Genomic DNA, 57081 nt, shown 5'->3' on the forward strand with positions numbered 1-57081 from the left:
AGATGGACGCGAACACGTGCTGGGAGGGCATCGACGTCCACGAGCCGGGGCCGGAGGAGGTCTTCGTGGTGTCGGGCGTCTTCAACGACGGCGACCGCGACTACCCGGCGGGCTCGTTCATCCACGCCCCGGCCGGCTCGTCCCACGTTCCGCAGTCGAAGTCGGGCTGCACCCTTTTCCTCTTCTACCCGGAAGGCTAGCCCGCCTTTAATCGGATGCGCCCGGAGTGCGGCGATGCCACACTGCCGCGGTGGCCGCCGACCTTGATGAATACGATTACCTGCGCCGCCTCGAACTCCTCGCACGGGAGTTGGTAAATTCTGCGCACCGCGAGGGATGGCTCGACTCCGAGCCCGGTACTGAGGGCGTGACACCGCTGCGACGCACGGTGGACGAGATCGCTCGGACGAAGCCTTCACGCTCGTGACGACGTGCCTCGCCGCGGTCGAAGGTGTGCTGGCCGATTGGGCGCGCGGTATCTGCTCCTACCCTGCCGGCCCTGATCGCGCCCAACTCGCCGCGGTTGCACGCGGATGGATCGGGCCGATCATCGTCTCGCCCGATCACGCCCGCGATCTGGGGTTCGGCGGCGGTGACGGGGGGCGCGGGGAAGGGCCTACGCTCGCGAGGGTGCGACTTGATCTGGTCACGATCGTTGTGGACGACTATGACCGCGCCATCCGGTACTTCACCGAGGCGCTGGGGTTCGAGCTTGTCGAGGACTCGCCTTCGCTGACCAACGACGGGCGTCCCAAGCGCTGGGTGGTCGTCCGGCCGCCGGGGGCGCAGACCGGCATTCTGCTCGCCCAAGCGGACGGTGAGCGGCAGGCCGCCGCCGTGGGGGAGCAGGTGGCCGGGCGTGTCGGGTTCTTCCTGCGTGTGGACGACTTCGACGCCGCTCACGAGCGCATGACGGCCGCCGGGGTCGAGTTCGTCACCGCGCCCCGTACCGAGCCCTACGGGCGGGTCGCCGTGTTCCTCGACGTCTCCGGCAACCGCTGGGACCTGCTCGGCCCGGCCGGCTGAACGTCCGGCCGCGTCCGGAGGCGGGGCGAGCGCGGCGCGTCGAGATGCGGCGTGCCGTCCCTACCCGGGTAAGGACGACACGCCGCGGGTGAACGCCGAGCGGGCGGGTTCAGTAGCCGCCCGGGGCGCCGGAGCCGGTCGGGCTGCCCGTCGGGGCGCCGGTCGGGCTCTCCGGCGGGCTGCCGGTCGGGCTGCCCGTGGGGCTCTCGGTGGGACTGCCGGTCGGGCTCCCCGTGGGGCTCCCGGTCGGGCTGCCGGTCTGGGTGGGGCTCGCGGGCGGGACGACCCCGCCGGTGCCCGAGGACACGGTGATCTGGGTCTTCAGGCCCATGGAGCGGTCGTTGTCGGTCGGGGACCAGAGCTTGTACGTGCCGGGTTGCAGCGTGACGTGCAGCTTGGCCTCGGTCCCGGGCGAGATGCCCGGGGTCGTCTTCGGAGTGGTGATGCCGGGGCCGGAGATGGCGAGGGCGTGCTCCTTCTTGCCCTCGTTCTTCGCGATGAAGACGTAGGGGCCCGCCTTGAAGGTCTGCTTGGACAGCTTCAGCGAGCTGTCCTTCTCGGTGACCGTGACGGTCGCGGCCTTCGGCGGGACGGCGCCGCCGCCCGGGCCGGTCGGGCTGCCGGTGCCGGGGCTGGTCGGGCTCTCGGTGCCCGGACTGGTCGGGCTCTCGGTCCCGGGGCTCGTCGGGCTCTCGCTTCCGGGGCTGGTCGGGCTCTCGGTGCCCGGGCTCGCCGGGCTTTCGGTCCCCGGGCTGCCGGTGGGGCTCGTGGGCGCCGAGTCGCCCGGGCTCGGGGCCGTGGTCGCGTTGGCGGCGGTGACCGGGAGCAGGGCGCCGGCGGTCAGGACGACGGCCCCCGCGGCGGTCGAAATGGTGGATTTGTTCATAATTGCCGGGCTCCCCGACGCGCCTCCGCCGAAACCGAGCGGGTGTTGCCGAAAGCCCAGGTCAACGCCCGTTCCGGCGGAGGTCGATCGGTGCGGGCGGCCGGGCGATGAGATGTGCACGGAACCTCGCACCCGCCCCGAGTGGCGTGGATCTCGGTGGCTTCGGGTCACACGACACAAACGACCTGAAAGAGCGCGCCTAACGTCTCTGGTAGAGCTGATCGCCGGGTCGGCGGTGGCGGCGGGGCACGGTGGCTGCCCCGTGGAGAGGAGCGCTGATGTTCATCATCATCGTGTTCGTGGCCCTCGTTCTCGCCGGGGCGCTGGGGGCCCTGGTCTACCTCGCGGTCTTCGCGCGGGCCAGCCGGAGCGACACGCTTTTCACGCCCCCCGACGGCCGCGGCGCGCGCTCGGCGCGACGGGTGACCGGCGTGTACGTCCGCGACTACCGGCAGGAGGGCGCCATGCGCGACCGCGGCTACGCGCAGCGGACCGGCCGCGCGCTCGACGCCGGCCGGCCGGAGGAGGACGACGGCCGGATGCGCGGCGAGCTGGTCGGACGGTGAGAACGCGGTCTCCGGGGCCACGGCCCCGGAGACCGCCGAGGTCAGGACCGGCCGCCGGTGTCCCGGTAGGCCGACTCCGGGACGTGGTTCGGGATCGTGGCGAACTTCCCCGCGGCACGATCGAGGACCTTGACCGTCGCGGACTTCAGGTCGAAGTAGAGCCCGACGAGCTCCAGCTCGCCGGCGTCGGCGCGCTCCCGGAGCCACGGGTAGGTGAGCAGGTGGTCGAGCTGCTGCATCACGTTGACCTGGCTGAGCCGGGCCAGCGGGTCGTCGCCGTGGCCGTCCTCGGCGCGGAAGCGCTCCAGGGTCGGCCCGCCGAGCTCGAGCCAGCGCGACAGGCCCTCCAGGTGCGCGACCTCCTTGCCGCCCGCCATGACCGCGGCCATCGCGCCGCAGTTGGAGTGGCCGCAGACCGCGATCGTGCGGATGTCGAGCACGTTGGTCGCGTACTCCACCGTCGCCATGACCGAGTCGTCCGGGAGGGCCGAGCCGTGCGGCGGGACGAAGTTGCCGACGTTCCTGTTGATGAACAGATCGCCGGGGCCGCTGGCCGTGATGATGTTGGGCACGACGCGCGAGTCCACGCAGGTGATGAACAGGAGCTCCGGCTTCTGCTCCATCGCCAGCTCGGCCATGATCGGCCGGACCAGACCGGCGGTGCTGTCGTGGTACTCGCGGACGCCGTCCAGCAGGACGGAGGTGGGGGACGGCGGCTCGGCGGCGCTCGCGGAGCGTCGCTGCCGATTCGCCCATGGAGCCCACCAGCGCGCTGTGGGGGACGACTTACGCGGCGAAGACATTTCACCTGTCACCCCTCTTTCATACCAACCCTCGTGAACCTCGTCGATGTCGACCCTCCCTCCACGGCGCTCGTGCGCCAGCCGCCAGTCGTGGACGGCGTCGAAGGCGGCATGGTCCATGAAGTCCACGTTCAGGTCCAGGTCGACGCCCGCCCCCGCCGGGACGGCCCGCAGCGCGCGCGTCACCTTCGGCACCCCGAGGAAGGTGAGCGACCCCTCGACGACCACGTGCCAGCGTTGCGGCCCGGGCGCGTCGCCCGGCGCGGGGACGAGCCGCTCGGTCCGGACGGTCAGCCGGGTCAGCCGCCGCAGCGCCAGCACCGCGGTGACGGCGATGCCGAGCAGCACGCCCTCGCCGAGGCCGAGGACGACCACGCCGCCGAACGCGGCGAAGTAGGCGGGCGCCTCGCGGTGGCGGCGCAGGTCGGCGACGCGGGCGGGGTCCACCAGCCGTACCCCGAGCACCACCAGCAGCGCTGACAGCGCCGACAGCGGGACGCGCTCGATGACCGGTCCGCAGCACACCGCGAGCGCCAGCACCCACACCCCGTGCAGCACGGCGGACAGCCGCGTCCGGGCGCCCGCCTCCAGATTGGCGGTGCTCCGCACGATCACGCCGGCGACCGGGAGGCCGCCGAGCAGCCCGGACACCGCGTTCGCCGCGCCCTGCGCGGTCAGCTCGCGGTCGAGGTCGGTGGGCGCGACCCCGGCGGGCCGGACGCGGTCCACCGCCACGCTGCACAGCAGCGACGCGACGGCCGCGACCACCGCGAGCGAGACGACGGCGCCCGCGACGCCGTAGGGCGACCCGTCCGGCAGTTCAGGGGCGCCCCAGCCGTGCAGGAGGGTCTCGGGAAGGTCCACCCGGTCGGCCTTCCAGCCGAGCGCCCACGCGGCGATGGTGGCGACGGTGATGGCGGGCAGCGGGCCCGGGATCAGGCGCAGCCGGCCGCCGCGCGGCAGCCGCGACCAGCCCAGCAGCACCAGCACCGTCACCGCGCCGACCAGGGCCGAGTGCGGTGCCGGATGCAGGATCTGGGCGGGCAGTTCCCGCAGGTTCGCCACGGCGGACTCCTGCGGGCCGCCGCCCAGCACGACGTGCAGCTGGGCCAGCACGATCACCGCGCCGACGCCGGCGAGCATGCCGTGCACGACGGCGGGCGACACCGCCAGCACCAGGCGCGCCACGCGGCTCAGGCCGAGCGCCACCTGCAGCAGCCCGGCGAGCAGGGTGATCGTGCAGGTGGCGCGCCAGCCGTAGGTGGCGACGAGGTCGGCGACCAGCACGGTCAGTCCCGCCGCGGGGCCGCTGACCTGCAGCGGCGATCCGCCGGCGAGCCCGGCGACGACACCGCCGGCCACGGCGGCGACGAGCCCGGCGGCGACCGGCGCGCCCGAGGCGACGGCGATGCCCAGCGACAGCGGGACCGCGACCAGGAACACGACGAAGGACGCGAGCACGTCCCGCCGCACTGCGGATACGTTGAGTGGCTTCGAAGTCACTTAACGTATCCAACCAGGATTCCCTGGAATCGCGCCCGGGACGCGCTGCCCGCCCCGCTCGGAGAAACGAGCGAGGACCGCCGGAAAACCGGCGGTCCTCGTCGCGGTGCTGCGTGAGCGGTGCGTCAGCGGCGGTAGTTCTCCCAGTCGTCGGGCTGCTGCCGCGACGCGTACGGGTTGGTGTCGGACGGCTGCCCGCCCTGCTGGTAGCCGCCCTGCTGCGACGAGCCGGGGTAGTTCGACCCGTACGCCTGGGTGGCGCCCGGGTCGTGCGGCGCGGCCAGCGGGTCGCCGCCGTTGTAGCTGCTGCCGCTGAAGTCGCCGTAGGCGCCGGTGCCGCCGCCCTGCTGCCCGCCGGAGCCGTACTGGTCCCGGGACCCGCCGCTCAGCGGGTCGTCGTAGCGGGGCGACTCGCCGTAGGCCGGGGCCGTCGGATACCCGTCGGTGTGCGAGCCCTGCCCGTACCCGGGGCCGGACCCCGCGCCGGACTGGCCGTACCCGCCGTCGAACCCGCCCGGGCCGGACGCGCCCGGCGCGCCGCCGGAGGCCGGCGGCGGCCACGGCCCGGTGCCCGAGCCGCCGCCCGCCGGGGCTCCCGCACCGGACCCGGTGCCGAACGAGCCGGTGCCGAGCGGGTCGCCCAGCGGGTCGTTCAGCGACCCGTACGAGCCGCCGGAGTCGCCGGACGGGCCCGACGAGCGCTGCCGGTCGGTCTGGATGCGCTGGAGCAGCTCGTCCACGGTCGGCAGCTTGTGGTTGTCGGTGTCGGAGCCCGAGCCGCCGCCGGGCGCCGGACCGCCGAGGCCGCCGTGCGCCGCCGGGGCGGCCGGAGCCTGGGGAGCGGGCGGCGCGGGCGGCATCGCCTCGGCCGGGCCGGGCAGCCCGCCGGTGGTCTCGCCGAATCCGCGCGCGGGCTCCTCGGGACGGCCGAGCGGCAGCCCCAGCGGGTCGGACGCGGGCGGCGCCGGCGGCTGCTGCGGCGCGGACGAGCCGAGCGGCAGGTCGTAGGCGTCCGGGCGTCCGCCGGCCGGGCCGCCGGGCTGGCGGGAGCCGAGCGGGTCGCCCCCGAAGTCGCCGTAGGACGGCTCGTGCGGCGACCCGTACTGCGGCTGCTCGGGGACGCCGTACTGCGGCTGGTCGCCGTAGCCCTGGTCCTGCGCGCCGTAGTGCGGCTGGTCGGCGTGCCCGCCGAACTGGTCGGCCCCGCCGTAGGACGGGTCGTACTGGTCGGCCGCCCCGTACGCCGGCTGCGGCTCCTGGCCGCCGTACACCTGCTGGTCGGGCGCGCCGTAGGGCGACTGCGGGCCGGTGCCGAGCGGGCCGCCGAGCGCGCCGAGGTCCGTCGGGATCGGGTCGTGCGAGGTGGAGCCGGGGTCGGCGGCGAACGGCTGGCCGCCCTGGTAGCCGCCGGGGACCTGCTGCGGGCCGGTTCCGGACGGGGCGCCCAGCCCGTTGAGGACGGTCCCGTCGGCGCCCAGCGAGACCGGCTGGGTGAGGCCGGGCTGCTCCACGGGCGGCGGCTCGGGCGGCTGGACGTGCTGGGTCGCCTGCGCGGCGCCCTGCTGGGGAGCGTGCTGGGCGTTCAGCGGGTCGGCCGCCGGGTCCGGCTCGGCGCCCGGCTCCTGGCCGTGCTGCCAGGGGAACTTGGGCTTGTCGAACGTGATGGTGGCCCAGTAGTCGTCGTCCTCCATCTCGTCCGACGCCGGGCCGCCGGGAGCGGGCGGCGGCGGGGACGCGGGAGCGGCGGCGGGCGCGGCGAGCGGACCGCCGGCGACGCGGCGGTCGTAGCCGGGGTCGGGGGCGGCGTTGCCGTAGCCCTGGTCGCCGGCGTAGCCCTGGTCGTACCCGGGGCCGTAGCCGTCGTCCTGGCCGCCCATGTCGTCGGGCTGCGGCGGCGGCGCGCCGCGGCGGCCGCGCGGCTGCTGCTGCTGCGGCTCGTCGTCCATCCAGTCGTCGTCGTCGCGGCCCGCCCTGCTGGCCCGCAGCCCGAGCGCCACGAGGACGACCACCAGGACCACGACCACAATGAGGCCGAAGACCACGATGTAAGAAGTCATGCCACCACCCAATGCCTTGGCCCGGCGAGAGTCGTCGGCGCGGTCCGCGGGTCGGGCCCGTTCGTCGCCGGCGGTCGGTCGTCCTCGGAGCTAGTCCGATTCTGTCCGACCGCTATGACCGTTGTCACACCCTTCGCGCACATTCACCCTCACCCGACGCGTACCGGCCGGCCCGTCCGGGCCACCCGCACACCCCTGTTGGCTCCAGCCCCCCGGAGGGGTCCGCGCCGACCCCGGCGCCCGGAGGCTCCACGGTCAACGCGCCTGATTGCCGCCGAAGTTCCCGGTGATCCGGCCTCGGCCCACCGTGTGCTCGGCGATGGCGCCGAGCGAGTCCCGGAGCTTGGCGCCTTGGCGGAACGGTGCCGGACTGTCCAGAGCGTAGATGGTGAACCGGTACCGATGCCGCTCTCCCTTGGGCGGGCACGGGGGCGCGTATCCCGCCTTCTTGCCTGTGGTGAGCCCCTCGACGGCGCCCTGGATCTCGGCGCCCTCGACGAGCTCGTTGGTCGTGCCGTCGATCCCCGCGATCACCCAGTGCACGTAGGCGCCCTCGGGACCGTCCGGGTCGTCCATCACGATCGCGAACGACCTGGTCCCGGCCGGGGCGGACCAGTGCAGCGGCGGGGTCTTCCCTTCGCCGCCAGGGTACTTCGCGCAGCCGTACCGCGTGGGCAAGTCGCGCCCATCGCGGAAGACCGGGCTGGTCACGGTGAACCACTCCGACAGCTCGGCGCTGTTGTTGCGCGGCTGGCCGATCAGCCCGCAGCCGCCCAGCGCCACGCTGAGCGCGAGGACGCCCGCCGCGGCCGGGATCGGACGCCGGTCTCTGCTCTTCATTCGTTACGCTCCCGGGCGAGATCGTACGCTGCGCGCCGCCGGAGCGCCGTCCTCCGGTCCCGCGGGCATCGCGCCGGTGGCGCCCCCTTCCTCATCCGGCCCAACCTTAGGGGTTCCCGGGGTGTGGAACGGGCCTTTCGGCCGCGCGCGGCCGCCGCGCCCCTCGTCAACGCCGGTGTGAGTTGCGTCATGCGTGTTTTGCCCCGTTCCAGGCGATTTTTTGCGAAGGAGTGGCGAGTTTCACACGCCTGGTAACGCTCCACTTTGCCAGTTCGGGAAGTTTTCGTGTTCTTTCCTGGTTATCGGTTGGTGTCCACCGCGATCCATCAGCTAGTTTGTGAATGTCTTCACAAGCCGACCGTGACATAGGAGGCCGCAATGGCCAGGACCGCCGAGGGGACCCCTGGCGCTCCCCACATCCTCATCGTGGGTGGCGGCTATGTGGGCATGTACACCGCCCTGCGCCTGCAGAAGAAGCTCCGCAAGGAGCTCAAGCGGGGCGAGGTCAAGGTCACCGTTGTTGACCCGAACTCGTACATGACGTACCAGCCGTTCCTCCCCGAGGCCGCCGCCGGGAACATCTCCCCGCGGCACGTCGTCGTCCCGCTCCGCCGGGTGCTGCCCCGCTGCACCGTCCGCAAGGCGCGGGTCACCGAGCTCAACCACGACGAGGGCTGGGCGATCGTCCAGCCGCTGGCCGGGCCGCCGGAGCGGATCTCCTACGACTACCTGGTCATGGCCGCCGGCGCGGTGCCGCGGCTGCTGCCCATCCCCGGCCTCGCCGAGAACGGCATCAGCCTCAAGACCGTCGGCGAGGCGATCCACCTGCGCAACCACGTGCTGGAGCAGCTGGAGATCGCCGAGTCGACCGACGACGTGGACCTGCGCCGCAAGGCGCTGACGTTCGTGTTCGTCGGCGGCGGGTTCGCCGGCGTCGAGGCGATCGCCGAGCTCGAGGACATGACCCGCGACGCCACCAAGTACATGCGCAAGGTCACTCCGCAGGACCTGCGGTTCATGCTCGTCGAGGCCGCCGACCGCATCCTGCCCGAGGTCGGCCCCGACATGGGCAAGTGGACCGCCGAGCAGCTGCGCGGCCGCGGCATCGACGTGAAGATGAAGACCTTCCTGCAGTCCGCCGTGGACGGCCAGATCGAGCTGTCGGACGGCAGCGGCTTCCAGGCCGGCACGCTGGTGTGGAACGCGGGAGTCAAGCCGTCCCCGGTGGTGCGGCACGGCGACCTGCCGGTGGACGAGCGGGGCCGCGTCAAGGGCACCGAGTACCTCACCATCGAGGGCCTGGTCCGGGCGTTCACCGCCGGCGACAACGCCGCGATCCCCGACCTCACCCAGGACGGGATGTTCTGCCCGCCGAACGCCCAGCACGCCGTCCGGCAGTCCAAGGTGCTGGCCGACAACATCGTCCGGTCGCTGCGCGGCAAGTCGCTCAAGCCGTACGTGCACGGCAACGTCGGCGCCGTCGCCGGCCTCGGCCTGCACAAGGGCGTCGCCCAGACCTACGGCTTCAAGGTCAAGGGCTGGCCGGCGTGGTTCATGCACCGCAGCTACCACGGCGCGAAGGTCCCGACCTTCAACCGCAAGCTGCGCGTCCTCGCGGACTGGACGCTCGCGCTGTTCCTCAAGCGCGAGACCGTCTCGCTCGCGACCGTCGAGCAGCCGCGCGCCGACTTCGAGCTCGCGGCCCTGGACGACGCCCGGCCGAAGGCCAAGTCCAGCGAGCCGGCGGCCTGACCCGCCCGTCTCGCCCGGCATCCGGCGCCCCGGTGGTCCCCGTGACCGCCGGGGCGCCGGCATGTCCGCCGGTGGGGGAGAATCGCCCGTGTGCGGATCGGGATCCTGGGGCCCCTGGAGGTGCGCGCGGACGGCGGTCCCGTCGAGGTCGGGGGAGCGCGGCTGCGCGCGCTGCTGACCCTGCTCGCCCTGGACCCCGGCGCGCTGCTGCCCGCCGAGCGGATCATCGACGCGCTCTGGGAGGACGGGGTGCCGCGCGGCGCCCCGAACGCGCTGCAGTCCCTGGTGTCCCGGCTGCGCGCCGCGATCGGCCGCGCGGCGGTCGAGTCGCGGTCCGGCGCGTACCGGCTCGTCCTGCCGCGCGAGCGCGTCGACGCCCATGACTTCGAGGCGCGGGTCGCCGCCGCCCGCCGCGCCGGCGGCCCCGCCGCCCGGTCGGCGGGGCTGCGCGAGGCGCTCGTGCTGTGGCGCGGGCCCGCCCTCGCCGACGCGGCCGGGCTGCGGTTCGCCGGCGCGCCCGCCGCCCGGCTGGACGCGCTGCGCCGCGCCGCGCTGGAGGAGCGCATCGACGCCGACCTCGCCCTCGGCCGGCACGACGAGGTGATCCCCGAACTGCGCGCCCTCACCGCCGGCGACCCGCTCCGCGAACCCGTCACCGTGCTGCTGATGCGCGCCCTGTACGCGGCCGGCCACCAGGCCGAGGCCCTCACCCGGTACGAGGACGCCAAGTGCGCCCTCGCCGACGGGCTCGGCGTCGACCCGTCGCCCGAGCTGGCGGCCGTCCACCTGGCCGTGCTGCGCCGTGACCCCGCCCTGGCGGCCCGCCCGGCGCCCGCGCCCGTCCCGGCCCGTCCGGAACCGGCGAAGGGGAACCTGAGCGCGCCGCTGACCAGCTTCATCGGACGCGGCGCCGACCTGGAACGGGTCGGCGCGCTGCTCGCGGACGCCCGCCTGGTCACCCTCACCGGACCCGGCGGAGCGGGCAAGACCCGGCTGTCGGTCGAGGTCGCCCGCCGCCACGGTGCCGCATCCGACGGTGCCTGGATCGTCGAACTCGCGCCGGTCACCGACCCGGCGGAGGTGCCCGCCGCCGTCCTCACCGCACTCGGGCTGCGCGAGACGCCGCAGCCGCTGCCGGGCCAGCGCGCCGCGCCCTCCGACCCGGTGGACCGGGTCGTCGCCGCGCTGGCGGGCCGCCGGATGCTGCTGGTCCTGGACAACTGCGAGCACCTCCTCGACGCCGCGGCGCGGCTCGCCGACCGGGTCCTCGCCGGCTGCCCCGGCGTCCGGATCATGGCGACCAGCCGCGAGCCGCTCGGCATCACCGGCGAGACGCTGTGGACCGTCGGGCCGCTGGAGGCGCCGCCGCCGTCGGCCTCCCCGGAGGAGGCGCTCGCCCGTCCCGCCGTCCGGCTGCTCGCCGACCGCGCCGCCGCCGTCTCGCCCGGATTCGCCGTCACCGGCGCCAACGTCGCCCCGGTCGTGCGGATCTGCCGCGCGCTGGACGGCGTCCCCCTCGCGATCGAGCTCGCCGCCGCGCGGCTGCGGGCGATGACGCCCGCGCAGGTCGCGACCCGGCTGGACGACCGGTTCCGGCTGCTCAGCGCGGGCAGCCGCACCGCGCTGCCCCGGCACCGGACGCTGCGCGCCGTCGTCGAATGGAGCTGGGACCTGCTGGACGGCCCCGAGCGCGTCCTGTGCCGCCGGCTGGCCGCCTTCCCCGGCGGCGCCACCCTGGAGTCCGCCGAGCAGGTCTGCGCCGGCCCCGGCCTCGCCCGCGCCGACGTCCTCGACACCCTCACCGCGCTGGTCGACAAGTCCCTGGTCACGGTGGTGGGCGCGGACGCCGAACCGCGCTACCGGATGCTGGAGACGATCCGCGCCTACGGGGCGGAGCGGCTGGCCGAGGCGGGCGAGGACGAGGCCGTCCGGCGCGCCCACGCCGACCGCCTCGTCGCCCTCGCCGAGGAGGCCGAGCCCCACCTGTACCGCGCCGGGCAGCTTGAATGGCTGCGCCGCCTCACCGCCGAGCACGACAACATCTCCGCCGCGCTGCGCTGGACGATCGCCGCCGGCGACGCGGCGACGGCCATCCGGTTCTGCGCGGCGCTCGGCTGGTACTGGTTCCTGCGCGGCGAGCTGCGCGACGGCGCCGACCACCTGGAGCGGATCCTCCCGCTGCCGGGCGTCCCGGACGACGAGACCACCGCGCTCGCCCTCGCGCTCGGCGCCATGGCGTCGCTGGACAACCAGCTCGACGGCGACCGGGTGCTCGGCTGGCTGGACCGCGCCCGCGCCCTGTGCGCCGGCCGCGACCCCGCCGGGCTGCACCCGGCGCTGCGCCTGATGCTCACGACCTTCGACATGTACACGGTCGGCTGGGACGACACGACGGCCGTCGGCGTCGACGGTCTCCTCGACGACCCGGACCCGTGGGTGCGCGGGCTGGCGTACTTCATCCGCGGCCAGATCGCCCACAACTTCGGCTGGGCCGGGCGCGTGCAGGACGACTGCGACCGGGCGCTCGCCGCGTTCCGCGAGGCCGGGGACCGGTGGGGGCTGTCGTTCACGCTCGCCGCGCAGGCGGAGATCGCCGGCCGGGACGGCGACCACCGCCGCTCCGCGGCCCTCTACGAGGAGGCGCTGCGGCTGAACGCCGAGCTGGGCGGCGGGACCGCGGCGCTCGTCCACGTCCACATGAAGCTGGCCAACGCCCTCGACCTGATCGGCGAGCGCGAGCGCGGCGAGGCGCTGCTGCTCGCCGCGGCCGATGGCGTCGAGGCGGCCCGGCGGCCGGAGGAGGCCGCCGCGGTGCACTACCAGCTCGGCGAGTTCGCCCGCCGCTCCGGCGACCGGGCCGAGGCGCTGCGCCGGCTGTCCCGCGCCGACGAGCTGACCCGCGGCCTGCCCGGCCCGCCGCAGTTCCGCGCGATGGTGCTGTGCTCGCGCGCCCAGCTCGACATGGCGACGGGCGCGATGGACGAGGCGTCCGCCCGGCTCGACGAGGCGGTCCGCGGCGCCGCGCAGGCCCGCGACCACCCGATCCTGTCGTACGTGCTGGCGGGCGTCGCCGAGCGGTACCGCCTGCTCGGCGAACCGGAACGGGCCGCGGCGCTGCTCGGCACCGCCGACGGGCTGCGCGGCGGCCCCGACCTGTCGCTGCCGGACGTCCTCGCCATCAAGGCCGCCGTCCGCGACGCCTTGGGGGAGCCCGCGTTCACCGCCGCCTACGAGCGCGGCACGGCCCGCACGTTCGACGCCGTCGTCGACGAGCTCGGCCTGGAGCGCCCGCCCCCGTCCACCATGTACCGCCCGCCCGGCGCCGGCGCCGCCTCCCCGTGATCAGAGCGGGGCGCCGGCGCGCTTCACGGTGCGGATCACCGGCGCCGTCTCCAGCGTGGCGATGCCGTCGAGCGAGGCGACCCGCTCGGTGAGGTAGCGGGCGAGATCCTCGGTGTCGCGGCAGTTCACGACCGCGACCAGGTTCGTCGGGCCGGTGGTCAGCGCGACGAACGACACCTCCGGATGCGCGGCCATCGCGGTCGCCACGTCCTGCAGCGCCGACGGCCGCACCGCCATCCACAGCCGCGCCTCCGCGTGGAAGCCGAGCCGCGCCGGCTCGATGTCGACCTGGTACCGCAGGACGCCCGCCGTCCGCAGCGCCTCGGCACGGCGCTTGACCGTGGAGTCCGACCATCCTGTCGCCCGCGCCAGATCGGTGTAACCGGTACGGCCATCACGGGCGAGCGCATCGAGGAGGGCCCGGTCGGCCGCGCCCACCTCGATCGGCTGCTGCTCGTCCACCGCGCCCGGCCGGAGCCGCGCGGCCTGCTCCGCCGACAGCACCGCCGGGCCGACCCAGGCGCTCGGCAGCGCGAAGCCGCGGAGCAGCAGGTGCGCCGACACGCCGATCACGCGGCGGGTGCGGGGCAGCTTCTCCAGCAGCAGCGCGTCCCGCTCGTCCGCCGACCGCGTCTGCGTGTTGCAGGAGATCTCCGTCCCGCCGGACAGCAGGTGCACGAACGAGGTGTCGTCGCGCGCCGCTAGCGCCGCGGCGATGGATCCGGCGGCGTCCGGCGTGCAGCGCAGCCGGATCGTCCACGAGGTGTAGCCGAGCCGCAGCCCGTTCAGCGTCCCGACGACCCGCAGGACGCCCGACGAGCGGAGCCGCCGGTACCGCCGCGCGACGGTGTTCTCCGACACGCCGAGCACCTCGCCGATCCGGCTGAACGGAGCCCGGCCGTCGATCCACAGCGCATGCACCAGCCCGCGGTCCACCGCATCCAGCGTGACGTCATCCACCACCAGAACGTACCAACTGACGGATTCCATCGAATCGAAGCCCGTACCCGGCGGACATGCTCCGGCACCGCCAACGCTGTGGAGGCCACCCACCGAAAGGAGAGCCTCCGATGCGCCGATGGACGCCGCTCATCGCGGTCTGCCTGGGCTCCTTCATGTTCATCGTGGACACCACGATCGTCGCGGTCGCGCTGCCCAGCGTCGCCCGCGGCCTGCACACCTCCCTGTCCGGCCTGCAATGGGTCGCCAACGTCTACACGCTCGTCCTCGCCGTGCTGATGCTCCCGGCCGGGGCGCTCGCCGACCGGTACGGGCACCGCACCGCCTACGCCGCAGGACTGCTGGTCTTCGCGGCGGCGTCGGCGGGCTGCGCCCTCGCCCCGGACGCCGGCACGCTCATCGCCGCCCGCGCCGTCCAGGGGATCGGCGGCGCCGCGCTGGCCGTCACTGCGTTCTCCCTGCTCGGCGCCGTCTACCAGGGCCCGGCGCTCGGCACCGCCATGGGCGTGTGGGGCGCCGTCAGCGGCCTCGGCGGCGCGGCCGGGCCGATGCTCGGCGGCGCCCTCACCGCCTGGCTCGGCTGGCGCGCGATCTTCCTCGTGAACCTTCCGGTCACGCTGCTCACCCTCGTCCTGACGGTGAAGGCCGTCCCGTGCGGCGAGCGCGCCGCACGGCCCGCGCCCCTCGACCCGGCGGGCATGGCCCTCTTCGCGATCAGCGCAGCGGCCCTCACGACCGCCCTCACCAAAGCGGGCGGCAGCGGCTGGGGCTCGCCCGGGGTCCTCACCGGACTGGCCGCCGCGCTCACCGCCCTCACCGCGTTCGTGGTGCTCGAACTGCGGCGCCGCCACCCGATGCTCGACCTCCGGCTGTTCCGCGACGCCGCGTTCTCCGCCGTCATGGTCTGCGTGCTCGCCTCGTCGGCCGCGTTCGCCTGCCTGATCTACACCTCGGTCTGGCTCCAGTCGGCGGCCGGCCTCGGCCCCGTCCGCACCGGCCTCGCCCTGATGCCGATGGCCCTGACGACCTTCGCCGTCTCCACGCTGAGCGGGCGCCGCGTCCCGCCGCGGACCGCGGTGAGCGGCGGCCTGCTGCTCAGCGGCATCGGCTGCGCGCTGCAGGCGAACCTGGACGCCGGCTCCGGCGCGTCCGCGATCACCCTCGGCCTGGTCGTGACCGGCGCCGGAGTCGGCCTGATGATCCCCGCCATGGGCGCCGCCGTGCTGACGGCCGCACCCCCTGAACGGCGCGGCATGGCCGCCGGCGCGATGACCACGTTCCGCCAGCTGGGCCAGACCCTCGGCGTCGCCGCGCTGGGCGTCCTCTTCCAGCACCCCCGCCACAACCCCGCCGCAGCCCTGAACCACGTCTACCTGGCCGCCGCCCTAACCGGCCTAACCGCCGCCGCCCTAGCCTTCACCGCCCTCAAGCGCCCCGCATCGAAGCCGATGAAGGCCGCACAGCCGAAAGAGCCGGCTGAACAAGGTACGGAAGGGCAGAGCTGAGCCACCGCCACGGGCAGGCACGCGGAGCGAGTGCAGCGAGCGCAGCGGGCCTGCCCGACGACGGACGAGGCGTTTCGCGCGGAGCTCTAGCGGAGCGCGAAACGCCTCGTCCGTCGCAACGGGGGTTCCAGGGGGTCGCCCCCCTGGAAAAATCACGCCCGCTTCTTGAAAGCCCTAAGCGACAGGGGTGCGAAGACCAGGGAGATGCCGACGCCCCAGGCGAGCGCGATCCAGGCGTGTTCCAGGACGGGGCCGCCGACGAGCAGGCCGCGCATGGACGCGACCAGCTGCGTCACCGGGCTGTTGTCCATGCAGAACGCCAGCCAGCCGGGGATGCCCTTGGTCGTGGGGATGAACGCGGTGCTCAGGAAGCTCAGCGGGAAGATGACCACGAAGCCGAAGATCTGCACCTTCTCCGGTTCGTTGACCTTCATCGCGATGTACACCGACGTCCAGGAGAACAGCAGCGCGAAGGTGAGCAGCAGCAGGAACGCCAGGAGCACCGACAGGACGCCGGTGTGCACGCGGAACCCGATCGCGAATCCGACGCCGAGCAGGATCAGCATCGACCACGCCTGCTTGACGGTGTCGGCGATGATGCGGCCGGCGAGCGGCGCCGACCGGGAGATCGGCAGGCTGCGGAACCGGTCGAACACCCCCTTGGTGATGTCGGTGTTCAGCCCGAAGCCGGTGCTCATCCCGGCGAACAGCGCGTTCTGCGCGATGATCCCGGGGATGACGATCGGCAGGTAGGCCTGGACGCTGCCGGCCATCGCCGGGCCGAACACGTACGCGAACAGCAGCACGAACATGATGGGCTGGATGGACAGGTCCAGCAGCTCCATCGGGTTGTGCTTGATCTGGACGAGGTTGCGCCAGGCCAGCGTCAGCGTGTTGCGGGCGGCGATGCCCGGCGACACGCGCTTGGCCAGGTCCTGCGGTGCGAACGCCGTGGCGGTCATGCCGAGGCCCCTTCCCGGTCGGCGGCCTGCTCGAGCTCGCCGGCCTCCGCGTCGATGTCGTCGGTGTGGTGGCCGGTGAGGGCGAAGAACACCTCGTCCAGGCTGGACTTGCGCAGCGACAGCTCGCCGACGGCGACGCCCGCGTCGTCGAGGCGCCGGACGACGGCGGGCATCAGCGCCGGGTCGGTGATCGGCGCGGACACCAGGCCGTCGCGGATCTCCGGTTCGGCGCCGGTGAGGTCGGCGACGATCCGCGCGGCGGTGCCGCCGTCGGATTCGCGGATCGGCCGCAGCTCCAGCACCTGGCCGCCGACCTGCGCCTTCAGCCGGTCGGAGGTGCCCTGCGCGATCACCTGGCCGCGGTCGATCACCACGATGTCGTCGGCGAGCTGGTCGGCCTCCTCCAGGTACTGGGTGGTGAGCAGGACGGTGACGCCGTCGTCGGTGAGGCCGCGGACGATGTCCCAGAGGCCGTTGCGGCTGCGCGGGTCGAGGCCGGTGGTCGGCTCGTCCAGGAACAGGATCTGCGGCCGCCCGACCAGGCTGGCCGCGAGGTCGAGGCGGCGGCGCATCCCGCCCGAGTAGGTCTTGGCGGCGCGTTCGGCCGCCTCGGTGAGCTGGAACCGCTCCAGCAGTTCGGCGGCGCGCGCCCGCGACGCCCGCCGCGAGACGCCGAGCAGCCGCCCGATGAGGATCAGGTTCTCGGTGCCGGTGAGCATCTCGTCGACCCCGGCGTACTGCCCGGTGAGGCCGATCAGCTGCCGCACCTTGTGCGCGTCCTTGACCACGTCGAACCCGCCGACCCGGGCGCTGCCCTCGGTCGGCTCGATCAGGGTGGCGAGGATCCGCGTCGCCGTCGTCTTCCCGGCGCCGTTCGGGCCGAGGACGCCCAGCACGGTGCCGGGCTCGGCGGTGAGCGAGACGCCGGCCAGCGCCCTGGTCTCACCGAACCGCTTCACCAGGCCGTCGGCCTGGATCGCGTAGGACATGTGATCTCCTGGGACTCGGTCTGCCGGACTTCCCGCCCGACGGGGACGGACCCGCCAACCTATGCGTGCCCCGGGTCGGTCCGCATCCACTTGTTCCGCCGCGTCGCGGCGGCCGTCGGGCACGTTGCGACACTCTCGCAGCCGCTACTGACAAAACGCTGGTAGCGCGCCGTTTTCTCCGGACGCTCTAGACTCGCGGTGTGACGTCGGTGCGGCGGACTCACCAGAAGGACGGCGGGGGGCCGCGCCCGCCGCGGCTGCGGCCGCCCGAGAACCGGGTGTCGCCGCGTGCCATCGCGCACTGGGCCATCGAGTACCTGCTGCTGTGGGGGCTGGCGTTCGGGCTCGCGCTCGGCGTCGCCGCGTGGCTCGGCCACGCCGGCTGGAGCGGGATGCCGGGCTGGCTGTCCGGGCGTGTCGGCTGGCTGCCCTACATCGTCGGGACGGCCGGGGTCCTCATGGTCACCGCGGCGCCCGTGTGGCGGTACCGGGTGCACCGCTGGGAGGTCAGCGCCGACGTCGTCTACACCCGCACCGGCTGGTTCAGCCGCGAGTGGCTGCTGGTGCCGGTCGGCCGGATCCAGACCGTCGACACCGAGCAGGGCTGGATCGAGCGGCTGCTCGGCCTGGCCACCATCAAGGTCAACACCGCCTCGCACACCGGCTCGTCGGAGGTGGCCGGCCTTCCCGCGGACGTGGCGACCCGCCTGGCCGAGCAACTCGCGCACCGCGCGCACGACCTGCGCGACGACGCGACGTGAGCGTCCGCCCCGAGGCCGGCGGGCCCGCCGCGGCGGGACGCCCGTCCGACGCCGCGGCGGTCGCGGCGGCGCCGCGCCGCCGCCGGCTGCATCCGCTGACGTTCGTGGTCGGCGCGGTCCGCGAGCTGGCGGCGCTGCTCGCGGCGGGCGCCACCGGCCTGCTCGTCGGCGGGATGTCCACCGCGTTCTACTTCACTCTCGCCGGGCTCGCGTTCGGGCTGGTGTTCCACGTCACCGGCTGGGTCATCTTCACCTACGTCCTGCACGGTGACCGGATCGAGCTGCGGCGCGTGCTCATCGGACGGTCCGTCAAGAGCATCCCGCGGGACCGGATCCGGAGCGTCGACGTCAGCGCGTCCCTGCCGCAGCGGCTCCTGGGGCTCGCCGTCGTGCACATCGACGCCGGGGCAGAGGGCGGCGAGGGCACCCTCAACGCCGTGTCCCGGCAGGAGGCGGACCGGCTGCGGCGCGTCCTGCTCGCGCGGCCGACCGCCGACCGGCGCCCGCCCCGGCGCCTCCTCGCCCGGGCGGCGCCGCGCTGGTACCTGTACGCCCCGCTCAGCGGCGCCTACCTGCTCACGCCGTTCGCGGTGGCGGGCAGCGTGCTCGGCACCCTCTACAACCTCGGGGACGACCTCGGGCTCATCACCCAGCGGCGCGTGGAGAGCGTCGGGCACGACGTCGCGGGGGTGGCGCCCGCCGTCGCCGTCGCGCTGCTCGTCGTGGTGCTGCTCGCCATGCCCGTCATGTCGGTGATCGTGTTCAGTTTGTTCAACTGGGACTTCACCGTGCACGAGCGGGACGGCTCGATCCTGGTGGAGCGGGGCGTGCTCACCCGGCGGGCGGTGTCCCTCGAACGCCGCCGGCTGCGGGGCGTCGAGCTGTCGGACAACCCGCTGGAGCGGCGCGCCGGGGTCGTCCGCCTCGGCGCCCTGATCACCGGCCTGGGGGACGCGGCGCACCGCGGCCGGCTGCTGCCCGCCGCGCCCCGCGCCGCCGCCGGGGACCTCGCCGCGCGCGTCCTCGGCCCGGTCCCTGGCCCGCTGATCGCGCACCCGCGGGCGGCCCGCGGCCGGCGGGTCGCCCGCGCGGTCGCGCCCGTCGCGGGCGTCGCCGCCATCGCCGTGCTGGCCGGTCAGCCGTGGGTCGCCTACGTGTGCGCCGCCGTCGCCGTCCTCGCCGTCCCGCTGGGCCTGGACCGCTACCGGCAGCTGGGGCATGCGTCCGACGGGGCCCGCCTCACCGTCCGCTCGGGTTCGCTGCGGCGCCGCCAGGTCGTCGTCGACCACGGCGCCGTGATCGGCTGGCGCATCCGCCGGACGCTGTTCCAGCGCCGCCTCGGCCTCGCGACGCTGTTCGTCGCGACGGGCGCCGGCGACGGCGGCTACTCCGCGACGGACATGTCCGAGTCGGACGCCGTCGCGTTCGCCGCCGCCATCACTCCCGACTGGCTCGCGCCGTTCATCGAGCGGCCCGCACCGGAACCGCCCGCGGCGAAGGACGCCGGGCCCGGGGCCTGATCGCGGCCCCCGGCGTCGTCACTCGGGTCGGCGGGCGCCGAACATGATCTCGTCCCAGGACGGCACCGAGGCGCGCTTGCCCTTGGCCTTGCGGCGGGGCCGCGCCGGACGCTGCGCCGGGGACTCCGCGGCCGCGGCGGCCGCCGGGGACCCGGTGACCGGCTTGTCCTGCGCGGCGGGCATCGACGGCCGGGCCGGCTTCTTCTTCGCCGGCGGCCGGGACGGCTCGTGCCGCGCCGGATGCTGCTGGGCGGGCTGCTGCTGCGGTGCGGGCTTCGGCGGGGCGGGCTTCGGCCGAGCGGCCTTCTCCTCGGGCGCCTGCACCGGACGCTCCGGCGCCGTCTCGGCGCTCTGCGGAGCCTCCTCCGCCTCGTCCTGCGCGGTCTCGCCCCCGTCGGTCTCGGCCTCGGCGGTCGCCTCTTCGGGCTCGTCACTCTCCTGCGGGGAGGCCGCGGCCTCCTCCGCGACGACCTCGTCGTGCTCCTGCGCCGCCTCGGTGGCTTCCTCAGCGACCGGCTCCTGCGCGGCCTCGTCCGCGTCGGGCTCCTCGGAGGCCGCCTGCACGTCCTCGGCCGGCGCCTCGTGCTCGTCCGGACGCGCCTCGGCCTCGGGCGCGGGGCTCTCCGCGTCCTGCCGCTCGTCCTGCGCGTCCTCGTTCTGGGCCGCCGGGGTCTCCTCGGCGGTCGCCGTCTCTTCGCGGGCCTCAGAGGCGGTGTCGTCCTCGTCGCGGTGCGTCGGGCTCTCGTCGGCGGACTCAACGCCCGCGCGGGCCAGTGCCTCCTCGGCGGTGCTCTCCCGCTCCTCAGCGGCGGCCTGAGGCCGCTCTGTGCGCGCCTGAGGGACGCGCGGCTCCTCGGCGGCGGGACGGGCGGGCTCGGGGGCCTCGCGCAGGCGCGGGGCCTCGCGGGGGCCGTCCGAGGAGAGCGGACGGGACGCCTCGCGCAGCGGCGCGCCCTCGGCGGCCGCGTCGCGGAAGGCGGGCCGCGGGTCGACCATGCGGCCGCGCTCGACGATGTACTGCGGCGGCTCGGCGGGACGCAGCGGGCCGGGCGCCGCGGGCTGCTCCGGCTCCGGGGGCAGGCCGCGCGCGGACGGCTCGCGGTCGTTCTGCACGACCTTCATCGCGGGACGGCGCGGGACGAGCGGGGTGACGGTGTCCGACAGCGCGTCGTCGTCCCACTCGACGGCGGTGAGCCGGGCGGCGATCTCGTCGAGCGGGGAGACGTGCCGGCGGCGCGGGTCGAAGGACCACTCGGCGGCGTGCGGGCGGCCGTTGTCGAAGAACGACAGCCGGACGCGCCAGGTGGAGTCCTCGCACTTCCACGAGTCCCACTCGACCTCCTCGAGGTCGACGCCGCCGCGGCCGAGCCGCTCCTCGACGGTCTCGCCGAGCGGCGGCCCGAGCGTGGTGGTGTCGCCGGGCCGGCGCACCGCGACGCGCTGCGCCTGCTGCGCCATGTACTCGCGTTCCTGCAGGACCGGGCCCTCGAACCAGCGGACGCGTTCGACGGGGATGCCCGCCGACTCGGCGATCTCCTCCGCCGTCTCGCCGGACCGGATGCGGGCCTGGATCTCCTTGGGACGCAAGGGACTCTCCACTTCGATCTCGAACTGGCCGAGGCGGGAGAAGTGCCCACGGACCGCGGCGCGGAGCCGGTCGTCGACGGGCAGGGTGAACCGGGTGCCTCGGCCCGCGGTGGCCAGGACGAGGTACGTACCGTCCTCGCTGACCGCGACGAGGCGCAGCTCCTGCATGCGTGTCCTTCCTGCCCTGTCCTGACGGCACGGAGGGCGCCGGCCGGTCCGGCCGCGGTCTCACCGGCCGGTCGCCCGTTGCCCGCCGAGGGCGCATGCGTGCCCTTCCCCCGGGTTCCCGAGTCTCTCTTTCGGACACACCTGCTGCCAGCACCGTACCCGGCATGTCCGAACATCGCCGCTCTCGAAGCCCCCTTCACGAGGCCGAAGAGGGCACCTGACCTAGCTTGCCGGTGTTGCGGCGCCGCCGTGGCCGCCCTGCCGGATTCTTGTGCATCCTTTTCCACACTGTGCCTGAGCGCGGCGGCACTCGCCGGCGCCGCGAGGTTAGGAGCGTCACGTCTGTGGCAGGAACACCCGGATCTTCCGAATAGTTTCGTTTTCTGGGGATTCGGGCGAACGGACAGGGGTGAAGGGGCCGATGCGGCGCAAGCTGCCGGACGTCAGTACGACGCAGCTGATCGCCAGTGGGGTGGCGACGCTGGTCGCCGCCGTGGGCGCGTCCTACCTGGGGGTCTACGGGACGATCATCGGCGCGGGGCTGATGAGCGTGATGTCGACGGCGGGCTCCGCGGTGGTCAAGCACTACCTCGACCAGGGCCGGAGCCAGATCAAGGACCTGACGCACCTGCAGGCGGCGGTGAACCGGCGGGACACGGTCGAGCACGCGGCGGCGGAGGCGAAGAGCGCCGACCCGACGCGGACCGTGGTGTGGCCGCCGGACGACCCGAACGCGACCAACCTCGACCCGAACGCGACCCGCCTCGACCTGAACCTCCCCGGCGGCGTCTCCGGCAATGTCCCCGGTGGCGGGGACCCGAACGCCACGCGCCTGGACCGCACGCCGGCGGAGACGGTCGCGGACGCGCTCGCGACGGCGGCGGGCCCGGACGCCGTCCGCGAGGTCGTCCGCCGGTCGGCGCTCGACGCCACCGCCGACTGGGTCAAGCAGCACTGGGTGAAGCTCGTCGTGTCGTCCGCCGCGATCTTCGCCATCGTGATCGGCGGGATCACCGTGTACGAGGCCGCGACCGGCTCGCCGATCGGCAACGGCTCCGGCGGCGGGACGACCCTGTCGAAGGCGCTGACCGGCGGCGGCGGTGGCGGCGGCGGGACGGACGAGTCCCCGAAGTCGCCCGTCCCGTCCACGCACGCGACGACGTCCGGCGATGCGCCGACCGACGGCCCGTCCGGCGGCGTCCCGTCGACCGGGACGCCCAGCTCGGCGCCGCCCACCACGACGCGTCCCACCGAGCCGACCGCGCCGACGTCGTCGGCCGCGACCACGCCGAGCGCGCCGAACACCCCGGACCCGACGAAGTCGCCGGAGGGCGGGACCGGCGGCGACGGCCAGCAGAACGACAACCAGAACGGCGCCGAGCCCCAGATCACCCAGGGCCGGTGACCGCGGCCCCGTAGCCGAGCCGTCAACGACTTGGCCGTCGCGATCGCGCAGCGAGCCCCCGGGCGAGTCGGAGCGATGCAGCGATCGCACGCAGTGCCCGTTGAAGGGAAGGCGCTCTAGCGCCTGACCGCCCAGGGCAGTGCAGAGAACTCAGTCGCCGAAGACCTGGCGGGTGTAGGGGTTGGCGAAGCGGCGGTCGGGGTCGAGCTCGTCGCGCAGCCGCTGGAAGTCGCCGAACCGCGGGTAGACCTTCTCCAGGTAGGTGGCGTCGCGGGTGTGGAGCTTGCCCCAGTGCGGGCGGCCGTCGAGGGCCGTGAGGAGGTCCTCGATGCCGCGGAAGTACTCCTGGTGGCGGTCCTTGTAGTAGACGTGGACGGCGATGAACGCGCTGCGGCGGCCGTGGGCCATCGACAGCCAGGCGTCCTCCTCGGGGAGCAGCCGCACCTCGATCGGGAAGCTGATCCGCCAGTCCTTGCGGGAGAACAGGGAGCGCAGCTCGCGCAGCGCGGGGACGAGCTCCTCGCGCGGGATCGCGTACTCCTGCTCCTTGAACCGGACGGTCCGGGGGCTGGTGAACACCTTGTAGGAGGCGTCGGTGTAGGTGCGGGCGCCGAGCGCCTTGGCGGAGATGCCGTTGACGAACGGCGTGGTGGCCGGGGCCGCGTGGGTCAGCCGGTTGACGGCGCCGAAGACGGAGTTGGACAGGAACTCGTCGTCCAGCCAGTGCTTGAACTTCGACAGCGGCTGCGCCGGACCCTCGGCGCGGTTGTTGCGCTTGGTGAGGCAGCCCTCGGTGTGCGGGAACCAGTAGAACTCGAAGTGCTCGTTGGCGTCGTCGAACTCGTCGACGCGGGCGAGGACCTCGTCCCACTTCATCGGCTCCTCCTGCGCGCGCAGGAGGAAGGACGGCACGGTCTTCCAGGTGATGGCGGTGACGACGCCGAGGGCGCCGAGGCCGGCGCGGGCGGCGTCGAACAGCTCGGGGCGCTCGTCGGGCGAGCAGGTGACGGTGGAGCCGTCGGCGAGGACGAGTTCGAGGGCGGCGACCTGGGAGGCCAGGCCCGCGGCGTCGCGCCCGGTGCCGTGGGTGGCGGTCTGCAGGGCGCCCGCGACGGTCTGCTCCTGGATGTCGCCCATGTTGGCCAGGGCCAGGGCGTGCTCGGCGAGGACGCGGTTGAACACGTGCAGCGGCAGCCCGGCCTCGACGGTGACCAGGCCGGTCGCGGTGTCGACGGAGCGGACGGCGGTGAGCGCGTCCGGGCGCAGCAGCAAGCCCTCGGCGACGGCGGCGCCGGTGAAGGAGTGGCCGGTGCCGGTCATGCGGACGGTGAGGCCGTCGGAGGCGGCGGACCGGACGGCCGCGGCCACCTCGGCGGTGCTGCCGGGGGTCGCGACGGAGTGCGGGGTGGCCTGCTGGTTTCCCGCCCAGTTCTGCCACTTCTGGTGGGTCACGGGTGACATGCGCCGACTCTACTCGGCAATCGATCGTGAGGAAAGTTCACGTTTACTGAGGGTGCGGGAACCGGCCAGCCCGACCAGCGCGGCCGCCACCGCCGACCCCAGCGGGACCAGGAACGCGGCGTGCGCGCCGTAGGCGTCCACGACCCGCCCCGCCAGCGACGACCCGGCCGCCACCCCGACCCCGACCGACGTCGAGACCAGCGCCAGGCCCTCGGTCAGCTGGTGCTGCGGGACGAGCCGCTCCACCAGCCCGTAGCCGGGGATGATCGTCGGCGAGATCGCCAGGCCGGAGAAGAAGACCACGGCCATCATCAGCCACAGTTTCCCGACCAGGACGGGCGGGACGAGCCCGGCCGTCAGCAGGCCGAGGCCGGCGAGGAAGCGGCGGGCGAGCGGGCGCCGCCAGTGCCGCGCGCCGTACCAGAGCGCCGCGGCGCCGCTGCCGAGCGCGTAGCAGCCGAGCAGCACGCCGGCCAGCGCCTTGTGCCCCTGCTCCTGGGCGAACGCGACGCCGCTGACGTCGATCGCGCCGAACACCATGCCGAGCGCGAGGAACACCGGCGTGATCACGACGACGCCGGGGTTGCGGAACACCCCGCCGCGCACCCCGGGCAGCCGCGGGCGCGGCGGCGGCTCGGTGCCGCGCTGCGCGGCGAACGCCAGGCAGCCCACCAGCGTGCAGGCCGCCGCCGCGCCGATGCCCGCCGCCGGGTGCACCCCGGTGGCCAGCGCCGTGACGACCAGCGGCCCGGTGACGAAGATGCCCTCGTCCACGACGGACTCGAACGAGAACGCGGTGTGCAGCCGGGTGGGGGAGTCGCGCAGCAGGTGCGACCAGCGCGCCCGCACCCACGCGCCGAGCGACACCTGCGTCAGCCCGGCGGCCGCCGCGGCGGGGAACAGCGTCCACGCCGGCATCCCGGCCAGCGCGAAGACGATCACCACGGTGAAGCTCGCGACGTTGGCGAGCACGAGCGGCACCAGCACGCGGCGCTGCCCGTACCGGTCGGCGTACCGGGCGCTGAGCGGGGCGCCCACCGCGTAGGAGAGGGACAGCGTCGCGGTCACAGAGCCGGCGATACCGTACGATCCGGTAACCGCGGACACGAGAAGGACGATGCCGATCCCCACCATGGACATCGACATGCGGCCGACGAACCCGGCGGCGACGAACGGCCGGGCGCCGGGAACCGACAGCAGCTCCCGGTACGGACCGGGCATCCGCGACTCCCCTCCCCACCGGGAGGGGCGCCCCGGCCCCATCGTTCGACTTCAGCCCCATGATCACGTTACCTGGGGGAAAGAAGTGCCAAGACGTGTAACTCACCCGTAGCGACACTCGTTGGGAAATGTTGTGGCTCCTCCATCAGCACCGCGCGCGGCCGAGGACGGGGCGCCGGACGCCGCGGCCCCCGCCGGGGCGGCCGCGCCGCGGACGCCCCGGCAGAGGCCGCAGAAGAAGCAGCGCAAGGGCCGGACGTCGCCGAACGCCCGGGCGGGCACGGCAAGCGGGGGCCCGCGGCGCGTCCTGCCGCTGCTCATCGCGACCATCGCCGCGCTCGCCGTCGCCAGCATGTCCGCCGGGGTGTACGCGGCGCTGACCACCGACGGCTCCAAGCCCGCCGCCTCGTCCGGCGCGCCGCACGGCGACACCCCGCCCAGCGCGGGCCAGGGCGACCCGGTGAAGGTGGTCGACGAGGGGCAGGTCGCGCCGCTGCGCCGGGTCGTCCCGCCCGACGTGCTCGCCGCCGAGGGCGGCAGCATCTCCGCCGCGAAGATCGCCAGGATCGCGAAGCTGAAGAAGGTCCGCGACGTGGTGGCGGTCGCGGGCGGGGCCGTCCAGCTTCAGGGCCGGCAGGTGAACGCGTTCGCGGTCGACCCGTCCTCGTTCCGCTCCTGGACGCCGCCCGGCACCGCGAAGAAGACCGACCTGTGGGCGGCGCTCGCCGCCGACCGTTTCGTCGTGTCGCCGGACGCCGCCAAGGAGCTCCAGCTGGCCCAGGGCTACGAGTACCCGGTCGTCGGCCGGACGATCCCGAAGCTGACCATGGGCGGCTCCGGGGACCTCGGCCTGCCCGGGATCAACATGCTGGTCAGCAAGAAGTCCGGGACGCGGATGGGGCTCGTCCCGAACGTCGCGGTGCTGGTCAACGCACCGGGGGTGAGCCCGGCGAAGGTCGTCAAGGCGGTCCGCAAGATCCTCGGCGGCGGCGCGAACGTGGTGAACCTGCACGACGCCAAGTACCAGTCGTCGGGCACCGGCGGGAAGGCGAACAGCTACCTGGACCTGTACAAGCAGGCCGCCACCACCTGCCCCGGCCTGTCCTGGACGGTGCTCGCCGCGATCGGCCAGGTCGAGAGCGACCACGGCCGCAACGCCGGCCGCTCCAGCGCGGGCGCGCTCGGCCCGATGCAGTTCATGCCGGCCACCTGGAAGATCTACGGGGTGGACGGCGACGGGGACGGCAAGGCCGACATCATGAACCCCTACGACGCCATCCCGGGCGCGGCGAAGTACCTGTGCGCGAACGGCGCGGGCCGCGGCGGCCAGCAGCTGTACCGGGCGATCTGGCACTACAACCACGCCGACTGGTACGTCCAGAAGGTCCTGAACCTGGCGAGGGCCTACGCAGCCCGCTACAGCTGACCGGGCATCGGGAAGGGACTGGTTGGATGGGGGCATGACGTCCCACGACGCGTTGCTTCTGCTGTCCTTCGGGGGGCCGGAGGGGCCCGAGGACGTGATCCCGTTCCTGGAGAACGTCACCCGCGGCCGCAACATCCCGCGCGAGCGGCTGGAGAGGGTGGGGGAGCACTACCACCTGTTCGGCGGGGTCAGCCCGATCAACCGGCTGTGCCGGGAGCTGAAGGCCGCCATCGAGGCCGACTTCGCCGCCCATGACGTGGACCTGCCCGTGTACTGGGGCAACCGGAACTGGACCCCGTACCTCGCCGACACCGTCCGGCGGATGCGCGACGACGGGATCCGGCGCGCGGCGGCGTTCGTCACGTCCGCCTACAGCGGCTACTCCACCAACGACCAGTACCTGCAGGACATCGCGCGCGCACGCGAGGAGGTCCCCGGCGCGCCCGAGATCGTCAAGCTGCCCGTGTACTGCGACCGCCCCGGCTTCCTCGACCCGTTCACGGACGCCGCCAGGGACGCGCTCGGCCGGCTCCCGGACGGGGCGCGGCTGCTGTTCACCGCGCACAGCGTCCCGCTGTCGCAGCCGAACCGCGAGCTGTACGTCGCCGAGCTGGAGGAGGCCGCCCGGACCGTCGCGGACCGCGCCGCGCCCGGCGCCCCGTGGGATCTGGTCTACCAGAGCCGCAGCGGCCCGCCGTCCCAGCCGTGGCTGGAGCCGCAGATCACCGACCACCTGGAGAAGCTCGCCGGCGAGGGCGTCCGCGCGGTGGCGGCCGTGCCCATCGGGTTCGTCTCCGACCACATGGAGGTCAAGTACGACCTCGACGTGGAGGCGGCCGGACGCGCCGCCGAGCTGGGGATCGCGTACGTCCGGGCCGCCACGCCCGGCAGCGACCCGCGTTTCGCCGCCCTGCCGCGCCTGCTGATGGAGGAGACGAAGTGACGCTGCCGGAGGAGCTGCTGGAGCTGGCCGCCGAGACCGCCCGGGAGGCGGGCCGGATGCTGGTCGACAAGCGCCCCGCGGACGGCCCCGACGTGGTGCAGACCAAGTCGTCCCCGACCGACGTCGTCACCCAGATGGACCGCGCCGCCGAGGCGCTGATCATCGAGCGGATCCGGGCCGCCCGCCCGGACGACGCCTTCCTCGGCGAGGAGGGCGGGGAGCAGGGCGGCGGCAGCGGCGTCCGCTGGGTGGTCGACCCGATCGACGGGACCGTCAACTACCTCTACGACCTGCCGGACTGGGCGGTCAGCATCGCCGCCGAGGTCGACGGCGTGGCGGTCGCGGGCGCGGTGGAGATGCCGCGGCGCGGCGAGTCGTACACGGCGGTACGCGGCGGCGGGGCGCTGCTGCACACCGCGTCCGGCACCCGCGAGCTGCGCGTGACGGGGCAGGTGCCGCTCGGGCAGGCCCTGGTGGCGACCGGGTTCGGGTACGACGCCGGACGGCGCGCCGCGCAGGCGCGGGTGCTCACCGGGGTGCTCCCGGCGGTCCGGGACATCCGGCGCGGCGGGTCCTGCTGCGTGGACCTGTGCTCGCTGGCGGCCGGCCGCCTCGACGCCTACTACGAGCGCGGCGTCCAGGCGTGGGACATCGCCGCCGGCGCGCTGATCGTGCAGGAGGCGGGCGGGCGCGTCGAGGGCCTGCACGGCGCCCCGGCGAGCCCGGAGCTGACCATGGCGGCGGGGCCGGGCACGTTCGAGGCCCTGCACGCCCTTCTGGCGCCCCTGGACCCCCTCACGGACTAGCGGGGCGGTCCGGGAACGAGAAGAGCCCGGGACGGCGGTCCCGGGCTCCCTGCGGTGGGCGTCTCAGTCGCAGCGGGGTGGTTCGACGCCGATGTCGTTGTTCGCTGCGATCCGGCGCAGTTCGTTGATCTCCTCCTGGCGGATGTCCGCCAGGTAGGTGTCGCCTTCCGCGTGGGCGCTGCGCAGCGACGCGTACGCGTCGTCGAGCCGCTGCTTGATCGTGCGTGACAACTCGCCCATGGGCCTCCTCCCGGATCGTGCCCATGCCTACCCAGCCGTAGGCTGAAGGTAAACCTGTTCGCCGGTGCAATTTTCGCGGATCCTTGCGGCGCCAGTTAACGCGGCGCGGCCGACGGCACCTTGAACAGGTGTTTACGGGCGTCTTACGACTTCCGTGGCATATCTGGACCACGGGGCGGACCGCGCCCCCACCGGAGGAGGATGCGGAGTGCGTGTTCTAGTCGTCGAGGACGAGCGGGTGCTCGCCGACGCGATCGCGACCGGGCTGCGCCGCGAGGCGCTGGCCGTGGACGTGGCCTACGACGGCGGCGGCGCGCTCGAGCGCGCCGGGGTGAACGAGTACGACGTGATCGTCCTGGACCGCGACCTGCCGCGGGTGCACGGCGACGAGGTGTGCAAGCAGCTCGTCTCGCAGCGCTACCCCGCGCGGATCATCATGCTGACCGCCGCCGGGGAGCTCGACGACCGGGTCGAGGGGCTGTCCATCGGCGCCGACGACTACCTGGCCAAGCCGTTCGCCTTCGCCGAGCTGATCGCCCGGGTGCGGGCGCTCGGCCGGCGCGCCGCGGCGCCGCTGCCGCCCGTCCTGGAGCGCTCCGGGGTCGCGCTCGACCCGGCCCGCCGCGAGGTGACCCGCGACGGCCGCGTCGTCGAGCTGACCCGCAAGGAGTTCGCGGTGCTGGAGGTGCTGCTCAGCGCGGACGGCGCCGTCGTCAGCTCCGAGCAGCTGCTGGAGAAGGCCTGGGACGAGCACATCGACCCGTTCACCAACGTCGTGCGCGTCACGATGATGACGCTGCGCAAGAAGCTCGGCGACCCTCCGGTCATCGAGACCGTGCCCGGAGTGGGATACCGCCTTTGACTTCCGAATCCGCACCGCAGAACGAGCAGAACGAGCAGGGCGAGCAGCAGGCCCAGCAGGCGCCGGACGAGCGGTCCGCGCGCGCCGGCCGGTGGCGGCGGCCCGGCCCGCAGCAGGTCCCGGGGCCCGAGCTGGGCGGCCGGACCGGGTGGCGCGAGGGCGGCGCCTCGTTCGGCGAGCTGAAGAAGCTGCCCGGCCGGATGAGCGTCCGGCTGCGGCTGACCCTGCTGTACGGGCTGCTGTTCTTCATGGCCGGGGCGCTGCTGCTGTTCGTGATGTCGGTGCTGATGGCCAACATCCTCGGCAACGTCAAGGTCATCGGCCTCGGCATCACCGACGCCGAGGCCGCCGAGCTGCAGCACCAGTTCGTCGAGCAGACGATGAAGCAGCTGGTCGGCCGGTCGCTGATGGCGCTCGCCGGGGTCGGGGTGATCACCCTCGTGCTCGGCTGGTTCGTCGCCGACCGGGCGCTCAGCCCGCTGCAGCGGGTCACCACCACGGCCCGCCGGCTGTCGGAGAGCACCCTGCACGAGCGGATCGCGCTGGAGGGCCCCGACGACGAGATCAAGGAGCTGGCCGACACCTTCGACGCGATGCTGGAGCGGCTCGGCCAGGCGTTCGACTCCCAGCGCCGGTTCGTCGCGAACGCCTCGCACGAGCTGCGCACCCCGCTGGCGATCAACCGGACGCTGCTGGAGGTCGCGCTCGGCGACCCGGAGGCCTCCGACGACCTGTGCACCGTCGGCAGGACGCTGCTGGCCACCAACGCCCGGCACGAGCGGCTCATCGAGGGCCTGCTGCTGCTCGCCCGCAGCGAGCGCGAGCTGACCACCCGCAACCCCGTCGACCTCGCCGAGGTCGCCGCGACGGTGCTGGAGCACTCCGCGCGCCGCGAGCACGACAACGACGTGGCCGTGCACCGGGAGCTGACGTCGGGGACGGCGCTCGGCGACCCGGTGCTGCTGGAGCACCTGGTGTCCAACCTCGTCGAGAACGCGATCAAGCACAACGACGCCGACGGCGGCGAGCTGTGGGTCCGCACCGGCATGCTCGACGGCTACGCCACGATCCAGGTCGAGAACACCGGCGCCGTGGTGCCCGCCTACGAGGTCGAGCGGCTGTTCGAGCCGTTCCGGCGGCTGAACGCCGACCGGGTCGAGTCCGCCAAGGGCGCGGGCCTCGGCCTGTCGATCGTCCGCTCGGTGGTGCTGGCGCACCGCGGCGCCGTCTACGCGGTGCCGCGCCCGGGCGGCGGGCTGATCGTCACCGTCCGGCTCCAGCCCGGCTGATCGGGCGGGCCGGCGGGACGCGCCGCGCCGCGGCTACCGCAGCGCGGCCGTCGCGACCGTCGGGTCCCCGTCGTAGTCCGGCTTGAGGCCGACGTACCTGCTGCTGACGAGCGCGCCGCCGCCGTCGTAGACGAGCGGGATCAGCGCCATGTCGTCCAGCGCCGTCTTCTCGGCCCGCTTGTACAGGTCGGTGCGGGCGGCCGGCTGGGACGTGCGGACCGCGGTGGAGATCAGGTTGTCGAAGGTGGAGTTCTTCCACCCGGACAGGTTGTAGTAGTCGTTCTTCGGGGTCCCGACGATCGTGCCGCCGAGCAGCGGCCACAGCATCGTGTAGGGCGCCGGGTAGTCGGCGCCCCAGGCGAACAGGGCCAGCCCGGACGAGTCGTCCGCGACGACGGTGCTGCGGAACTTGGTGATGTCGGGGATCGGCACCACCTTCACGTTGATCCCGAGGTTCGACTTCAGCTGCGCGACGACGGCCTGGGCGGCGGCCTGGTTGCTGCCGACCTGCTGGACGTACAGCTGGACGGTCGACCCCGGCTTCAGGCCGCCCTGCGCGGCGAAGGTCTTCGCCCGGGCCGGGTCGGGCGCGTCGCAGGACGCGCACGTCCCGGGACCGCCGAAACCAGGGATCGAGGACGGGACGATGCCGTGCGCGGGCTTGTGGGCCGGCCCCCACACCTGCGCGAGCTGGGTGCGGTTCAGCGCGTAGGAGACCGCGAGCCGCGCCTCCTTGGACTTCATCGGCCCCCGCGCCGTGATCGGGACGAGCATCCGCGTGAACGGCAGCGTCTTCGTGACGAGCCCGCTCATGCCGCGCGCGGTGGTGAGGTCGGAGCCGCGCAGCGTCGCCCAGCCGGTCTGGCCCGCGGTGAACGCGGCGCGCCCCCGGGTGGTGTCCGGCGAGAGGTCGACCTCGACGCCGTCGAGCTTGGTCCTGCCGAACGCGTACCGGTCGTTGCGGACGAGCATGACGCTCTTGCCCTTGGTGTACGACTGGAGCTTGAACGGCCCGTTGCCGACGGGGTTCATGTTGTAGGCCTGGTTGGCGGACGGTCCCGCCGCGCGGGGCACCGGTGCGAAGACCGGGTCGGCGAGGCGGGCGGGGAAGTCGCAGTTCGGCGAGGTCAGCCGCACGGCCAGCGAGTCCCCGGTCGCCTGCACGCCGGAGAACTCGCTCGCCTTGCCCGACTCGACGTCGGAGTACCCCTCGATGTCGGTCATCAGGACGGGCCCGGCGCCGGTCGCGGTCGCGGCGCTGCGCGCCCAGCCGCGGGCGAACGCCGCCGCGTCCACCGGCTCGCCGTCGCTGAACGTCGTCCCGCTCCGGATGGCGATCTTCCAGTTCGAGCACGCCGGGTCGGGGGTGACGGCGGTGGCGAGCCGGTTCACCGTCGTGCCGTCCGGCCCCGTCTCGGTGAGCCCGGCGAACAGCTGCTTGCCGAGGAACCGCTCGGTGCCGCCGAAGGCGTGCGACGGGTCGATCGCGCCCTGGTCGGTGCCGACGTCCGCCAGCGACACCGTCAGGTTCCCGCCGACCTTTCCCACCGGGGGCTTCGGGTGGGGCCCGCCGCCCCCGTCCAGGTTGACGACGACCACCGTCGCGACGATCGCCAGCGCGGCCGCCGCGGCGCCGCCCGCGCCCGCCAGCACGCCGATCCGCCTGCGCGGCCGGGTGCCGGGCGGCTTGGTCATGTCGATCCCGGGCGCGGGCGGGGCCTGCCGCCCGGACGGCCACGTCGACGGCCCGCCGTAGGCGGCCGGCCCAGCCCACGGTCCGCCCGGCACCTGCGCCCCCGGCACCGGGACGCCCTGCGGCTGCGGCGGCACCTGCGCCGGCGGCGCGGGCGGCTGGTGGAACGGCGCCGGGGGAGACTGCGCGAGCTGCGGATGGGAGCCGAGCGACTGCGGCGTCAGCGGCTGCCGGACGCCCAGCGGGGAGCGCGCCGCGTGCAGCCGCGCCGACTCCGCGGCGGCCGTCTCGGCGCCCTTGCTGAGCATCTCGCCGGCGCCCTCGCCGGCCCCGCCGCCGGGCTTGGGCGGGCTGCCCGCCAGCGTCAGCAGCGTCGCCAGGACCTGCTGCGACGCGGGGCGCAGCGCCGGGTCCTTGCTCAGGCAGTCCGCCACGACGCCGCGCAGCGGCTCGGGCGTCATGCCGAGGTCCGGCGCCATGTTCAGGATGCGGTGCATGACCGCCGGGATCGAGCCCTGCCCGAACGCGGGACGCCCCGTCGCGGCGACCGCCATCGTCGCGCCCCAGGCGAACACGTCGGCCGCCGGGCCGACCGGCGCCCCCGAGATCTGCTCGGGCGCCATGTAGGCGGGCGTCCCGACGGCGGTGCTGGACAGCGTGCCCGTCGCGTCCAGCGCGCGGGCGATGCCGAAGTCGATCACCCGCGGGCCGTCCGCGGCGAGCAGCACGTTCGCCGGCTTGAAGTCGCGGTGCACGATCCCCGCCTGGTGGATGGCCGCGAGCGCGGTCATCGTGCCGATCGCCAGCCGGTCCAGGTCGGCGCCGCGCTGCGGGCCGCCCTCCGCCAGCGCCGCCGACAGCGACGGGCCGTCGATGTACTCGCTGACGATGTAGGGCCGGTCGCCCTCGACGTCGGAGTCCAGGATGCGGGCCGTGCAGAACGGCTCCACCCGCTGCGCCACCGCCACCTCGGCCGCGAACCGCGACCGGGCCTTCGGGTCGGCGCTGAACCGCGCGTGCAGCAGCTTCACCGCGACCCGGTGGCCCGGCTCGTCCTCGGCCAGGTAGACCGCGCCCTGGCCGCCCTCCCCGAGCAGTCCCGTCAGCCGGTAGCCGCCCAGCCGTTCCGGGTCGCCCGGGCGCAGCGGGCGGATGTCGGCCATCTGGATCCTTCGCGGAGGGGGCGGGTGGCGTCGGGCGGCCGGGCCCGGCCGTCCGAGCGCCGGGGCCGGTCGGACACCGGGGTCAGGCGGGCACGGGCCGGGCGGATACGGGTCGGGCGGATACGGGGGTCAGTCGCTCACCGTCCCGTACGCCGACGGGGACGGCGCGGAGCGGGTCTGCCGCCACTCCCACCGCATGCTGCTGCCGCCGGGGTTGACGAACCGGACGTACCCGGCGGCGCAGTCCTTGGTCTGCTGGCCCGCCATCGGCGTCTCCTGGTACTCGACGTAGCTGCTGGTCTCGTCGCCGGTCAGGAGCGTGAGGTTGGTGTAGCAGGTCGGCTGGACGTTGCCGTAGTCGTACTTCGCGGTGCCGTGCGTGTAGACCAGCGCGAACTCCGTCTTGAACGACTGGTGGCCGGACGGGGCCGACGGCTGGTAGCCGCTGCCGTTCCACACGCCGACCAGCCCGCCCCGGGTGCTGCCCGTCGACGTGTCGTCGGGCGACGGCGTGTAGATCGACCGCGTCGGCAGCGGGTCGGGGTTGTCGTCGCTGCCGGAGGCGATGATGACGAACACCACGACCCCGATGACCGCGATCAGCGCGAGCACGCCGCAGCCGATCGCGATGGGCAGGGCCGGCGAGTTGCCCTTGGCGGGCGGCGGCCCGTACGACGGCGGCTGCTGCATCGGCTGCTGCATGGGGGGCCGCTGCCCGATCGGCATGTTCGGCTGCGGGGGCTGCATGCCGCCCTGGTACATCGGCATCGGCGGCGGCGTGATCGGCTGCGGGGGCGGCGTCGCCGGCCCGCCCATGCCGCCGTGCGCGCCGCCGCCCTGCATCCCGGCGCCCTGCATGCCGCCCTGGTGCAGCGGCATCGGCGGCGGGGTGATCGACTGCTGCGGCGGCTGCGGGCGCGGCGCGGGCGGAACCCGCGGCGGCGCCGGCAGCTGCGCGGCGATCCGGGTGCCCTGGTTGAGCAGGTCCTCCTGGCCGGCGGCCGGGTTGGACGGCGCGGCGCCGACGGCGCCGAGCAGGTTCAGCAGCAGCTGCGGCGCGGGCGGCCGCAGCCCCGCGTCCTTGGACAGGCAGCGGGCGACCAGGTCGCGCACCGGGCCGGGCGGCAGCGCCGACAGGTCCGGGTCCTCGTTGAGGATGCGGTTGATGATGACCGGCAGCGTGTCGGCCTCGAACGGCGACTGCCCGGTGGCCGCGAACACCATGGTCGCGCCCCAGGCGAAGATGTCCACCGCGGGCGTCAGCGGCGCGCCGGTCAGCTGCTCGGGCGCCAGGTAGCCGGGCGTGCCGACCACCATGCCGGTCGCGGTGACGGCGCTCTCCTGCGAGTTGACCGTCCGGGCGATGCCGAAGTCCACGACGCGCGGGCCGTCGGAGGCCAGCATGACGTTGTTGGGCTTGAAGTCGCGGTGCACGATCCCGGCCTCGTGGATGGCCGCGAGCGCCGTCACGGTGCCGATCGCCAGCCGCTCCAGCTCGGCCGCGCCGAGCGGGCCGTTGTGCGCGACGACGTCGTGCAGCGACGGGCCGTCGATGAACTCGCTGACGACGTAGGGCTGGTCGCCCTGCACGTCGGCCTCGAGCACCCGCGCCGTGCAGAACGGCTCGACGCGCTGCGCCGCCGACACCTCGCGGGTGAAGCGGGCGCGCGCGGCGGGGTCGTTGGCCATCTGCGCGTGCAGCAGCTTGATCGCCACGTACCCGCCGTCCGGCCCCCGGCCGAGGAAGACCGCGCCCTGCCCTCCGGCGCCGAGCCGGCCGACGACCTCGAACTGACCCAGCGCGCTGGGATCGCCCGGCTCCAGCGGAGCGGCATCCGGCATCTGATCCTCCAGTGACCCGCAGTGATGTCCCGCGACATGGTGTGTCCGGACCCCGTCGGGGGGTCGCGGCCCCCGCCCCGGCCGCGCCGGCGCCGGCGAACCCGGCCCCCGACCTCAGGCGGGCACGATATCGCGTTAGTTCAGACGTTTCACCGAAGCGTCTGGTTCAGCGGTCCACCAGCCGGTTCGAGCCGTCCCGCGCGCCGCGGGCCGGTCGGCGCGCGCAACGCTCCCGGGGCGGGTATGATCCCCGCCGCCGCGGGAACCCCCGGCAGGCGCCACCGGCCCTTCGGGAGCATGCCGGAGCGTCGGCCGGGCGTGTGAGGGACGACACAACGCGAGGATGGGAAACGGGTGATAGGCGTCACTCGTGGGAACGGTCGCGCCTCGTGTGTCACAGCTCACCAACCGTGACAGAATTTCCCGCCCGGATCGGGCACAAGAACGGTCCCCCGAGCGTTAGTTCCGCGCGACGGGGCGCATAAAGCACTGAGGGGGATGGAGATAGAAGATGGCGACCGACTACGACAGCCCACGCAAGACAGACGACGACCTGAGCGAGGACAGCCTCCAGGAGCTCCAGGCCCGGCGCGCCGACAAGGCCGCCAGCATCATCGACGAGGACCTGGACGCCGGTGAGGTCGCCGAGCTGCCCGGCGCGGACCTGTCCAACGAGGAACTGACCTTCCGGGTGGTCCCCCGGCAGGCCGACGAGTTCACCTGCACGCGCTGCTTCCTGGTGCACCACCGCAGCCAGCTGGCCACCGAGAAGAACGGCCAGCCGGTCTGCCGCGAGTGCGCCGCCTGACACGTCCGGGGGACAGGCCCTTCGGAGAGGCACCACCGGGAGCGGCATGACGGGAGAACTCGAACGACGGCACGACGACGTGGAGCCGGCGCGCGGCGACGGCTCCACCGAGCTCGGCGAGCTGATCGGCAGGCTCGCTGGCGACGAGGAGATGGACCGCGAGACCCGCGGGCGGCTGCTCGGCCGGCTGGCCCGGCTGCTCGGGCAGGGCGCCCGGCGGGCCGGCGCCGCCGGGGTCGCGCGCGGCCGCCTGCTGGCCGACCTGCTGGTGGAGGCGGCCCCGCACATCCCGATCCGTGATCTGGAGACGCTGAGCCGCCACCACCACGGCCTCGTCGGCGAGGACCTCGCCGACAACCTGGTCAGGGTGGCGGGCAACGCCACCACCGCCGTCGGCGCGGCGGGCGGCGCGCTCGCCGCGGTGGAGTTCGCCGCTCCGCCGCTGCTGCTGACCGCCCCCGCCCAGATCGCCGCCGAGACCCTCGTGGTCGCGGCGATCGAGGTGAAGCTGATCGCGGAGCTGCACGAGGTGTACGGGATCAGCGTGCAGGGCAGCGGGAGCGCGCGCGGTGCGGCGTTCGTCACCTCCTGGGCGCGCCAGCGCGGCGTCAACCCGCTGGAGGGCGGGACGTTCACCAGCGCGCTCGGCTCGGCGGCCAAGGCGACGCTGCGCAAGCGGATGATGCGCACGTTCGGCCGCCACCTGACGACGATGGGGCCGCTGCTGACCGGCGCGGCCGCGGGCGCCGCGCTGAACCGGGCCGCCACGAAGGCGCTGGCCGGGAAGATCCGCCAGGATCTGCGCGCGTCGGCGGGCCTCCCGCCGCCGCTGCCGCGCGGCAAGCCCCGCTAGCCCCTCGCAGGCCGTGCCGCCGGCGGCGGTCGATCCGCGTCCCCCTCGCGGAGCCGGACCGACGCGCGCCCACGGCGGCGCGGGCACGTCGGGCGGCGCCCCGCCCGTCCGCGACAAAAGCCCCTCAGCGAGAAAGGCCCCTCAGCGAGAACGCGTCGTGGCCGGCCCCGGTTCGTCCGGGGCCGGCCACGACGCGTTCACGCCTCGGGCGCGGACGCCCTGGTCAGGCGTCCACTTTGAGGTGGGAGGGCAGCTCGCCGGTCCCCTTGGCCCACTGGTGGGCGGCGGCGCGGGTGGCGAGCAGCCGCGCGATCTCCATGCCGACGCCCATCACCACGGCCCAGCCGATCGCCTCCGACAGTGCCACGTCCGGCGACTCGGGGTTGGTCGGCGGCTCCTTGCCGGTCGTCTTCTTCCAGACGAGCGTGATCGCCTTCTTCGCGACGAAGCCGCCCGCGAAGGCCGCGGCGCCGGCCATCACCCGATAGCCGATGTCGCCTTTGTCCGCCATCATCGTCCTCCAGTCGTCCTGTCGCCTCCGACGCTACCGGAACGCCCCGCTCCGGGCGGGTAAGGCCGCGGCGTCGGCGCGGGCAAGTGGCATGCGGGCGGGGCGAAGGTCAATACCATTGGCCCATGACAGAGCAGCCGCGTACGCCGAACGTCCCTTCCAAGCCCTCCCTGGACGGCCTGGAGGACAAGTGGGTACGCGCCTGGGAGGACTCCGGCGTCCACCGCTTCGACCGCACCCGGCCGCGCGCCGAGGTCTACTCGATCGACACCCCGCCGCCCACCGTGAGCGGCTCCCTGCACGTCGGCCACGTCTTCTCCTACACCCACACCGACACCGTCGCCCGGTTCCACCGCATGCGCGGTCGCGCGGTCTTCTACCCGATGGGCTGGGACGATAACGGCCTGCCCACCGAGCGCCGGGTGCAGAACCACTTCGGCGTGCGGTGCGAGCCGTCGCTGCCCTACGACCCCGAGTTCGAGCCGCCGGCCAAGCCCGACCCGAAGCGCCAGGTCCCGGTGTCGCGGCGCAACTTCATCGAGCTGTGCGAGCGGCTCACCGAGGTCGACGAGAAGGCGTTCGAGGAGATGTGGCGCCGCGTCGGCCTGTCGGTCGACTGGAACCACCTGTACTCCACCATCGGCGAGGCGTCCCGGACGGCGTCGCAGCGCGCGTTCCTGCGGAACCTGGCGCGCGGCGAGGCGTACGTGTCGGAGGCGCCGACGCTGTGGGACGTGACGTTCCGGACGGCCGTCGCGCAGGCCGAGCTGGAGGACCGCGAGCAGCCGGGCGCGTTCCACCGGATCCGGTTCCACGGGGACGAGCGGCCCGTCTACATCGAGACGACGCGCCCCGAGCTGCTGCCGGCGTGCGTGGCGCTGGTCGCGCACCCCGACGACGAGCGGTACCAGGAGCTGTTCGGGACGATGGTCCGCACGCCGCTGTTCGGCGTCGAGGTCCCGGTGCTCGGGCACCGGCTCGCCGAGCCCGACAAGGGGTCGGGCATCGCGATGATCTGCACGTTCGGCGACGTCACGGACGTCACCTGGTGGCGGGAGCTGAACCTGCCGACCCGCGCAGTGATCGGCTGGGACGGCCGGCTGTCGGCCGAGCCGCCGTCGGGCGTCCCGGCGGGGCCGTACGCGGAGCTGGCGGGCAAGACGGTGTTCTCCGCCAAGGAGCGCGTGGTGGAGATGCTGCGCGAGTCCGGCGACCTGGACGGCGAGCCGCGCAAGATCAGCCGTCCGGTGAAGTTCTACGAGAAGGGCAACAAGCCGCTCGAGATCGTCACGACGCGGCAGTGGTACATCCGCAACGGCGGGCGCGACGCCGCGACCCGCGCGGAGCTGCTGGCGCGCGGCGCCGAGCTGAACTGGCATCCGCCGTACATGAAGGCCCGGTACGAGAACTGGGTGGAGGGGCTGAACGGCGACTGGCTGATCTCCCGGCAGCGGTTCTTCGGCGTGCCGATCCCGGTCTGGTACCGGCTGGACGCGTCGGGCGAGCCGGTCCACGGCGAGCCGATCGTGCCGGCGGAGGACGCGCTGCCGGTCGACCCGTCCTCGGACGTCCCGCCGGGCTTCACCGAGGATCAGCGGGGCGTGCCGGGCGGGTTCGCCGGCGACCCGGACGTGATGGACACCTGGGCGACGTCGTCGCTGACGCCGCAGATCGCGGGCGGCTGGGAGCGCGACGCCGACCTGTTCTCCCGGGTGTTCCCCTACGACCTGCGGCCGCAGGGGCACGACATCATCCGGACGTGGCTGTTCTCGACGGCCGTCCGGTCGCATCTGGAGCACGGGTCACTGCCGTGGACGGACACGGCGCTGTCGGGCTGGATCCTCGACCCGGACCGCAAGAAGATGTCGAAGTCCAAGGGGAACGCGGTCACCCCGATCGACCTGCTGCGCGAGTACGGGTCGGACGCCGTGCGGTACTGGGCGGCGAGCGGCCGGCCGGGCACCGACACCGCGTTCGACACCGGGCAGATCAAGGTGGGCCGGCGGCTCGCCATCAAGATCCTCAACGCGTCGAAGTTCGTGCTGGGGCTGGGCGAGGCGGAGCGGGACGCGGCGGTGACCGAGCCGCTGGACCGGGCGATGCTGGCCGCGCTGGCCGCTGTCGTGGCGGACGCGACGGAGGCGTTCGAGGGCTACGACTACACGCGGGCGCTGGAGCGCACGGAGCGGTTCTTCTGGGAGTTCTGCGACGACTACCTGGAGCTGGTCAAGACCCGCGCGTACGGGGACGGCCCGCAGGCGCAGTCGGCGCGCGCGGCGCTGCAGTCGGCGCTGTCGGTGCTGCTGCGGCTGTTCGCGCCGGTGCTGCCGTTCGTGACCGAGGAGGTCTGGTCGTGGTGGCGGAAGGGCTCGGTGCACGCCGCGCCGTGGCCGCTGCCGGCCGAGCTGCCCGCGGGCGGCGACCCGGCGGTGCTCGCGGCGACGGGTGAGGCGCTGCGGCAGGTCCGCAAGGCCAAGTCGGAGGCGAAGGCGTCGATGCGCGCGGACGTGTCGCGGGCGGTGGTGCGCGGCGCGGAGGCGGGCCGGGTCGCCCGGCCGGACCTGGCCGCCGCGGGCCGGATCGCGGAGCTGACGCTGGAGAGCGCGCCCGCGGACCTGACGGTGGACGTGACGCTGGCGCCCGCCGGCTGAGCCGCGGCCGGGCCCGGTGCGGTACCGGGCCCGGCGGTCCCGCTCTTGACTTCCGTCCGGCGCGGTCACCATATTAGATTCCAAGTCTAATTAGGTGGTGGCGATGGACGTGTTGCCGCGCGGCGGGGCCGCCGTGAAGAGCGTGAAGAGCAGGCGCGTGAAGGCGGACGGGGTACGGCTCGCCGTCCGCGAACGGGGCCCGCGGACGGCCCCCGTGGTCGTGCTCGTGCACGGCTACCCCGACAGCCAGGCGGTCTGGGAGCCGGTCGCGGACCTGCTCGCCGAGGACTTCCACGTCGTCGCCTACGACGTGCGCGGCGCCGGCGGCTCGTCCCGGCCGCGCCGCACCCGCGCCTACGCGATGGAGAACCTGGCCGCCGACCTGGCCGCGGTGGTCGACGCCGTGTCGCCCGGGCGCCCCGTCCACCTGGTCGGCCACGACTGGGGGTCGGTGCAGGGCTGGGGCGCGGTCACCGGCGGCGCCGCCGAAGGGCGCGTCGCCTCGTTCACCTCGATCTCCGGGCCGTGCATCGAGCACTTCGGGCAGTGGGTGCGCGACCGGCTGCGCCGCCCGACGCCCCGGCACGTCCTGCAGCTCGCCGGGCAGTTCGCGCGGTCCTGGTACCTGATGTTCGGCGCGATCCCCGGCGTCCCGCAGCTCGCCTGGCGGCTCGGCGGCGCGCGCCTGTTCCCCGTCGTGATCGAGCGGATGGAGGGCATCGAGGGCTGGCACGCCGACACGTTCCGCAAGGACGCGCTGTACGGGATGAAGCTGTACCGCGCCAACGCCGTCCGCTTCCTGCGCCCCGGAGCCATGGCGACGACGCACGTCCCGGTGCAGGTCATCGCGCCGACGCGGGACGCGTTCGTCTCGCCGCACCAGTCCGCGGACCTCGCCCGCTACGTCGACCGGCTCTGGCGGCGGGAGATCCCGGCCGGCCACTGGGGCGCCGTCCGCAAGGACCCGGCGACGACCGCCGCGTGGATCGCCGAGTTCGTCCGGCACATCGAGGGCGGTCCGGAGACGGCGGGGCTGCGGGACGCGCAGCTGCCCGTGCAGGGCGAGGTCGTGGCGGCGGGGGAGTGACGGCATGAGCGAGATCGACGAGCGGCACCCCGCCATCACCCCGCGCCGGGTGAGGTTCGACTGGGCCGACACGCCGCTGCACTGGATCCCGGACGAGCCGGTCGCCACCCACTTCATCAACGTCCTGCACCTGCTGCTGCCCGCCGGCGAACGCTGGTTCGTGCACGTCTACAAGCAGACGCTGCCGCTGGTGGAGGACGACGAGCGCCTCTACCGCGAGGTCAAGGGCTTCATGGGGCAGGAGGCGGTGCACGCCTACTCCCACCAGGGCGTCCTCGACCGGCAGATGCTCGCGCAGGGTCTCGACCCGCGCCCGCTCACCGCCCGGATCGAGTGGATGTTCAAGCGGATCCTCGGCGACCGCTGCCCGGTGCCGTTCGTCCCGCGCCGCCGCTGGCTGGTGTTCCGGATCGGGATCATCGCCGCGATCGAGCACTACACGGCCGCGCTCGGCCAGTGGATCCTGGACGCCCGCGCGCTGGACGACGCCGGCGCCGACCCCACGATGATGGACCTGCTGCGCTGGCACGGCGCCGAGGAGGTCGAGCACCGGTCCGTCGCGTTCGACGTGTACCAGCACGTCGCCGGGCGGTACTGGCTGCGGTTCATCGCGTTCTTCATCGGCGTGCTTGCGATGCCGCTGATGGTGTACGCGGGAGCGGTGTACCTGTGCCGCGCCGACCCGGCGCTGAAGGGCGTCCGGCCGCGGATCCGCGACTACCGGCGCGCGGTGCGGCGCGGGCTGTTCCCGAGCAACCGGTTCATGGTCGCCGCCGCGCGCGCCTACCTGCGGCGCGACTACCATCCGTCCGCCGAATGCTCGACGCGGCGCGCGCTCGACTACCTGGCGGTCTCCCCGGCGGCGCGGGCCGCGGGCTACCCGGCCCGGCCGGGGACGTGAGCCGCGGCGGGTCCGGACGGCGTACATCCGCGCCGCGCCGGCCGGGCCCGCCGCACCTTCCGCGTCCCGGAGGTCAGACCGCGCAGGGCAGGTGCTTGATCCCGTTGATGAAGCTGGAGAACAGCCGGTCCGGCTCCGCGGTCGCCCGGATCTGCGGGACGCGGGTGAACAGCTCCCGGTACATGACGGTGATCTCGCGGCGGGCGAGGTTCGCGCCGAGGCAGAAGTGCGGGCCGGGGCCGCCGAACCCGACGTGCGGGTTCGGCGAGCGGGTGATGTCGAACGCGTCGGGGTTCTCGAAGACGGCCTCGTCCCGGTTGGCGGAGTTGTAGAAGAGCAGGACCTTGTCGCCCGCCTTGTACTCGTGGCCGTTCATCTCGTGGTCGCGGGTCAGCGTCCGGCGGAACTGGATGACCGGCGTCGCCATCCGGACGATCTCCTCGACCGCGCCCGGGATGTGCGCGTCGAAGTCCTCCAGCAGCAGGGCGCGCTGCTCGGGGTTGTCGGTGAGCAGCTTCAGCCCGTGCGACATCGCGTTGCGGGTCGTCTCGTTGCCCGCGACGACGAGCAGGATGAAGAACGAGCCGATCTCCTGGTCGGTCAGCGACTCGCCGTCCACGTTCGCCGCGATCAGCGCCGACACCAGGTCGTCGCCGGGGTTCCGGCGGCGCTGCCGGGCCAGCTTCATCGCCAGGTGGTTCAGCTCGTACCCCGCGGCGAGCACCTTCAGCAGCCCGTACAGCGCGCCCATCCGGGTGATGCCGTCGCGGGCGTAGTTCTTGCCGCCCATGTACTCGGGGTCGCCGAGGCCCAGGATGAGGTTCGTCCGGTCGTACACCATCGGGCGGACGTGCTCGGGGATCCCCATCATGTCGCAGATGACCTGGAGGGGGAGCCGGGCCGCGACGTCGGTGACGAAGTCGGCCGAGCCCTTGGCGAGCAGGTCGTCGACGATCCGGGTCGCGCTGCGCTGGAGGTCGGCCTCCGTCTTCTCCAGGATGCGGGGGGTGAACGCCCGCGACACGATCCGGCGGATCTTGGCGTGCCGCGGGTCGTCCATGTTGATCATCGAGCCGAAGTAGCGGGCCAGGAAGCGCGGCAGGTCGGCGATGCTGTTGGAGCACGGCTCGCTGCTGAAGACCTGCGGCGTCCGGCTGGCCTCGACCACGTCGGCGTGCCGGGTCAGCGCGTAGTAGCCCGCGCCCGCCTTGACGAACGGGAGCTTCAGCTCCGGGAAGAACTCCGGATGGTCGAGCTCCCGGAGCCGGGCGAAGGCCGCCGTCCGCCGGGCCGGGGGCAGCGCCCAGAACTCCAGCGAGGACAGGTTGCCGTCGATCTCGTCCCGAGTCGCGGTCGTCACACCCGCTCACCGCCTTCGGCGTCAGATCCAGAATCTCGTTCGGTTTCTATCGAACCGGCGTCCAATGGCGCCGTCAAGGCGAACCCGGCGATTCGGCCCGGCGATTCAGCCGGCCGGCGCGACGATCCGCTTGTGGAGCACGGCGCGCTCGACGGCCGTCCACGTGCCCGACACCAGCAGGTACAGGCCGGCGGCCAGCGGCGCGAACGCCGCGAACACCACCGTCCCGAACGGCGCGACCCGGGCCAGCACGCCCGCCGCTCCGGCCGGCGCCGTCCGCGCGGCCCGCCGCGACGACCACACGGCCAGCGCCGCGAGCAGCGCGAGCAGGCCGAGGAACACCAGCGACGGCGGCGCGAACAGCCCGCCGCCGAGCAGCCCGATCCAGTTCTGCCCCAGCGGCGCGCCCAGCAACGTGTGCGCGAGCAGGGCGTTCTGGTGCCCCGCGACCGTCGCCGACCGGAACAGCCGGTACATCACCATGAAGAACGGCACCTGCGCGAACATCGGCAGGCATCCGGACAGCGGCGTCGCGCCCTCCGCCTCGTAGAGCGCCGCGGTCTCGCGCTGGAGCCGCTGCGGGTTCTTCTTGTGCCTGCTCTGCAGGGCCTGGACCTTCGGTAGCAGGCGCGCCCGCGTCCGCTCGCCCTTGGCGGCCGACACCGCCAGCGGCAGCATCGCCAGCCGGACGAGGAGCGTGAACACGATGATCGCGGCGGTGGCCGACGCCGGGCCGGCGACCGGGCCGATGCCGTCCGTCAGCGCCCTGACCAGGGCGTACGCAAGCGAAACGGGAACGTCGAACAGGGACATGAGAGCCTTCCGGTAGGAGGGAGATCGATGGCGTGCCGGCCGCGCTCAGGCGGCCGCGATCTCCGCTCCCGGTGCCCGCGGACGGGGTCGTCCCGCCGCGTCCGGATCGCGCTGCGGCAGGAAGGCGGTCCGCAGCGTCCGCTCCCGCAGGGTCGTCCGCACCCGCGCCAGCGCGGCCCGATGGCCGCGCCGCGCCGTGCCCAGCCGCACCGCGGCGAGGACGACGAGTCCCGCGACGGTGACCGTCGCCAGCGCCAGCAGCACCGGCTGCCCCGGCACGGTCCCGGTCCACTCGGTCCCGGCCCACTCGGCCGCGGCGAGCACGCGCAGCAGCGCGGCGACCACCAGCGACCAGAACATGAACGGACCTTCCCGACGATGCGGACGTCCGTAGTGTCCCATTCCTCCGGCCGCCGCGCCAACGGACGGGCGGGTCCCGGCCCCGAAACGGGTAGGGTCGCGCGCGGAGCCGGACGCGAGGGCGTTTCACGCGCGGCCCGCCGCCCCCGGTCCCGGTATTGTCATCTGGCTTCTCGGCGGGACCGCCGGAAGGCTCCCGAGCGCGAGGTGGACCCGTTGGGCAAGGTCGATGTGCTGATCAAGCGGCTCGATCCCGAGCTGCCCCTGCCGCAGTACGCGCACGCGGGCGACGCCGGCGCCGACCTCGTCGCCGCCGAGGACGTCGAGCTGGCGCCCGGGGAGCGCGCCGTCGTCCCCACCGGCATGGCGATCGCGCTGCCCGACGGCTACGCCGCTTTCATTCACCCCAGGTCCGGTTTGGGCGCTAGGTTGGGGGTGACCATAGTCAACGCACCCGGTACGGTCGACGCCGGCTATCGGGGTGAGATCAGGGTGACCCTGCTGAACACCGACCGCCGCGCCACCGTGCGGCTGCGGCGCGGCGACCGCATCGCGCAGATGGTCGTGCAGCGGGTGGAGCAGGCTGTGTTCCACGAGGTCGCCGAGCTTCCCGGATCGGCCCGCGGAACCGGCGGGTTCGGCTCCACCGGCGGGTTCGACGGGCCGGGGGCTCCCGGGCATGGGTGACACTGGTAACGAGCACAGTCGAGAAGGAGCGTGAGTCGTGGCTTTTGGACGTCGCCGGCAGGCCGACGAGCCCGAGAAGGGTCCCGAGGCGACCGAGGAACCGGCGGAGGCCGTTGACGAGGACGCCGAGGAGGCCCCCGCCCAGGCGGACGGCGCCGAGGGCGGCCCCTGGGACTCCGAGGACTCCTTCCCCGAGATGCAGCGGCTGGACTTCGGCTCGATGCAGGTCCCGATCGCGCCGGGGCTCGGCTTCCAGGTGAACTTCGAGGCGACCCAGGTGGACGAGGAGGGCAACCCCCTCGACGGCCGGCCCGTCGCGGTGCTCGTCCAGTACGAGGAGAGCGCCATGCAGCTGCAGGTGTTCGCCGCGCCCAAGCGCAGCGGCATCTGGGAGGACGTGCGCCGCGAGACCGCCAAGGACATCCAGGAGGAGGCGCAGGGCCAGACCCAGGAGGGCGAGGGGCCGTTCGGTCCCGAGCTGCTGGCGATGATCCCCGCCGCGCTGACCGAGGAGGTCCTCGCGGAGATGCCCGCCGAGGTCCGCGAGCAGATCCCGGACGAGTTCGTCGAGCAGGGCTGGGCGCCGCAGATCATCCGCTTCCTCGGCGTCGACGGCCCCCGCTGGTTCCTGCAGGCCGTGGTGCAGGGCGCCGCGATCGAGGACGAGGAGCAGTGGCAGGTCCTCGAGGACGTGCTGCGCGGCGTCGTGGTCGTGCGCGGCGACGCGCCGATGCCGCCCCGCGACCTGCTCGAGCTGCAGATCCCCAAGGAGTTCAGCGAGGCCGGGGAGGACGGCGAGGAGCAGGGCGGCGAGGAGACCTTCAACCCGTTCGACCGCGGCCCCGAGATCACCGAGGTCCGCTGACCGGACCCCGGGCCCGCCCGGAGCCGACCGGACCTGCAGGCCCGCCGGGCCGTGCGCCGCTTTTCGGACGCACGGCCCGGCGGGTTTCTGCGTTCGCGCCGGTGCCCGGACCCTTGCGCGCGGCGCCCGCCGGGTGGTCAATCGGGGCATGTCGAAGCGAACGCGGAAGCGCCGGGCCCGCAAGCGCGGGAAGCACAACAAGGGCAAGCGGCCCAACGCCCGGCACTGAGGCGGCCGTTCAGGCCCCGGCCGTCCCGGTCACGCCCCGATCATCTCGAAGGGCATGGCGTGCTCGACGCCGACGGCCCGGCCGGTCGGCTCGACGATCCCGGTGAGGAACGCGGCGGCGTCGAAGTCCGCGCCGAGGTTGCCGAAGTACACCTCGTGCGCCAGCAGCGAGCCGACGCCGTCCTGCAGGTGGCCGGTCACGTCCACGTAGTGCGCGGCCTGCGGCGACCCGCCGAACAGCGCGAACCGCACGCCCTGCCACGGCTCCAGCCCGAGGTCGCGGAACACCCAGCGGTTCGCCGCGTCCCTGATCGCGTCGGCGACCGCGAGGCCCAGCACCCGGTGGTCGGCCATGTTGAACCCGCCGCCGGGGAAGGTCTCCCGGAAGTTCACCGACAGCACCACCTCCGGCCGGTGCCGCCGGATCGCCGCCGCGAGGAGCCGCCGCAGCGGCAGCCCGTACTCCAGCACGCCGTCCTGCAGATCGAGGAACTCGACGTCCTTCACGCCGACCCGGCGGGCCGCCTCGATCTGCTCCAGGGTGCGGACGCGGCGCACCTCGTCGGGGTCCATGCCGTCGATCCCCGCCTCGCCGCGGGTCGCGAGCACCTGCGTCACGCTCTTGCCCTGGGACGTCCACTTCGCGACCGCGGTCGAGCCGCCGTACTCCAGGTCGTCGGGATGGGCGACGATCGCGAGCGCCCTGTCCCAGTCCTCCGGTACCGGTTCCATGCGTCCATCCTGGCGGACCGGCGGCCGGCGCCGAAGCTCCTAAGATCGCGGCCATGACATCGGTGCCGGAATCCGTCCGCCTCGCGGGCCTCCTCGACGCCGGACTCCCGCCCGGCGCCCCCGCCGCACCGCCCGCGCTGGACGGGCCGGCGGAGGCGGCGCTCGCACTGGCCCGCCTCCACCTGCACGGACACGCCCGGTCCTGGCCGGACTGGCGGTCCGCCGGACTGCCCGCCGCCGTCCGCACCGCGTGGCTGGCCGCCGAGATCGCCGCGGGACGCGCGAACGTCGGCGACGGACCGGCGGGCGAACCGGCGGGTGAGCCGCTCTACCAGGCGGTGCGCGCCGTCCGCGCGGCCGACGCGGACGACCCCGAGTCGCTGGTGCGCGACCTCGCGAGGCGGCCGGACGCGGTCCTGCGCGGCGAGGCCGTCCGGATCGCCCGGGAGGCCCTGCATACGGCCCTGCTGCCGCCCCGCACCGTCCGGGAGGTCATCGCGGGGCTCGCCGCCGGCGTCCCCGAGGCGCTGCGCGAGCTGGCCGAGCCGTGGGCGGTGCTCGACCCGCTGCCGCACGAGCGGGTGCGCCGCCTCCTCGGCGCCGGACCGGACGCCGCCGCGATCGAGGTCGCGGCCCGGCACGGGCACCGCGACCTGCTCCGCGACGTGGCCGCCGACCCGTCGAAGGCCCCGGCGTCGCGGCGGCGGGCGCTCGAACTGCTCGGCGACCTCGCCGGCCGCGACGACGTCGGCGACCTGCTCGCCGTCGCCGCCCAGGACCCGCCGCTGCTCGCCGCGCCGGCCGCCGCGTGCCTGCGCGGCCTGCACCGGCGCGGCCACTTCCCCGCCGCCCGCCACGTCCCCGCGATCATCGAGCTCGCCCTCGCCGATCAGGACGTTCCCGCCGGGGAGATCGCGGCGGTGCTGTTCTCCCTCCGGCACGAGGCGCTGCGGGAACTCGCCGAGCCGGGCCCCGGCGGGGCGGACGGCGGTTCGTGGCCCCGCCGGCTCGACCTGCTCGTCGCGCTCGACGCGCAGGGCGCCCCCGGGCTCGACGTCTCCGGTGCCGTCGCCCGCCTCGCCCGCGACGCCGCCGACCCGCGGCCGTTCCTGCGCGCGCTCCGCGACCTGCGCGACCCGGCGGCGGAGGAGACCGTCCTCGCGCTGCTGCCGGACGCGCCCCGCGAGGCCCTCGACGCGCTCGAAGCCGTCGGCAGCCCGCGCACCGCTGACGCCCTCTGGACCGGCCTCGGCCTCGACGGCGGCGACGCCGCCCCGCACCTGACGCCGTTCCGGCGCCGCGCGCTGGAGATCCTCTGGCACCTCGACCGCGCGCCCGGCCGGCGCCGGACGCTGCTCGACCGGCTCGACCCCCTCGACCTGCCGCGCCGCATCGCCGACGACCTCGGCGGCCCCGACCCACGCGAACTGGCGGTCCTGCGGGCCGCCCACGACCCCGCCGACCCGGCCGCGGCGCTCGCCCGGCTCGCCCGCAACGGCGACGCCACCAGCCTGCCCGCCGTCGCCGACCTGCTGCTGCGCGTCGTGTCCGGCCTGGCCGCGGCGTGGACGCCCGGTGGGCCGGGCCCCGACCCGGCCGTGCCCGGCGACGTCCTGGACGCGGTCCGCGACCTCGGCGGACGGCTGCACCGGCGTGGCGCCGTCCGGCCCCGCTGCCTGCTGGACGCCGCGGACCCGTCGGCCGCCGGGGACGCCCTGCTCGCGAGCACGGTCCTGGACCTGCTCGACCGGCCCGGGCTCGTCCCCGCCGAGCAGGCGGTCCTGCTCGGCGTGCTGCGCGACGCCCCGTACCGGCGGACCAGGGCGCGCGTCCACCCGTGGCTGAGGCACCGCGACGAGCACGTCCGCGGCCGTGCCGCCGCGCTCTTCACCACCGACGCCGAGGGCGCCCGGGTGCTGTCGGCGAGCCTGATCCCGCTGACCGCGGCGGACCACGCGCCGACCGTCCGGCAGGCGCTGCGCGCCCTGGCCGAGGCGCGCGCGGCCTGGGCGGCTCCGGCGGTCGCCGCCTGCCTCGACCATCCGGAGATGAGCGTCAAGAAGACCGCCGCGGCGGCCCTCGCGGCGGCGGGCGCGCCGGCGGCCGTCCCGAAGATGCTGTTCTGGCTGGGGCGCCACGACAACCCCGGCCTGCGCGAGGATCTCGTCAAAGCGCTCCGCGCGGTTCTCGGCGACGCGTCGGCCGCCGTCGTCCTCGCGGAAGCGGAGCAGGCCGCCGACGATCGCACCCGCGTACTGCTCCGCGCCGCGCTGCCCGCGCTCGCTCCGTCGCGGTGCGGCGCGGCTCTCGGCCGACTGCCCGAGAGCGTCGGCGCTTCGGAGGTAGAGCGCGCTGCCGCTGATGTCCGGAGCCTCGCGGAGCACGGCTGGGACATCGAGACCGCCCGCCGCGTCCTTGATGCGCGGGCGCACGGCACGGGGGCCCCCGCTTCGCTGCGTCCACTGCTGCCCCGCTGGCTCGACCTCGCCGCATCGGACCCGCGCGCGCTGCACCTCGCCGCGGACCTCTGCAGCCCGCCGTGGACGCCGCTGGAGCTGGAGATCTTCGCAGGGTCCGCCGCGCTCCTCGTCGAGGCCCTGGTCTCAGATGGCGACGGCGGCGCGCGACGGCGACGGCTCCTGGAACTGGTGAAGGAGGCGGCGCCTCGGCTCGGGGCGGGGGAGAGGTTCCAGCTCACCGAGCGGGTGCGGGCACTGCCGCCGAGCACGGTGTCGATCACCGTGCTGGGGCTGTGCGGTGCGGTCGTGACGCGCGACGACCTCGAACGCGCGCTGGCCGCCGCACGGGATGTCCCCGATCGGGCGGTGGACGAAGAGGCCGTCCTGCGCGAGGCGTTCGCGCAGGACAGGCTGGAGCACGCGACCGCCGCGCACGAGGCGATCAGGGAGGCGGTCCGCGAGCCGGGCGAGCTGCGGCGCCTCCGCGCCGGACTGCGAGGCCCGTCACGGGACGTCCTGGACGCGCTGATCAGCGCCTTCCCGGACGCCCCCGCCGATGCGCGCCCCCTCCTGCTCGACTGGATGGAGGCGGTGCAGCCGCTCGGCGCCCCGCCCTGGACGCTCGCGGAGGACCGGGAGGAGCCCGAGGCGAGGACGCCGCGGGCCGGCGACCTCGACCAGCCGCCGTCCGTGGCGCAGCGGCGCCGCCTGATGGCGATGCTGGACGCCGGTCCGGCCGCCCGGCGTGCTGCGGCGGCCCGCGCGCTGCTCGCCCGGCCCGAGCCGGCGGGCAGGGCCGCCGTCCTCCGCGCCTACCTGGAAGGACGCGCCGGGCTGACGGCCACCCGGGAACTGGCGCACGTCCTCCTGGAGGCGCCGGAGCCCGCCGAGACGTTCGAAGCGGCCGGTGATGAGCGGTTCGTCCGGCTGGCCGGTCATCTCTACGGCGCGGAAATCGACCGGTTCGTCCCCGTGCTGGTGGCGCGCTGGGAGCGGGGCGACGGCGAGGCCCGCCGCGTCCTGCGGCAGGCGTCCGGGGACACGGTCGCCGGCGTGATCGCCGAGCGGCTGGCGGACGGCGCGTGGGGCCTGCTCGACCTGATCGCCGGCCGGAAGGTCGTCCGCACGGCGGCCCTCGACCGGGCGCTCCGGCGCCTGCGCGACGAGGGGCGAGACGACCTGGCGGCCCGGCTCGTCCTGGTCGACGCCCCGCTGCGCGCGCCCGGCGCCGCCGGCCGCGACGCGGCGGCCCTGGCGGCGATGCGCGAGCACAAGCCGCCCGCGGTGGGCGGGCCGTCGCGCGCGGTGCTGTTCCGGCAGGCGCGGGACGGCGGCGCGAAGGAGGCGCGCCGCGCGCTCGCGCTCCTCGCCGACCGCCGCGAGGAGGGCCTGGACGAGCTGCTCGCCGAGCTGATCGGGCACCGCGAGACGAAGGTGCGGCTGCACGCGCACCGGGTGTCGCGGCGGGTGCTGGGGCGCGCGGCGTACCTGGACCAGACCGTGCGGCTGCTCGGCGACCCCGAGCCCGACGTCGTCCGCTCGGCGGTCAGGACGCTGAGCCACGCCGCCTGGGCGCCCGCGATCCCGGGGCTGGTGGGCCTGCTCGCCCATCCGCGGGCGCAGGTCAGGCAGGCCGCGGCGGACGGGCTCGTCCGGTTCGGCGCGGCGGCGGTCCCGGCGCTGCGGCACGCGGCCGGGCGGGCCCGGCCCGACCACCGGTCCCGGTACACCGCCCCGTTGGCCAGGATCAACGGCTCCGGGCATGATGGACAAGAGGCGGCAAAGGAGGACGATCAGGCTTGAACATCTTCATGGGCGTCATGCTGATCGCCGCGGGGACGCTCATCGTGGTGGTCGGCAGGCGGACCGCCGACGGCCGCATCCCGCGCAACCAGTTCGCCGGGATCCGCACCAAGCGGAGCATGGCCGACGACGCGTCGTGGCTGACCGTGCACCGGGCCGCCCGCCCCTGGATGACCGCCTCCGGCGCCGTGCTGGCGCTCGCGGGGGCGGTCGCCCTCGCCGTCCCCTCCGAGCTCGCGGGATCGCTGTCGGCGGGGATCGGCGCGATCATCACCGCGCTCCTGGCGCTGCGCGGCACCGCCGCCGGGCACGCCGCGCTGCGCAGCCGGTAGCGCCGGAGGGAGCGCCGGCCGAAGGTGGGGTTTTGCCTACCCCGATCGGCGTGCTGGGCCCATCCTCCGCGGCCTGCGCCGTCCGTAGCTTCGTCTCCGAAGGCGCTCCACGAAGGGGCGCAGGGCGGAGAGGTGAAGGCGATGTTCGGACACAAGGCGCGGCCTGGCGGGGCGGCCCCGTCCAGCGAGGCGCTCCGGCTCGAGGACGTCCGCAAGGTCTACGGCGCGGAGGACAACCGCGTCGTCGCGCTCGACGGAGTCTCGCTGTCGCTTCCGGCCGGGTCGTTCACCGCGGTGATGGGCCCGTCCGGCTCGGGCAAGAGCACGCTGCTGCAGTGCGCGGCCGGCCTCGACAAGCCGACCGGCGGCCGGGTCCTGGTGGACGGCGCCGAGCTGTCCGGCGACGGTGAGGCGGCGCTGACGAAGTTCCGCCGGGAGCGGATCGGGTTCGTGTTCCAGCAGTTCAACCTGCTGCCGACGCTCACCGTCCTGCAGAACGTGACGCTGCCGCTGAAGCTCGCGGGCCGCCGCGTCGACAAGGACCGGGCGCGGGAGATCCTCGGCCGGGTGGGGCTCGGCGACCGGCTCGGGCACCTGCCGGCGGAGCTGTCGGGCGGGCAGCAGCAGCGGGTCGCGATCGCGCGGGCGCTGGTCACCGAGCCGCGGATCCTGTTCGGCGACGAGCCGACCGGCGCGCTCGACAGCCGCAGCGCCCGCGACGTCCTCGGGCTGCTGCAGGAGGCCGTCCGGGTGTACGGGCGGACGATGGTGATGGTCACCCACGACCCGGTCGCCGCCGCGCACGCCGACGCCGTCCTGTACCTGGCGGACGGCCGGATCGTCGGCCACCAGAGCGCGCCGACGGCGGAGGCCGTCGCCGAGCGGATGACGCGCCTGGCCGACGAGGTCGAGCGGCAGCGGACGTCCGGCCGCGCCCAGGCGGGGGTGTGAGATGGTCGCGCTGGCACTGCGGTCCCTGCGCAAGCGCGCGGGCGCGTTCACGGCGAGCTTCCTGTCGATGTTCCTCGGTTCGGCGATCATCATGGCGTTCGCCTCGATGTACGACACGGCCGAGGCGAGCGGGGCGACCGGGCAGACCCGGTCCACGCTGGTCACGATGGCGATGGTGGTCGGCGGCTGGGGGCTGCTGCTGGTCGTCTTCGCGGTCACCTCCACGCTGACCCTGTCGGTCCGGCAGCGGGCGGCGGAGATGGCGCTGCTGAAGAGCGTCGGCGCGACGCCGGCGCAGCTCACCCGGATGATCGTCGGTGAGGCGGCGGTCCTGGCCGTGCTGGCGGCGCTGCTCGGCGCCGTCCCCGGCGCGCTCGGCGGGCGGGGGCTGCTCGGGCTGCTGCACGGCACCCACCAGGTCCCCGGCGACGTGCCGTACGCGTTCGGGGCGTTCGCGCTCGGCACCGGCGTCGGGGTGACGTTCGCGTCCGCGGCGATCGCCGCGCTGATCACCGCGCGCCGCGCCGCCCGCGTCCGGGTCACCGAGTCGCTGATGGCGGCGGCCGCGGACCCGGGCCGGCTCGGCCGCAGGCGCGCGGTCTTCGCCGGGGTGTTCCTGTTCCTCGCGGTGGACGAGGCGGTCGTCACGATGACGATGATGCGCGGCAAGGGCACCGACGCGATGGCGGCGTCCGGGCAGGCCGACATCCTCGCCGCGATCGGGCTGGCGCTGCTCGCCCCGGTGATCGTCCGGCGGGCGACGGCGCTGCTGGGCGGGCCGGTGCGCGCGTTCGGCGTCGCCGGCGACCTGGCGGTGACCAACCTGCGCCGCCGGACGGGCGCGATGGCGTCCGCGGTCACCCCGATCATCCTGTTCACCGGCATCGCGGTCGGGACGCTGTTCCTGCAGGCCACCGAGAACGCCGCGACGGACCGGTCGGGCGTCGCCGCGACCGCCGACCAGAAGGGCGTCGAGACGCTGAACCTGGTGGTCATCGGGATGGTGGTGCTGTTCGCCGCGATCATGCTGGTGAACACGCTGGTCGCGGCGACCGCGCACCGGCGCCGCGAGTTCGGCCAGGCCCGACTGGCGGGCGCGACCCCGGCCCAGGTGCTCGGCACGGTGGCGCTGGAGTCGGCGGTCCTGACGGTCGTCGGCGCCGCCTGCGGGACGGTCGCCTCGGTCTTCACGATCATCCCGTTCGCGGTGGCCCGCAAGGGCTCGGCCGTCCCGGACGGGAGCGCCTGGATCTACGTCGGGGTCGTCGCCCTCGCGGCCGTCCTGACCGGGGCCACGGCCCTCGGCGCCGCCCGCCGCGCCGTCCGGACCCCGGCGGTCGACGCGGTCACCGCCTGACCGCCCGAGCCGTACGCCCGCGGTGCGGTGCGCTCGTCATGAGCGCGCCGCACCGCGGGCGTTTGTGGTTTCCGGTGCCGGCGCGCATACTGGGTGAGCACTCACTCATTTTGGAGGCGGGCATGGACGGAACGGCCGGCACGGTCCGCGGCGGATCCCCCGCGGCGGCCGCGATGCGAGCGCTCCCCGGCATCTGGGCGGACGGGCGGCGCGTCGAGCGCGCCTGCTACGCGGTCGGCGGGCTGCTGATGCTCGGCGGCCTGGTCCACCTGCTGGTGTTCGCCGTCGACGGCGGCCCGTGGACCGGGCCCGTCTCGTGGCGCAAGCCCGTCACCTTCGGCCTGTCCTTCGGCCTCACGCTGATCACCATCGCCTGGGTGAGCTCGTTCCTCGAACTCGGCGAGCGGGCCCGGCGCGTCCTGCTCGGCGTGTTCGCGGCCGACTGCGTCGCCGAGGTCGCGCTGATCACCCTCCAGGCGTGGCGGCGGGTCCCGTCCCACTTCAACATGGAGACGCCGTTCGACACCGCCGTCTCGCGGATGCTCGCGGCCGGCGGCGCCGTCCTGGTGGTCACGCTCGTCGCGCTGACCGTCGCCGCGTTCCGCGCGAACCCCGGCACCGCCCCGAGCATGCGCCTCGCCTTGCGCGCCGGGTTCGCCGCGCTCATGGTCGCGCTGTCGTCCGGCGCCGTGATGATCGCCAGGGGAGTGGCCGCGGCGCAGACCGGCCACCAGCAGGCCGCCTACCACGTCGCCGCGGCCCTCAAGCCCGCGCACTTCGTCACGATGCACGCCGTCCTCGTGCTCCCGGCGCTGGCCTGGCTGCTGACCTTCACCGGATCCACCGAGGCGCGCCGCGTCCGGACGGTCGCGCTCGCCACCGCCGGCTACGGCGTCGCGGCCGCCGCCGTGGTCGCCGTCTCCGCCGTCCGGTTCGCCGCCGCCTGAGACGGGCCGGACCGGCGGCAGGTCCACCGGTCCGATTCACACCGGGATGCCATACGCTTCCACTTATGGACGAGGTTTCGGCCCGCACTTCCCCGGAGACCGACCCGGCCCCGCCGGAACGGGGCAAGGGCGGCCTGCGGCGCTTCCTGCGGCGCATGGCGTCGAGCAAGGCCGAGCTCGAAGCCGAGGAGCTGCAGAAGACCAGCGGTGACGAGGGCGCCACCCCCATCACCGCATGTTCGGCGCGCAAGCGGCACTGCGTGGCGGGTACGCTGCGTACGGTGACCCTCCGGCCCCGGGGCGGCGCCCCCGCGCTGGAGGCCGAGCTCTACGACGGCACCGACGTGATCAACCTGGTCTGGCTCGGCCGGCGGCGGATCGCCGGCATCGACCCGGGCCGCCGGCTGCGCGCCGAGGGGCTGGTCAGCGTCCAGGACGGGCGCAAGGTCATGTTCAATCCGCGCTACGAGCTGCGCGGCGGATCCTGACCCCCGCCCGGGGCGGGGTGCGGGGGCGCGGCCCCCGCGGCGAGACGGCCTGGAGTGCGATGTGAGCGAACGGGAAGCGACAGAGACGGCGGCCGGCACCGGCGCCTCCGCGGCGGCGCCCGGCGGCGGCCCCGCGCAGGAGCCGGCGGGCGCCGGCGCCGCCCCCGCCTCCGCTCACGACACCGTCGAGGCCGCGGTGCGCGCCCAGCTCAGCAAGGCGCTCGGCGGCGTGCGCGGCATGATCGAGGCCGCCGTCCCGACGATCGGCTTCACCGCGACCTACGTCGCCTCCAAGGACATCAAGCTCTCCGTCGGCGTCGGGGTGGGCGCGGCGGTGGTGCTGCTGCTGGTCCGGCTCGTGCAGCGCACCAGCGTGCAGTTCGTGCTGAACAGCCTCGTCGGCATCGCGATCGCGGCCTTCTTCGCGCTGCGCTCCGGCAAGGCCGAGGACGCGTTCCTGCCCGGCATCATGCTGAACGCCGGCTACGCCGCCGCGATGATCTTCTCCATCGCGGTGCGCTGGCCGATCGTCGGCTTCATCATCGGCTCGGTCACCGGCGACCCGACCGCCTGGCGCGCCGACCGCGGCATCGTGCGGCTGTGCTCCCGGCTGACCTGGCTGCTGGTGCTGCCGTGCGCGCTGCGGGTCGCCGTCCAGTACCCGATCTACCTGTCGTCCGGCGACCAGAGCGGGCTGCTCGGCGCCGCGAAGATCGCGATGGGCTGGCCGCTGCAGGTCGCCGCGCTCGCCACCATGGTCTGGCTGCTCACCCGGGGCCGCACCCCGCTGCCCGCCGGCGAGGACGCCGGCGAGTCCGGCGCCGCCTGAGCCCGCCCCCGGCTTACGGGTGCGGGGACGGGCCGCCCGGCCCGCCCCCGCGCGCCTCACCGCCCGCCGAGCAGCTCCGCGAGCTCGTCCTCCACGTCCTGGCTGGCCACGAACATCAGCTCGTCGCCCGGTTCGAGGGTGTCGTCCGGCGTCGGCACCAGCACCCGGCCCTCGCGCAGGATCGCCACCAGCGCCGTGTCGCGCGGCCAGCTCACCGACCCGACCCGCTCGCCGCCGAGCGGCGCGTTGTCCGGCAGCGTCAGCTCCACCAGGTTCGCCTCGCCCTGCCGGAACGTCATCAGCCGGACCAGGTCGCCGACGCTGACGGCCTCCTCCACCAGCGCCGACAGCAGCCGCGGCGTGGACACCGCGACGTCCACCCCCCACGACTCGTTGAACAGCCACTCGTTGTTCGGGTGGTTGATCCGCGCCACCACCCGCGGCACCCCGTACTCGGTCTTGGCGAGCAGCGACACCACCA

Annotated in this window: 48 protein-coding genes (2 of these 48 cut by a window edge); 29 read left to right on the top strand and 19 right to left on the bottom strand. The window is 74.5% G+C overall.

Annotation, left to right across the window (positions count from 1 at the left end; genetic code table 11):
• The 3 genes from J4709_RS17685 to J4709_RS17695 form a co-directional block, all read left to right on the top strand.
• A protein-coding gene (locus J4709_RS17685) for a cupin domain-containing protein (RefSeq protein ID WP_208242051.1) crosses the window boundary here: on the top strand, positions 1 to 200 show its 3' portion. Its footprint begins 124 nt before the window's first position; the window shows 200 of its 324 coding nt (coding positions 125-324); the start codon falls outside the window, past its left edge; its stop codon occupies positions 198 to 200.
• A 50-nt stretch (positions 201 to 250) separates the two neighbouring features.
• Positions 251 to 427, top strand: coding sequence for a hypothetical protein (locus J4709_RS17690; protein ID WP_208242052.1), 177 nt, complete (start codon positions 251 to 253; stop codon positions 425 to 427).
• A 203-nt stretch (positions 428 to 630) separates the two neighbouring features.
• Entirely contained in the window at positions 631 to 1026 is a 396-nt protein-coding gene (locus J4709_RS17695; RefSeq protein WP_208242054.1) for a VOC family protein, read from the top strand.
• Between the two features lie 109 nt (positions 1027 to 1135).
• Here J4709_RS17695 and J4709_RS17700 read toward each other — a convergent pair whose 3' ends face one another.
• Positions 1136 to 1912 carry a superantigen-like protein SSL4 gene (locus J4709_RS17700; protein WP_208242055.1) on the bottom strand — a complete coding sequence of 259 codons (777 nt, stop codon included), beginning with the start codon at positions 1910 to 1912 and terminating at the stop codon, positions 1136 to 1138.
• A 278-nt stretch (positions 1913 to 2190) separates the two neighbouring features.
• On the opposite strand from J4709_RS17700, the gene J4709_RS17705 reads away from it, so the two are divergent.
• Complete coding sequence (locus J4709_RS17705) at positions 2191 to 2478, top strand: hypothetical protein (protein ID WP_208242057.1); 288 nt, start codon at positions 2191 to 2193, stop codon at positions 2476 to 2478.
• 41 nt (positions 2479 to 2519) lie between these two features.
• Here the strand turns inward: J4709_RS17705 and J4709_RS55610 are convergent, their stop codons facing one another.
• From J4709_RS55610 to J4709_RS17720, 3 genes are all read right to left on the bottom strand, one after another.
• Positions 2520 to 4754: a SulP family inorganic anion transporter gene (locus tag J4709_RS55610; protein ID WP_307801320.1), complete on the bottom strand. Its 2235-nt coding sequence runs from the start codon at positions 4752 to 4754 to the stop codon at positions 2520 to 2522.
• Positions 4755 to 4909: 155 nt separating this feature from the next.
• Positions 4910 to 6841 (bottom strand): chromosomal replication initiator protein DnaA, encoded by a 1932-nt coding sequence (locus J4709_RS17715; RefSeq protein ID WP_208242061.1) that lies wholly within the window; start codon positions 6839 to 6841, stop codon positions 4910 to 4912.
• 255 nt (positions 6842 to 7096) lie between these two features.
• Positions 7097 to 7681: a YbhB/YbcL family Raf kinase inhibitor-like protein gene (locus J4709_RS17720; protein ID WP_208242064.1), complete on the bottom strand. Its 585-nt coding sequence runs from the start codon at positions 7679 to 7681 to the stop codon at positions 7097 to 7099.
• Between the two features lie 378 nt (positions 7682 to 8059).
• Between J4709_RS17720 and J4709_RS17725 the strand changes: the two genes are divergently transcribed.
• Both J4709_RS17725 and J4709_RS17730 read left to right on the top strand, forming a co-directional pair.
• On the top strand, positions 8060 to 9433 hold the full coding sequence (locus tag J4709_RS17725; protein ID WP_208242066.1) for an NAD(P)/FAD-dependent oxidoreductase: 1374 nt from the start codon (positions 8060 to 8062) through the stop codon (positions 9431 to 9433).
• Positions 9434 to 9523: 90 nt separating this feature from the next.
• Positions 9524 to 12775 (top strand): AfsR/SARP family transcriptional regulator, encoded by a 3252-nt coding sequence (locus J4709_RS17730; RefSeq protein WP_208242068.1) that lies wholly within the window; start codon positions 9524 to 9526, stop codon positions 12773 to 12775.
• On the opposite strand, the gene J4709_RS17735 is transcribed toward J4709_RS17730, so the two are convergent.
• Entirely contained in the window at positions 12776 to 13735 is a 960-nt protein-coding gene (locus J4709_RS17735) for an Lrp/AsnC family transcriptional regulator (RefSeq protein WP_208242070.1), read from the bottom strand.
• A gap of 110 nt (positions 13736 to 13845) precedes the next feature.
• Between J4709_RS17735 and J4709_RS17740 the strand changes: the two genes are divergently transcribed.
• Entirely contained in the window at positions 13846 to 15240 is a 1395-nt protein-coding gene (locus J4709_RS17740) for an MFS transporter (protein ID WP_208242072.1), read from the top strand.
• A 152-nt stretch (positions 15241 to 15392) separates the two neighbouring features.
• On the opposite strand, the gene J4709_RS17745 is transcribed toward J4709_RS17740, so the two are convergent.
• Entirely contained in the window at positions 15393 to 16202 is an 810-nt protein-coding gene (locus J4709_RS17745) for an ABC transporter permease (RefSeq protein ID WP_208242074.1), read from the bottom strand.
• Positions 16199 to 17191 (bottom strand): ATP-binding cassette domain-containing protein, encoded by a 993-nt coding sequence (locus tag J4709_RS17750; RefSeq protein ID WP_208242076.1) that lies wholly within the window; start codon positions 17189 to 17191, stop codon positions 16199 to 16201. The genes J4709_RS17745 and J4709_RS17750 overlap by 4 nt, the downstream gene beginning before the upstream one ends.
• A gap of 200 nt (positions 17192 to 17391) precedes the next feature.
• Here J4709_RS17750 and J4709_RS17755 point away from each other — a divergent pair, with 200 nt between their 5' ends.
• Together J4709_RS17755 and J4709_RS17760 are read left to right on the top strand one after the other, a co-directional pair.
• Entirely contained in the window at positions 17392 to 17952 is a 561-nt protein-coding gene (locus J4709_RS17755) for a PH domain-containing protein (protein ID WP_208242083.1), read from the top strand.
• Positions 17949 to 19472: a PH domain-containing protein gene (locus J4709_RS17760; RefSeq protein ID WP_208242093.1), complete on the top strand. Its 1524-nt coding sequence runs from the start codon at positions 17949 to 17951 to the stop codon at positions 19470 to 19472. Before J4709_RS17755 ends, J4709_RS17760 begins: the two co-directional genes overlap by 4 nt.
• A gap of 18 nt (positions 19473 to 19490) precedes the next feature.
• Here J4709_RS17760 and sepH read toward each other — a convergent pair whose 3' ends face one another.
• Positions 19491 to 21227, bottom strand: coding sequence for a septation protein SepH (gene sepH, locus J4709_RS17765; protein ID WP_208242095.1), 1737 nt, complete (start codon positions 21225 to 21227; stop codon positions 19491 to 19493).
• Positions 21228 to 21648: 421 nt separating this feature from the next.
• Between sepH and J4709_RS17770 the strand changes: the two genes are divergently transcribed.
• Entirely contained in the window at positions 21649 to 22632 is a 984-nt protein-coding gene (locus J4709_RS17770; RefSeq protein WP_208242097.1) for a hypothetical protein, read from the top strand.
• Between the two features lie 150 nt (positions 22633 to 22782).
• Here the strand turns inward: J4709_RS17770 and J4709_RS17775 are convergent, their stop codons facing one another.
• Together J4709_RS17775 and J4709_RS17780 are read right to left on the bottom strand one after the other, a co-directional pair.
• Positions 22783 to 24093: a D-arabinono-1,4-lactone oxidase gene (locus tag J4709_RS17775; RefSeq protein ID WP_208242099.1), complete on the bottom strand. Its 1311-nt coding sequence runs from the start codon at positions 24091 to 24093 to the stop codon at positions 22783 to 22785.
• 9 nt (positions 24094 to 24102) lie between these two features.
• Entirely contained in the window at positions 24103 to 25314 is a 1212-nt protein-coding gene (locus J4709_RS17780) for an MFS transporter (protein ID WP_208242101.1), read from the bottom strand.
• Between the two features lie 133 nt (positions 25315 to 25447).
• Here J4709_RS17780 and J4709_RS54755 point away from each other — a divergent pair, with 133 nt between their 5' ends.
• From J4709_RS54755 to J4709_RS17795, 3 genes are read left to right on the top strand one after another with little or no spacing between them, the layout of a single operon-like run.
• On the top strand, positions 25448 to 26740 hold the full coding sequence (locus J4709_RS54755) for a lytic transglycosylase domain-containing protein (protein WP_307801323.1): 1293 nt from the start codon (positions 25448 to 25450) through the stop codon (positions 26738 to 26740).
• Between the two features lie 34 nt (positions 26741 to 26774).
• A complete protein-coding gene (locus J4709_RS17790; protein ID WP_208242103.1) occupies positions 26775 to 27683 on the top strand; it encodes a ferrochelatase in 909 nt (302 codons plus the stop codon).
• The gene (locus tag J4709_RS17795; RefSeq protein WP_208242105.1) at positions 27680 to 28489 is read left to right on the top strand and encodes an inositol monophosphatase family protein; all 810 of its coding nucleotides are present in this window, start codon (positions 27680 to 27682) and stop codon (positions 28487 to 28489) included. Before J4709_RS17790 ends, J4709_RS17795 begins: the two co-directional genes overlap by 4 nt.
• A 63-nt stretch (positions 28490 to 28552) precedes the next feature.
• Here J4709_RS17795 and J4709_RS17800 read toward each other — a convergent pair whose 3' ends face one another.
• Positions 28553 to 28729, bottom strand: a complete 177-nt coding sequence (locus J4709_RS17800) for a hypothetical protein (protein WP_173095336.1) — start codon at positions 28727 to 28729, stop codon at positions 28553 to 28555.
• 208 nt (positions 28730 to 28937) lie between these two features.
• Here J4709_RS17800 and J4709_RS17805 point away from each other — a divergent pair, with 208 nt between their 5' ends.
• Together J4709_RS17805 and J4709_RS17810 are read left to right on the top strand one after the other, a co-directional pair.
• Positions 28938 to 29591, top strand: a complete 654-nt coding sequence (locus J4709_RS17805; RefSeq protein ID WP_208242107.1) for a response regulator transcription factor — start codon at positions 28938 to 28940, stop codon at positions 29589 to 29591.
• Positions 29588 to 30880, top strand: coding sequence for a sensor histidine kinase (locus J4709_RS17810; RefSeq protein ID WP_232383632.1), 1293 nt, complete (start codon positions 29588 to 29590; stop codon positions 30878 to 30880). Before J4709_RS17805 ends, J4709_RS17810 begins: the two co-directional genes overlap by 4 nt.
• Before the next feature lie 33 nt (positions 30881 to 30913).
• On the opposite strand, the gene J4709_RS17815 is transcribed toward J4709_RS17810, so the two are convergent.
• Together J4709_RS17815 and J4709_RS17820 are read right to left on the bottom strand one after the other, a co-directional pair.
• Positions 30914 to 33736, bottom strand: a complete 2823-nt coding sequence (locus J4709_RS17815; RefSeq protein ID WP_208242109.1) for an ABC transporter substrate-binding protein — start codon at positions 33734 to 33736, stop codon at positions 30914 to 30916.
• A 129-nt stretch (positions 33737 to 33865) separates the two neighbouring features.
• Positions 33866 to 35578: a serine/threonine-protein kinase gene (locus J4709_RS17820; RefSeq protein ID WP_208242111.1), complete on the bottom strand. Its 1713-nt coding sequence runs from the start codon at positions 35576 to 35578 to the stop codon at positions 33866 to 33868.
• 511 nt (positions 35579 to 36089) lie between these two features.
• On the opposite strand from J4709_RS17820, the gene J4709_RS17825 reads away from it, so the two are divergent.
• Positions 36090 to 36386, top strand: coding sequence for a DUF4193 domain-containing protein (locus J4709_RS17825; RefSeq protein WP_117404125.1), 297 nt, complete (start codon positions 36090 to 36092; stop codon positions 36384 to 36386).
• Between the two features lie 46 nt (positions 36387 to 36432).
• Positions 36433 to 37239: a hypothetical protein gene (locus tag J4709_RS17830; protein ID WP_232383633.1), complete on the top strand. Its 807-nt coding sequence runs from the start codon at positions 36433 to 36435 to the stop codon at positions 37237 to 37239.
• A 223-nt stretch (positions 37240 to 37462) separates the two neighbouring features.
• On the opposite strand, the gene J4709_RS17835 is transcribed toward J4709_RS17830, so the two are convergent.
• Complete coding sequence (locus J4709_RS17835; RefSeq protein ID WP_208242258.1) at positions 37463 to 37750, bottom strand: DUF4235 domain-containing protein; 288 nt, start codon at positions 37748 to 37750, stop codon at positions 37463 to 37465.
• A gap of 125 nt (positions 37751 to 37875) precedes the next feature.
• Here J4709_RS17835 and valS point away from each other — a divergent pair, with 125 nt between their 5' ends.
• The 3 genes from valS (at position 37876) to J4709_RS17850 (ending at position 42389) form a co-directional block, all read left to right on the top strand.
• Positions 37876 to 40401 carry a valine--tRNA ligase gene (valS, locus tag J4709_RS17840; RefSeq protein WP_208242113.1) on the top strand — a complete coding sequence of 842 codons (2526 nt, stop codon included), beginning with the start codon at positions 37876 to 37878 and terminating at the stop codon, positions 40399 to 40401.
• A 103-nt stretch (positions 40402 to 40504) separates the two neighbouring features.
• Positions 40505 to 41488, top strand: a complete 984-nt coding sequence (locus J4709_RS17845) for an alpha/beta fold hydrolase (RefSeq protein WP_232383634.1) — start codon at positions 40505 to 40507, stop codon at positions 41486 to 41488.
• A gap of 4 nt (positions 41489 to 41492) precedes the next feature.
• Positions 41493 to 42389, top strand: coding sequence for a metal-dependent hydrolase (locus J4709_RS17850; RefSeq protein ID WP_208242115.1), 897 nt, complete (start codon positions 41493 to 41495; stop codon positions 42387 to 42389).
• Positions 42390 to 42462: 73 nt separating this feature from the next.
• On the opposite strand, the gene J4709_RS17855 is transcribed toward J4709_RS17850, so the two are convergent.
• The 3 genes from J4709_RS17855 to J4709_RS17865 form a co-directional block, all read right to left on the bottom strand.
• Entirely contained in the window at positions 42463 to 43749 is a 1287-nt protein-coding gene (locus tag J4709_RS17855) for a cytochrome P450 (RefSeq protein WP_208242117.1), read from the bottom strand.
• A gap of 105 nt (positions 43750 to 43854) precedes the next feature.
• The gene (locus J4709_RS17860) at positions 43855 to 44562 is read right to left on the bottom strand and encodes a YidC/Oxa1 family membrane protein insertase (protein ID WP_208242119.1); all 708 of its coding nucleotides are present in this window, start codon (positions 44560 to 44562) and stop codon (positions 43855 to 43857) included.
• A gap of 45 nt (positions 44563 to 44607) precedes the next feature.
• Complete coding sequence (locus J4709_RS17865; protein WP_208242275.1) at positions 44608 to 44922, bottom strand: DUF6412 domain-containing protein; 315 nt, start codon at positions 44920 to 44922, stop codon at positions 44608 to 44610.
• A gap of 216 nt (positions 44923 to 45138) precedes the next feature.
• Here J4709_RS17865 and dut point away from each other — a divergent pair, with 216 nt between their 5' ends.
• Both dut and J4709_RS17875 read left to right on the top strand, forming a co-directional pair.
• Positions 45139 to 45609: a dUTP diphosphatase gene (gene dut, locus J4709_RS17870; protein WP_232383635.1), complete on the top strand. Its 471-nt coding sequence runs from the start codon at positions 45139 to 45141 to the stop codon at positions 45607 to 45609.
• A gap of 37 nt (positions 45610 to 45646) precedes the next feature.
• Positions 45647 to 46474, top strand: a complete 828-nt coding sequence (locus J4709_RS17875) for a DUF3710 domain-containing protein (RefSeq protein ID WP_208242122.1) — start codon at positions 45647 to 45649, stop codon at positions 46472 to 46474.
• 258 nt (positions 46475 to 46732) lie between these two features.
• Here J4709_RS17875 and J4709_RS17880 read toward each other — a convergent pair whose 3' ends face one another.
• Complete coding sequence (locus J4709_RS17880) at positions 46733 to 47434, bottom strand: PIG-L deacetylase family protein (RefSeq protein ID WP_208242124.1); 702 nt, start codon at positions 47432 to 47434, stop codon at positions 46733 to 46735.
• 53 nt (positions 47435 to 47487) lie between these two features.
• On the opposite strand from J4709_RS17880, the gene J4709_RS17885 reads away from it, so the two are divergent.
• From J4709_RS17885 to J4709_RS17915, 7 genes are all read left to right on the top strand, one after another.
• The gene (locus J4709_RS17885; RefSeq protein ID WP_208242125.1) at positions 47488 to 51696 is read left to right on the top strand and encodes a HEAT repeat domain-containing protein; all 4209 of its coding nucleotides are present in this window, start codon (positions 47488 to 47490) and stop codon (positions 51694 to 51696) included.
• Positions 51693 to 52028 carry an SdpI family protein gene (locus J4709_RS17890; protein ID WP_208242135.1) on the top strand — a complete coding sequence of 112 codons (336 nt, stop codon included), beginning with the start codon at positions 51693 to 51695 and terminating at the stop codon, positions 52026 to 52028. Before J4709_RS17885 ends, J4709_RS17890 begins: the two co-directional genes overlap by 4 nt.
• A 141-nt stretch (positions 52029 to 52169) precedes the next feature.
• Positions 52170 to 52979: an ABC transporter ATP-binding protein gene (locus J4709_RS17895; protein WP_208242137.1), complete on the top strand. Its 810-nt coding sequence runs from the start codon at positions 52170 to 52172 to the stop codon at positions 52977 to 52979.
• 1 nt (position 52980) lies between these two features.
• Complete coding sequence (locus J4709_RS17900) at positions 52981 to 54336, top strand: FtsX-like permease family protein (protein ID WP_208242139.1); 1356 nt, start codon at positions 52981 to 52983, stop codon at positions 54334 to 54336.
• 122 nt (positions 54337 to 54458) lie between these two features.
• Positions 54459 to 55283 carry a hypothetical protein gene (locus J4709_RS17905; RefSeq protein WP_208242141.1) on the top strand — a complete coding sequence of 275 codons (825 nt, stop codon included), beginning with the start codon at positions 54459 to 54461 and terminating at the stop codon, positions 55281 to 55283.
• Positions 55284 to 55348: 65 nt separating this feature from the next.
• The gene (locus J4709_RS17910; protein ID WP_173095319.1) at positions 55349 to 55771 is read left to right on the top strand and encodes an OB-fold nucleic acid binding domain-containing protein; all 423 of its coding nucleotides are present in this window, start codon (positions 55349 to 55351) and stop codon (positions 55769 to 55771) included.
• 61 nt (positions 55772 to 55832) lie between these two features.
• The gene (locus J4709_RS17915; protein ID WP_372442106.1) at positions 55833 to 56600 is read left to right on the top strand and encodes a DUF3159 domain-containing protein; all 768 of its coding nucleotides are present in this window, start codon (positions 55833 to 55835) and stop codon (positions 56598 to 56600) included.
• Positions 56601 to 56656: 56 nt separating this feature from the next.
• Here J4709_RS17915 and J4709_RS17920 read toward each other — a convergent pair whose 3' ends face one another.
• Positions 56657 to 57081, bottom strand: partial view of a potassium channel family protein gene (locus tag J4709_RS17920; RefSeq protein WP_151545913.1) — the 3' portion only. Its footprint extends 235 nt past the window's final position; only the last 425 of its 660 coding nucleotides appear in the window; its start codon lies beyond the right edge, outside the window — the gene reads right to left on this strand; its stop codon occupies positions 56657 to 56659.

The sequence above is a fragment of the Actinomadura violacea genome (assembly GCF_017573465.1).
GTDB lineage: Bacteria > Actinomycetota > Actinomycetes > Streptosporangiales > Streptosporangiaceae > Spirillospora > Spirillospora violacea.

Excerpts from the sequence above, each read along its gene's own strand:
- J4709_RS17700 (WP_208242055.1), bottom strand. The coding sequence starts at position 1,912 with ATGAACAAATCCACCATTTCGACCGCCGCGGGGGCCGTCGTCCTGACC.
- J4709_RS17705 (WP_208242057.1), top strand. The coding sequence starts at position 2,191 with ATGTTCATCATCATCGTGTTCGTGGCCCTCGTTCTCGCCGGGGCGCTG.
- J4709_RS17715 (WP_208242061.1), bottom strand. The coding sequence starts at position 6,841 with ATGACTTCTTACATCGTGGTCTTCGGCCTCATTGTGGTCGTGGTCCTG.
- J4709_RS17720 (WP_208242064.1), bottom strand. The coding sequence starts at position 7,681 with ATGAAGAGCAGAGACCGGCGTCCGATCCCGGCCGCGGCGGGCGTCCTC.
- J4709_RS17725 (WP_208242066.1), top strand. The coding sequence starts at position 8,060 with ATGGCCAGGACCGCCGAGGGGACCCCTGGCGCTCCCCACATCCTCATC.
- J4709_RS17740 (WP_208242072.1), top strand. The coding sequence starts at position 13,846 with ATGCGCCGATGGACGCCGCTCATCGCGGTCTGCCTGGGCTCCTTCATG.
- J4709_RS17745 (WP_208242074.1), bottom strand. The coding sequence starts at position 16,202 with ATGACCGCCACGGCGTTCGCACCGCAGGACCTGGCCAAGCGCGTGTCG.
- J4709_RS17750 (WP_208242076.1), bottom strand. The coding sequence starts at position 17,191 with ATGTCCTACGCGATCCAGGCCGACGGCCTGGTGAAGCGGTTCGGTGAG.
- sepH (WP_208242095.1), bottom strand. The coding sequence starts at position 21,227 with ATGCAGGAGCTGCGCCTCGTCGCGGTCAGCGAGGACGGTACGTACCTC.
- J4709_RS17770 (WP_208242097.1), top strand. The coding sequence starts at position 21,649 with ATGCGGCGCAAGCTGCCGGACGTCAGTACGACGCAGCTGATCGCCAGT.
- J4709_RS17775 (WP_208242099.1), bottom strand. The coding sequence starts at position 24,093 with ATGTCACCCGTGACCCACCAGAAGTGGCAGAACTGGGCGGGAAACCAG.
- J4709_RS17780 (WP_208242101.1), bottom strand. The coding sequence starts at position 25,314 with ATGCCCGGTCCGTACCGGGAGCTGCTGTCGGTTCCCGGCGCCCGGCCG.
- J4709_RS17790 (WP_208242103.1), top strand. The coding sequence starts at position 26,775 with ATGACGTCCCACGACGCGTTGCTTCTGCTGTCCTTCGGGGGGCCGGAG.
- J4709_RS17800 (WP_173095336.1), bottom strand. The coding sequence starts at position 28,729 with ATGGGCGAGTTGTCACGCACGATCAAGCAGCGGCTCGACGACGCGTAC.
- J4709_RS17815 (WP_208242109.1), bottom strand. The coding sequence starts at position 33,736 with ATGGCCGACATCCGCCCGCTGCGCCCGGGCGACCCGGAACGGCTGGGC.
- J4709_RS17820 (WP_208242111.1), bottom strand. The coding sequence starts at position 35,578 with ATGCCGGATGCCGCTCCGCTGGAGCCGGGCGATCCCAGCGCGCTGGGT.
- J4709_RS17825 (WP_117404125.1), top strand. The coding sequence starts at position 36,090 with ATGGCGACCGACTACGACAGCCCACGCAAGACAGACGACGACCTGAGC.
- J4709_RS17830 (WP_232383633.1), top strand. The coding sequence starts at position 36,433 with ATGACGGGAGAACTCGAACGACGGCACGACGACGTGGAGCCGGCGCGC.
- J4709_RS17835 (WP_208242258.1), bottom strand. The coding sequence starts at position 37,750 with ATGGCGGACAAAGGCGACATCGGCTATCGGGTGATGGCCGGCGCCGCG.
- valS (WP_208242113.1), top strand. The coding sequence starts at position 37,876 with ATGACAGAGCAGCCGCGTACGCCGAACGTCCCTTCCAAGCCCTCCCTG.
- J4709_RS17845 (WP_232383634.1), top strand. The coding sequence starts at position 40,505 with ATGGACGTGTTGCCGCGCGGCGGGGCCGCCGTGAAGAGCGTGAAGAGC.
- J4709_RS17850 (WP_208242115.1), top strand. The coding sequence starts at position 41,493 with ATGAGCGAGATCGACGAGCGGCACCCCGCCATCACCCCGCGCCGGGTG.
- J4709_RS17860 (WP_208242119.1), bottom strand. The coding sequence starts at position 44,562 with ATGTCCCTGTTCGACGTTCCCGTTTCGCTTGCGTACGCCCTGGTCAGG.
- J4709_RS17865 (WP_208242275.1), bottom strand. The coding sequence starts at position 44,922 with ATGTTCTGGTCGCTGGTGGTCGCCGCGCTGCTGCGCGTGCTCGCCGCG.
- J4709_RS17880 (WP_208242124.1), bottom strand. The coding sequence starts at position 47,434 with ATGGAACCGGTACCGGAGGACTGGGACAGGGCGCTCGCGATCGTCGCC.
- J4709_RS17885 (WP_208242125.1), top strand. The coding sequence starts at position 47,488 with ATGACATCGGTGCCGGAATCCGTCCGCCTCGCGGGCCTCCTCGACGCC.
- J4709_RS17895 (WP_208242137.1), top strand. The coding sequence starts at position 52,170 with ATGTTCGGACACAAGGCGCGGCCTGGCGGGGCGGCCCCGTCCAGCGAG.
- J4709_RS17900 (WP_208242139.1), top strand. The coding sequence starts at position 52,981 with ATGGTCGCGCTGGCACTGCGGTCCCTGCGCAAGCGCGCGGGCGCGTTC.
- J4709_RS17905 (WP_208242141.1), top strand. The coding sequence starts at position 54,459 with ATGGACGGAACGGCCGGCACGGTCCGCGGCGGATCCCCCGCGGCGGCC.
- J4709_RS17910 (WP_173095319.1), top strand. The coding sequence starts at position 55,349 with ATGGACGAGGTTTCGGCCCGCACTTCCCCGGAGACCGACCCGGCCCCG.